This is a genomic window from Microbacterium meiriae (genome assembly GCF_025143875.1).
In the GTDB taxonomy this organism is placed as follows: domain Bacteria; phylum Actinomycetota; class Actinomycetes; order Actinomycetales; family Microbacteriaceae; genus Microbacterium; species Microbacterium meiriae.
The window spans coordinates 1-50,704 of sequence record NZ_JAMBDU010000028.1 but is presented as its reverse complement, the minus strand read 5'-3'; the positions used below and the strand labels follow the sequence as shown (position 1 = coordinate 50,704).

The following is a 50,704-nucleotide window of genomic DNA, read 5'->3' as shown; positions in this document are numbered from 1 at the left end:
GGGGCCGGGGCCCCCCCCCCCCCCCCACCCCCACACCACCCCCCCCCCCCCCCCCCCCCCCCGGCCCGCCCGGGGGCCCCGGGCCTTTCTCGCGTCAGAGGCCGCGCATCGTGATGAGACCGGTCGTCCACGGGCGCAGCGCGGAGGAACCGAGCGTACGCACCAGCCCCTCCCGCACGGCGACGACCGGGGCGACCGCCGGAGCCCCCATCGCCATGAAGAACGCGGAGCGATGATGCGCCTTCCGCGCCGCCCGCTGGACCTCCCGGGCGAAGCCGTCGAGGACGGGGGCGGCGCCGCGGTCGGTCCGGCGCAGCGCCGCGACCAGCCGGAGCGCATCCGCCCAGCCGAGGTTCATGCCCTGGCCGCCGATCGGGCTCACCTCGTGCGCGGCGTCGCCGAGCAGCACGATCCGTCTGCGGTGCAGCCGTCGAGCCGCGTGCTGGGCCGCGCGGAACGAGGAGACAGGCGCGGTGGGGTCGACCTCGAGCCTCTCCCCGGTCCGGTGACCGACGATGTCCGCCAGCTCGGCGGCTGTGGACACCGTCCGACCACGGTCTTCGCGCACCACCCAGCGGCGCCGGCCGCCCGGCAAGGGGAAGGACTCGACGAGGCCGTCCGGCTCGAAGTACAGCACGGCGCGATGGTCGGCCGGCGGATCGTCGACGTCGAGCATCGCGTAGCCTGCGGATCCGGTGCGCGCCAGCCACCCCGCACCGAACGCCTCCCGCAGGGGACTCCGGACGCCGTCCGCGACGACGACGATCGACGCCGTCTCCTCCCGACGTCCGTGCTCGCCGTCGATCCATACCCGCACGAACGGCCCCTCGTCGCGGACCGAGCGGACGACGGAGCCGGACTGCAGCGCATCCGGTTGCAGCGTCCGGAGACGGTCTCGCAGCAGCTCCTCGGTGCGGGGCTGCGCGAGCGTCAGGATCGGACGCTCGGTGGTGAAGGTCAGGGCGGCGAGTCGCCGGCCGCGGCTGCGGACCTCGCCGCCGGAGAGGCGGAGCGCCTCGGAGCGCACACCGGTACCCACTCCCGCGGCGTCGAGGGCATCGAGCCCCGGTCGATGGATCCCGATCGCCCGCGTCTGCGTGCCCGGCTCGGAGCGACGCTCGCACACTCGCACCCGGCGACCGTCCTGCCCCACGAGGCAGGCGAGGAGCAGCCCGACCGGACCACCGCCGACCACGAGGACATCATGGTCGACCATCGCCACCCTCCCAGCGCAGTTCGAGCCGAGCGGGCAGGTGCGACCGGACCTCCCAGCCCGGCGGCGCGACGGCCGCGAGCTCCCGCGGGGTATAGGAGCGGCGGATGCTCAGGAGGCCGTCGACTCGGATGAAGGAGCCCGCGAGAAGGTTTCCCGCGAACGGCCGGGTGCCCACGGCGAACGCCCCGTAGGCGAGGCGGCTGCGGGCGATGTCGTGGTGGGAGACGAGTCCGCGATCACCGACCAGGGCGCGGGAGTCGTCGAGCACCGCGTGCAGCGCTGCGGCGTCGAGGTGATGGAGGACGTGGTTGGAGAGCACGACGTCATAGGTGTCGCCCGCCGCCACGAGGTCCCCGGAGAACGCGTGGCGATAGCGGATCCCTGCACCGTCGTCGTGTGCCGAGGCCCAGCGGATCGCACGCTCGTCGGCGTCCAGGGCGGTGACATCGGCGCGGAGGCCGTCGCGACGCAGTCTCCGGACCAGATCGCGGCACAGGTCGCCGCCACCGGCGCCGATGTCGAGGATGCGCAGCACACGCCCGGCCGCCGCCCGGGGACGGATGTCCCGCCGATACAGCCGTCCGGGGCGCGAGACGACCGCGTTGACGGCGCTGAAGCGCCGGTACGTGCGACCGAGCGCCTCCTCATCCGCGTCGGGGTCGTCCATGAGCTCGACGAGGTCGACGGCACGCGCCGACAGGTCCAGGCTCACGGTGCGGGCGCGACCACGGTCAGCAGCGCGCTCTCGGCGGTGAGCCCCGGGCCGAAGGCCATCGCCGCCACGCGGTCACCGGGATCCGCGCCCTCCTGCTCGAGGATGCGCTTCAGCACGAACAGCACGGTCGCACTCGACATGTTCCCGTACTCCCGGAGCGTCTCGCGCGCGGGTCGCAACTGCACGTCGCTCAGGGCCATCCGCTCCTGCACCCGATCGAGGATGCTGCGCCCGCCGGGGTGGATCGCCCAGTGGCGCACCCGCTCGCCCACCCGGCCGGCGGCGAAGGCCGCCGCCAGGCCGTCCTCACGACCGTAGAGCGGCGTGAGCGCCCCGATGATCGACTCCCCGATGATCTGTGGGACGGCGGTCGAGAGGATCATCTCGAAGCCCGAGTCGCCGATCGTCCAGGCCATGTCGTCCACGCCCTCCGGCACGATCGCCGTGTGGAAGCCGTTCAGCCGGAGCGCGGGGACGGCGGTGGGCAGGTCCCGAGCCGTCACGATCCCGGCGGCAGCCCCGTCCGCGAACAGGGAGGAGGCCACGATGGTGTCCGGATCCTCGGAAGAGCGCAGATGCAGCGTGCACAGCTCGACGCTGACGACGAGGACGACCGCGTTCTCATCGGCCGCGCAGAACTGTGCGGCCGCGCGGAGGGCCGGCATCGAGGCGTAGCACCCCATGAAGCCGAGGTGATAGCGCTGGACGGCATCGGACAGGCCGAGCCCACGCACGATCTCATACTCGGGGCCCGGGGCATGGAAGCCGGTGCAGGAGACCGTGATGACGTGCGTCACGTCCGCCGGGTCCAGGTCGGGGTCCGCCTCGAGGGCGCGGCGCGCGACCTCGACGAAGAGACGGGAGGCCTCACGCGTGTAGACCTCGTTGCGCGCCTTCGTTCCCGGCGCCAGCAGCCGTCCGGAGGCGCGATCGTAGAACAACGGCTCATCCTGGTCGGCGTCATCGGCCAGCTCCGCGATGACGGTGTGCCGCGTGTCGATGCCGGAGACGTTGAACGACGTCGCCACGATGCGCTGCGCCAGCCGTCCCAGATCGGGCTGGGCGGCGAAGACGTCGCGCACCTGCTCCTGCACGAGGACGGTCTCGGGGACGATCGTCTGCAGCGATCGGAGCACGGGCGGTCGACTCATGTCGTCACTCAACCACCCCGGAGCCGGACGCGGAAAGGGGTTGCGTCCGGAGAGTCCGCGGCCTAGAAGCCGAGGGCGCGGGCGAGCTTCGAGTCGGAGCTCGCCTCTCGGCCGCCGACCGCGCGCACGGCGCTTTCGATCGCCGCGAAGAACGCCGAGCGGCCGGCGTCGTCGGAGGGGCCTGCGGGCCCGAGTTCGACCTCCCACTCCCGCCACGCACGTCGCGCCCCGGTGCGCAGGTCGGTCGCCTGGACGTGGTCGTCGACGAACTCCGCCACGACGCCGTCCTGTCCGGTGAGGAGGTACGCCGTCCGGTCGTTCTCGATGCGGGCGAGAGGCTCCAGCGGCGCGGTCGTCCAGACGGCGATCGCCTCGCGCACCGCCGTCGGGATCTCCTCGTCACCGAGGGGCCAGCCCTGCTCGACCCGGCCGTCACCCTGCCGCGGACCCTTGATGTGCCACCCCTCGTCCGGTCCGCCGGAGCGACGACGCAGGGCGACACCGGCACGGGCCAGCGCGCCGTCTGCGGTGTCCAGATAGCGGGCGTCGAGGGCACGGTGCTCGGCAGGCGAGACGGCATCGACGCCGGGGATCGCCGCCCAGTCCGGCAGCGGAGTCCCCTCGTCGACGTCGTACTTGCGCTCGACCTCGACGGTGCGAGAGGGCTCAGTCATCCTCGAGCGTGAGGTCCTCGAGGGCCTCCTCGAACCAGTAGTCGACCTCGGTGGGGCCGTCGCCCTCGCCTGTGTTCTGCGGCTCGCCGCGGCGGTTGTAGACCACCTGCGTCTCGCTGTAGGGGACGATCAGCTTGTCGTCCGCGTCGTCGTCGAGGGGGATGATCTGCCCGTCCAGCGGGCCGCCGTGAAGTCGTGCGAGTGCCATGTGCCCAGGGTAGCGCCGCCCTCCCCCATTCGGTGCGACCTGCACGGTCAGCCCCCGAGGACACCGAGGACGGCCCCCGCGACCATCCACGGCCCGAAGGCGATGCGCGTCCTCCGGTCGACCCCTCCCGCGGCGAGGAGCACGAGCGCGAAGACCGCCCCGAGCACGAAGGCGGACGACGCGCCCAGGAGGAACGCTCCCCAGCCGTGCCACGCCAGGAGGAGTCCGATCACGAGGGCGAGCTTCACGTCTCCTCCTCCCATGCCCGCGTGGCTGATCATCCGCAGCACGGCGTAGAAGCCACCGAGCACGAGGGAGCCGAGCAGGCCGCGGCCGAGCGGCTCCGCGTCTGCGGTGGCGACGGCGTCGACGGAGACCGCCACGACCAGCAGGGCCAGGGTGGGCAGCACGATGCGGTTCGGCAGTCGGTGCGTGCGGACGTCGATCACGGTGAGCAGGATGCCGATCCCGAGGAGGGCGCCGTGCACGAGACCGAGGAGGGCGAGACGGATGTCCATCCCGGCAGGGTAGGGAGATCCGGGACGGCGCGGAGCGCCCTGTGGACAACCAGGCGGCGATGTCGGATGTACGAACTAGCGTCAGTCTCATCACTTGCTTTATTCGTACATATCTTCGAGGATGGATACATGGGGATCGGGCTCGATGCGATGACCGCGCTCTCTCCGACCAGCGACACCCGCGCCGGAGAGGTGCTGCGACTGCGCCGCGAGATCAGCCGGATGCAGCGACGGCGCAGCGAGCACACGCTCCTCCCCCTCGATCCCGCCTTCGCGGCGCTGCTGCCGGAGGAAGGGCTGCAGACGGGCACCTCGTACACCGTCTCCCCCTCGCCCGCCCTCGTGCTCGCGCTGCTCAGCGCCTCCTCCGGTCGGGGCCACTGGTGCGCGGTGATCGGCATGCCCACCCTCGGGGTCGAGGCCGCCGCCGCCTACGGCATCGATCTGAGCCGGCTGATCCTCGTCCCCGACCCGGGAGACCGCTGGCTCGCGGCGGCGTCCGCATTGGCCGAGGTGGTGCCCCTGATCGTCGTGCAGCCGACGACGAGGGCACGGGACGCCGATGTCTCCCGGTTGAGTGCCCGCCTGCGCGACCGCGGGGCCACGCTGCTCGTGGCGGAGGAACCGGGCGCCGGCCGCTGGGCGCAGAGCGAGGGGACCATCCGACTGCACGATCCTGATTGGCACGGGCTCGGCGAGGGGTGGGGGCTGCTCTCGGACTGCACGGTGACGGTCACCGCGCGGACCAGGCACAGCCCCCGCGCCTCGAGCGTGCGCGTGCGACTGCCCGGCGGACACGGAGCCGTGGAGACCGCGGCCGCGGAGCTGACCGCCCTGCCGCCGCTCGCCCCCTCCCCGACGGACAGCGGTGCGTCCGCGTCCTCCGACCTCCTCTTCTGGGCGGAGGCGGGATGAACGCTCCTCTCCGCGTCCTCGTGCTCTGGTTCCCCGACTGGCCACTGCGGGCGGTGCTGGGCGGAGGGCCGCATCCGCCGACGGCCCTGGTGCAGGCGAACACGGTCGTCGCCTGCACCGCCTCGGCGCGGGCGCACGGCGTCCGCATCGGGCAGCGCCGCCGCGTCGCCCAGGGCCTGCTCTCCTCGCTGCAGGTCCTCCCCCACGACGCCGAGAAGGACGAGCGCGCCTTCGTCCCGGTGCTGCAGCTCATCGAGAAGCACGCCCCCGGCGTCACGCTCCTGCGCCCCGGCCTCGCGATCCTGCGCGCCCGCGGCATCGCCCGCTATCACGGCGGAGAGGCCGAAGCGGCGGCGGCGCTGTCCGCGGTCCTCGCTGCGGCCGGCTTCCCCGAGGTGCGTGTCGGCGTCGCCGACGGCCCCTTCACCGCCGAGATCGCGGCCCGCGGCGCCGCCGCCTGCACCGTCGTCCCGCCCGGCGGATCCCGCGAGTTCCTGGCCCCCTATCCCGTGCAGGTACTCCGCGACGAGCAGATCAGCGATCTCCTCCTCCGCCTCGGCGTGCGGACCCTCGGCGAGTTCACCGCGCTCGCCCCTCTCGACGTCCGCGACCGCTTCGGCGAGCACGGCGCCCGCCTGCAGGCCCTCGCCGCCGGCGCCGATTCCCGCCCGCTGGCCCCTCGGCCGCCGGATCCCGAACTGGCCAGGACCATCGAGTTCGAGTCCCCTCTCGGCGGCACCGACCAGGTGGCCTTCGCCGTGCGGCAGACCGCCGATGCCGTGATGCTCGCCCTGGCGGATGCGTCCCTCGTGTGCACCGAGGTGCGGATCGACCTGACCGACGACGACGGCGTCGTCCACTCCCGCACCTGGCTGCATCCGACGAGCTTCGATGCCGCCGACCTCGTGGACCGCGTGCGCTGGCAGCTGGAGGCGCTGGCCGCCCTGACCGCCCGCGAACCCGTCGACGAGGCGAGGGCGTTCGGGGGCATCGTGGCCGCCCGTCTCCTCCCCGTCGCCGTGGACGACGCCGCCCACCACCAACCGGGGCTCTTCGGCTCGGGTACCGATGAGCGGCTGCATCACGCGGTCTCGCGGGTGCAGACCATGCTGGGGCATCAGGGCGTGGTCACCGCCGCCCTCTCCGGAGGGCGCTGGCTCGCCGACCGCCAGGTGCTCACGCCATGGGGCGAGCGTCCGGTGCCTCCGCGTGATCCGCGGTCCCCCTGGCCGGGGAGCCTCCCGGATCCCCTCCCCTCCGAGGTGTTCCGGCCCCCGCGTCCCATCGGCGTCGTCGCGGCGGACGGGAGCACGATCGACGTCGATGACCGCGGCGCCCTCACGCACGATCCCGCCCGCATCGACGGGGCGACCGTGCAGGCCTGGGCCGGCCCGTGGCCCGTGCACGAACGGCGCTGGAGCACGGGCGGCGGCAAACGAGGACACCGGCTCCAGATCGTCGACGACCGCGACCGCGCCTGGCTGGTCTTCCTGGCCGGCGAGCGCTGGTGGGCCGAGGGGAGGTACCGCTGATGGGCTGGCACAATCCGCCGTTGACCTGGGATCAGCTCGAACGCACTCTCAGCGGGGAACCCATCCCCGAAGCGGCCTCCGCACCCCCGGGACTCCGACCGGATCCCGGGCCGGTGAGTCGCCCGCGGAAGCTCGTCCCCCCGGCCCTCCCGGAGCGGCCAGAGGAGGCGGTGCCCTATGCCGAGCTGCACGCGCACTCGTCCTACTCGTTCCTCGACGGGGCGTCCTCCCCCGACGACCTGCTCGCGGAGGCCGAACGTCTCGGCCTGAGCGCGCTCGCCCTCACCGACCACGACGGGTTCTACGGTGCCGCCCGCTTCGCCGAGCTGGCGGAGCTCATGGAGCTGCGCCTGCAGACCGTCTACGGCGCCGAACTCTCCCTCGACCTCCCCTCCGCTCCGCAGGGGGCCGCCGATCCGCCGGGCACGCATCTGCTCGTGCTCGCCCGGGGCCTCGAGGGATACCACCGTCTGTCGGGGGCGATCACCGCGGCCCAGCTGCGCGGCGGGGAGAAGGGGCGCCCGGTCTACGACCTCGACGAGCTGGCCGGGACCGCCGACGGGCACTGGACGATCCTCACCGGCTGCCGCAAGGGGGCGGTACGGCAGGGGCTGGAGGCCGGAGACGCCGCTGCGCCGCTGCGTCACCTCGTCGACCTCTTCGGGCGCGACAACATCGCCGTCGAGCTCTTCGACCACGGCGATCCGCTGGACACCCGGCGCAACGACACCCTCGCCGAGCTCGCCCGTCGGATGCGGCTGCCCGTCGTGGCGACCAACAACGTGCACTACGCCCGCCCGGACCAAGCCCCTCTCGCCGAAGCGGTGGCCGCGGTCCGCGCGGTCCGGAGCATGGACGAGCTCGACGGCTGGCTGCCGGCCCATGGCGGCGCGCACCTGCGCAGCGGGGCGGAGATGACCGCCCGCTTCCGACGGTACCCCGGCGCGATCTCGCACGGTCTGGAGCTGGCCGCGGCCTCGGCCTTCCCGCTCCGGATGGCGCGTCCCGCCCTCCCCCGCCAGGACGTGCCGTCGGGGCACACCCCGATGAGCTGGCTGCGGCACCTGGTCTGGGAGGCGGTCCCGTCGAAGTATCCGCGGCTGGACGAAGACGGCCGTCGGCGCATCGCCCGCGAACTCGACGTGATCGAGGAGAAGGACTTCCCCGGGTACTTCCTCATCGTGCACGGCATCGTGGCGGAAGCACGGCGACGCGGCATCCTCTGCCAGGGCCGGGGTTCCGCTGCGGCGAGCGCGGTCTGCTATCTGCTGGGCATCACCGCGGTCGACCCGATCCTCTACCGCCTCCCCTTCGAGCGCTTCCTCGCCACCACCCGCACGGAGGAGCCGGACATCGACGTGGACTTCGACTCGCGGCGGCGGGAGGAGATCATCCAGTGGGTCTATCGGGAGTACGGCAGGGAGCGGGCGGCTCAGGTGGCGAACGTCATCCAGTACCGGCCGAAGAACGCGGTCCGCGACATGGCCAGAGCCCTGGGGCACTCGCCGGGGCAGCAGGACTCCTGGTCGCGACAGGTGGACGGCTGGGGGTCGGGACTCGAACCCGTCGAGGGGCACGACATCCCCGACACCGTGCTCGACTACGCGGCCGAGCTGCTGAAGGCTCCGCGGCACCTGGGGATCCACTCGGGCGGCATGGTGCTCACCGCCCGGCCGGTCGGTGAGGTGGTGCCGGTCGAGCACGCCCGCATGGAGGACCGCACCGTCATCCAGTGGGACAAGGACGACGCCGCCTTCATGGGGCTGGTGAAGTTCGATCTCCTCGGCCTGGGCATGCTCGCGGCACTGCAGCACTGCTTCGACCTGGTCCGGGAGGCGACGGGCGAGGAGTGGACGCTGGAGACCCTGCCGAAGGAGGAGGCCGGCGTCTACGACATGCTCTGCCGTGCCGATTCGATCGGCGTCTTCCAGGTGGAGTCCCGCGCGCAGATCGGGCTGCTCCCCCGGCTGCAGCCGCGACGCTTCTACGACCTCGCCATCCAGATCGCCCTCATCCGTCCCGGGCCCATCCAGGGCGGCGCCGTGCACCCGTTCGTCCGGCGCAAGATGGCGAAGGACAGGGTGGACGAAGCGAACCGGGAGCGGGAGGCCAGGGGCGAGCCCCCGGAGGACTTCCCCATCCCGTACCCGCACAGCGACCTCGAGGACATCCTCGCGCGGACTCTGGGCATCCCCATCTTCCAGGAGCAGCTCATCCAGATGGCCACGGCCGTCGGCGACTGCACCGCCGATGAGGCCGACCTGCTGCGCCGCGCGATGGGGTCGAAGCGAGGTCTGGAGAAGATCGAGAAGGTCAGGGACAAGCTGTATGCGGGGATGGCCCGCCGCGGGCTCGTCGACGAGGCCGCCGACCGGATCTATGCGCAGATCCAGGCGTTCTCGAACTTCGGGTTCGCCGAGTCCCATTCGCTGTCCTTCGCGCTGCTCGTCTACGCGAGCTCGTGGTTGAAGCTGCACTACCCGGCGGCCTTCCTCGCGGGTCTGCTGCGCTCGCAGCCGATGGGCTTCTACTCCCCTGCGACCCTCACGGCGGATGCCCGTCGGCACGGCGTGGAGGTCCGCCGCCCGGATCTGCATCTCTCCGGCGCCACCGAGACCCTCGAACCCCTCACCCCGGACGCGGCGGGCACGACCGGGAGGGCCGACTGCCTGGCCGACCCGCAGCCGCCCGTGCACCGGTTCGACAGGAACGCGGCGGACGAGTCCGCGACGCACCGCAGGGACGGACGGTTCGCGGTGCGTCTGGGCCTCAGCGGCATCCGCGGGATCGGGGTGCCGATGGCGGAGCGCATCGTCGCCGAACGGGAGGCTCACGGTCCCTACCGCGATCTGCACGACCTCGTGCGTCGCACCGATGCCACGGCCGCGCAGGTGGAGGCCCTCGCCACCGCCGGAGCCTTCGCCTGCCTCGGGTTGGAGCGCCGGGAGGCCATCTGGCTCGCCGGGGCCGCCGCGGAAGACCGCGCCCGGTTCCTCCCGGGGACCACGGTGGCGGTGCAGCCGCCGCTGTTCGCCGACCAGACCAGCTACGAGCGCCTCTCGGCCGATCTCTGGGCCACGGGCATCTCGACCGACGACCACCCGATGACGCACTTCCGCGGCGACCTCCGGACTCGCGGCGTCCTGACCGCCGCGGACCTGCAGCGCCACGAGACCGGACGACGCGTCGAGGTGGCCGGTCTCGTCACCCATCGACAACGACCCGCCACCGCCGCCGGCGTCACGTTCGTCAACCTCGAGGACGAGAGCGGGTTGGTGAACGTGATCTGCTCGACGGGGGTCTGGGGACGGTTCGGTCGCATCGCCCGAGAGTCCCCCGCGCTCATCATCCGCGGCATCCTCGAGCGCTCACCGGAGGGGGTCGTCAATGTGCTCGCCGACGCCTTCGAAGACCTCCGCACGGGGGTCATGCACCGCTCGCGGGACTTCCGATGACCCCGGAGCGCGAGGGGCCCCGGCTTCCGGCCGTCACCAGAAGCGTTCGGGCTCCTCCGGCGGGGGCCGATCCGATCCACCCCAGCGATCAGCCTCGGCCTTGGCCGCGTTGACCGCCTCGTCCGCGCCCCGCAGAGCGATGCCCGCGCCGCTGGCCGAGGGCCCGATGGGGTCGAGGAGCAGCGACGTCCGCGGAGCGACGCCCACCGCCACCGTGCAGTCGAGGACGCGACCGATCCAGTGCGTCACCTCGGCCCGCGGCTCCTCGGCGCGACGGTAGCGGATACCGGTATCGAGGTCGAGCAGCGAGAGGACGACCGGCTCGTCCGTCTGCGGGTCGACGAGTTCGGAGACCTCGACCCGGTGCCCGACCGGGAGCGCGACCTGACCGGCGAAGACGAGCATCCTGTCCATGCCCCCACCCTACGGAACGGCTCGCATCGGCGACAGGGATCGGAGCCGCGCAGAATTTTCGAAGAAATCTTTGTCCCCCAAATGGCGGACAAGGAGATTAAGGGATATCCTGCTCTCGTAGCGGGGGCTACCGGCTGAATCTCTGGGGGATCAGCCGTAGAGACAGCGAGACTTCGCCGCCTCCCCAACCGTCCGGGTAGGACGGTGAGCCCTCTCGGCAGCACCGAGTTGGGGCGGTCCCGTCGAGAGGGCATACCCCGCGGCTAGCCGCCGTCCCGCCGAGCGTCAACCCCGGCGAACGCGCGCGCCCGCCGGACTACGGTCGTGCACCATGACGCCTCTCCGCAGTCTCCGACGCCACTCCGGCGCGCACACCGCCGGAGGCGGTCAGTCGTCGGCGGGCTCGTCGAGGCCGTCCTCGTCCAGGGGCACCTCGATCCGCTGCTCCGCGGCATCCGCGGGATCCGCCTCGATGGGGTGCGGCTCCGGTGCCGAGGGGGTCGGCGCTTCCGGGTCCTCGGGAGTCTCCGCGGCGAGGCGCTCCTGCTCCTGCAGGTCGGCTTCGGGCTTCACATCGTCGATCGGATGGTCATTCAGGGACATGGCTTCTCCTCCTTCGGCGTGGATGTCTCCAGCTTGCCGACGCCGGATGACAGCGGCAAGGGGCTTGACCCGACGGAGGCGGCGATGACGCGGAAGGGCGGTGGAGGCCGGGTCCGCATCGGCGTCTCCGGATGGCGGTACGCCCGGTGGCGCGGCGACTTCTACCCGCGCGGCCTGCCGCAGCGACGAGAGCTCGAACACATCGGATCGCTGTTCCCCACGGTCGAGCTCAACGGCTCGTTCTACTCCCTGCAGCGGCCGGACAGCTACCGGCGGTGGGCGGCGAGCGTTCCCGAGGACTTCGTGTTCGCGGTCAAGGGCTCGCGCTACGTCAGTCACATGCTCCGGCTGCGGAACGTCGAGCAGGCGCTGGCGAACTTCTTCGCGTCGGGGGTCCTCGCCCTCGGTCCCCGCCTCGGACCGATCCTCTGGCAGCTCCCCGAGCGTCAGCGCTTCGACGCCGAGCTCCTGGAGTCGTTCCTCGACACCCTTCCCCGGACGACGGCGGAGGCCCTCGCGCTCGCTCGACGTCATGACGAGCGGCTGCAGGACCGGGCGTGGCTGGAGATCGATGCCGACCGCCCACTCCGGTACGCCCTCGAACCGCGTTCCGACTCGTTCGCCGATCCGTCGAGCCTGCGTCTTCTGCAGGAGCACGGCACCTCCCTCGTCGTCGCCGACACCGCCGGGAAATGGCCTCGCTTCGACGCCCTCACCGCGGACCTCGTCTACGTCCGACTCCACGGTGCGCAGATGCTCTATCACAGCGGGTACACGGACGCGGAGCTGCGGGAGTGGGCGGCCCTCATCCGCGGATGGGCGGACGGCTCAGGAGCCGACGACGGGAAGCCGCGCGACGTCTACGTGTACTTCGACAACGACGCCCGCGGGCACGCGCCCCATGACGCCATGGCCTTGAGCACCCTCGTCGCGGACATGCCCTCCTGACACGGCGAGCACGGCCTACCGATCGCCGACGTGACCCGGCGCGGTGAGCGAGAGGACCCGCTCGACGAACGCCGCGTACTCCTCCATGTAGTGCGCGAGGAACTTCTCGGTGTCGGCGTCGTGCACCGTGCCGTCGGCACCGAACACCTCGGGCCGGAACGCGATGTACGCCTCCGGGGCGTTCAGCTGCGGCGCGTTGAGGAAGCTCAGCACGCTCCGCATCGACGACTGCATGACAGCGGTGCCGATCGCCCCGGTCGAGGCGCCGATGATGCCGGTGGGCTTCCGCGCGAAGGAGTTGTGCCCCCACGGCCGCGAACCCCAGTCGATGGCGTTCTTCAGCGCACCGGGGATGGAGCGGTTGTACTCCGGCGACACGAGCAGCAGACCGTCCGCCCCCTCGACGGCACTCTTGAACGCGGTGACCGCGGCGACGGGTTCGAGCTCGTCGTCGCGGTTGTAGAGCGGGAGGTCCCGGATGGGGATCTCCACGAGCTCCAGGTCGGGCGGGGCGAGCCGCACGAGCGCCGTGGCGAGGACGCGGTTGATCGAGTCCGATGCGAGGCTGCCGATGAGGTAGCCGATCCGATGGGTCATGATGAGGTCCCCTCGTCTCCCTGCACTTCCAGGATATCGCCGGGGTGGGGGCTTGCCACAAGGCCCCCCTCGCGAGGCAGAATCGACGGCTCGGGTGCCCCCGCCCGCTCTCGCGAAGGAGACCTCCGGTGCTCGACCCCTTCACCCTGCCCGACGACCACGCGGCGAAATCCGCGGATGCCCTCATCACCGTCGATCGTGCCCACCTCCGGCGTCTCGGCGCCGCGCTGTCCCGGGAGCGGGACGCCCTGACCGCTCGTCTCGCCCTCGTCCGTCGGCAGGCCGCGGACGCCGGTGTGACGGCGGTCGACCGCGACCTCGAGATCCGACGGCTCAGTGCGACCCTGCGCCTGCGGGAGCGCTTCGACATCGACATGTGCCTCGGGCGGATGACCCCTGCGGAGGGCCCGCCCGTGTACATCGGGCGCGCCGGGGTGTCCGACGCGGACGGCACCCGTCTGCTGGTCGACTGGCGGGCTCCGGCAGCCGAACCGTACTTCGCGGCGACCTGGGAGGACCCCCGGGGACTCATCTCCCGGCGACGGTACCGATGGAACGCAGGCCGGATCACGGACTACTGGGACGAGGCCCTGTCGCCGGAGGGTCTCGACGGTGCGGCATCCCTCGACGATCAGTCCGCGTTCCTCGCGAGCCTGGAGGCGCACCGCACCGGGCGGATGCGGGACGTGCTGGCGACGATCCAGACGGATCAGGACGCCATCGTTCGCGCCCCCTCCCCCGGCGCTCTCGTGGTGGACGGCGGGCCCGGCACCGGGAAGACGGTGGTCGCGCTGCACCGGGCGGCGCACCTCCTGTACGCCGAGCCGCGGCTGACGAACGGCGCCGGCGGCATGCTCCTCGTGGGTCCGAACCCGCAGTACCTCGGCTATGTGGAGGACGTGCTGCCGAGTCTCGGCGAGGACACGGTGCGGTTGTGCACCCTGCGCGACCTCACACCCGAGGGCGCGGGCGCGGTCGCAGAGCAGGACCCCCGCGTGGCCGAGCTGAAGCAGGGCCTCGACCCGGACCAGGTGATCGAGGCGGCGGTCGCCGTCCTGACCCGGCCGCCGAGGCACGCGCTCCGCATCGAGACGCCGTGGGCCGATCTGTGGATCAGCCGAGACGACTGGGGCGAGCTGTTCGCCGCGGCCGATCCCGCCTCCCCGCTCAACGAGGCCCGCGACGAGGTCTGGGAGGAGCTGCTGGAACTGCTCGTCGACCAGGTGCGCGACGAGGATGTCCCGGAGTCCTCGATCCGCCGGTGGCTGCGGCAGGACGACGAGCTCACCGGGACCTTCGTACGGGCGTGGCCGCTGCTGGCGCCGGAAGCGGTGGTCGCCGCGCTCTGGGCGTCCCCGACGCTGCTCGCGCAGTGCGCCCCCGACCTCGCGCCCGAGGAGCTCGCCCTGCTGCACCGTGCCGAGGGGGCGCCCTGGACGGATCCCGACCTTCCCCTCCTCGACGCCGCGCACCGCCGGATCGGCGATCCCGAGGTCGTCCGCGAGCAGCACCGCCGGCAGGGCGCGGCGGCCGCGGCGCAGGAGCAGATGTCGGCGGTGGTCGAGCACCTCGTCGCGAGCGACGACAGCGAGATGAAGGTGATGTCGATCCTGCGAGGTCAGGATGCGCGCAACGTTCTCGCCGGAGCGGACGTGCCTCCCCCGCTCCCGCCGGACGAACTCGCCGGCCCCTTCGGTCACATCGTCGTCGACGAGGCCCAGGAGCTGACCGATGCGCAGTGGCGCATGCTGATCGCACGGTGCCCCTCCCGCAGCTTCACCGTCGTGGGCGACAGGGCCCAGGCGCGGAGGGAGTTCACCGAGTCGTGGTCCGCCCGCCTCGAACGTCTCGGCCTGCGGAATGTGCGGGTCTCCTCGCTCCGGGTGAACTACCGCGCGGAACCCGGCAGGTCCGCCGCCGGCACCTGGTCGTCGGGGTCCGGGATCTCGTCCGGATCACGGCCCGTCGCGGTGGTCGCGTCCAACTCCTCCGGCGTCGCACCCTCGTCGAGGGCTTCCGTGCGCTCCCATTCCGCCTGAGCGGGATCGTTGCTCGGGTCGGCCTCGGTGGTCGCGTCGCCGTCGCGCAGCGGCTGACCGCCGACGTCGTCGGGTGTCGATTCCATGTCTCCTCCTTCGATCGGGCTGGCCCCAGTCTTCCCGCCGGAGCCGCTGTCATCGAGGGGCTTGAGGAGACCTCGCCGAGCAGCTAGGTTCCCGGAGCGTCGGGAGAGGGCGGGTTCAGTTGCGCCCGGCCATCACGCCGCCGTCCGCGTCCCAGACCGCTCCGGTCACCCAGCCGGCCCGGTCGGACAGCAGGAACGCGGCGACCTCGGCGATGTCCTCCGGGGTCCCCACGCGGCCCAGCGGGTGGAAGGCGTCGAAGCTCGACACCACCTCGTCGACCTCGTCCTTCGGGATAAAGCCTTCGTAGATGGGGGTGCGCACGACCGCCGGGGCGATCGCGTTCACGCGGATGCCGTGCGACGCCAGCTCCATCCCCAGGTGCTGCGTGAGCGAGTGCAGGCCGGCTTTAGCCATCGAGTACGCCGACGACGGCGTCGCGGCGATGGCCTGGTGCGCCCACATGGAACCGAGGGTGACGACGGCTCCGCCGCGGCCCTGCGCGACCATGCCGGAGACCACCGTCTGGGTGACGAAGAAGGTCGCCCGGTTGAGGTCCAGATATGCGTCGTAGTCGGCTTCGGTGTGCTCGAGGAACGGCTTCGGCGCGAAGACGCCCGCCGCGTTGACGAGGAGATCGGCGTCGGCGTGCTCCGCGGCGAGGCGGGCGCGGAGCGCCGCCACACTCGCGGGGTCCGTCAGGTCCGCCTGCACAGTGATGGCGTCGATGCCGTGGCTGACGAGAGACGCCCGCGCCGCCTCCAGCTTCTCCCCGCGCCGGCCGACGAGGACGACGGTCGCGCCCTCCCGTCCGATCCGCTCGGCGATGGCGAGACCCATCCCGCTCGTGCCCCCGATCACGATCGCGGTGCGTCCGGTGAATTCCCTGTCGAGCTCGGCCATTGTGCGGCTCCTCTCCGTCATGGACGGCGAGTGCCGTCTCGTCTCCACGCTACGAAGCGAGAGCCCGCCGCAGTAGACGAGCGCGCATGATGGAGTGATAACGACTGCTTATGACCGGACGGCGGCGGGATCCAGCGAGAGCGCGGCGGTGAGCTCGGCCAGGTCGTCCGCGAGCGGGGAGGAAGGATCCCAGACGGCCTCGTAGAAGATCTCCACGTCCATGCCGCGTTCACGCAGCGTGCGGTGCGGCGCGTCCGGGGACGCGAGCTTCGATCGCGGGATCACCGCCGTGCCGAGGCCGAGCTTGGCCCACTCCTCGAGCACACGGTAGGTCGCGGCCTCGCCGTCGTAGGCGCTCAGCGGAACGTCGTTCGCAGCGAAGAGATCGGTGGTGAAGGTCGTCAGCCCGCACGTGTCCGGCATCAGGATCAGGGGTGCGTCCGTCAGGTCGCTCAGCTCCACGGGGCCGTCCGGCGACGGCTCCTGGTCGACGACGACCACGGGCTCCGCGTCGACGATACGGTGCCGGAACCGCGGCATGGGGGCGACGGACGGGACGAGGATGAGGTCGAGCTCCCCGGCGGAGAGCTCGCGCCGCAGGTCGGCGACGTTCGCCTCGCGGAGGACGAGCTGACGCGGCGCCGGAGAAGCGGGAAGTGCACACACGGCCGTGTAGGCACGAGCGACGATGGCCGGGTTCATGAGCGGGGAGACGCCGACCCGCACCCGTGCATCGGCCGACCGGTTCCAGCGCGCGGCCTCGGCAGCCACCTGGTCCACGGCGAGGAGCGCGCGGTCGATGACCGGGAGCAGATGCGCACCGAACGCCGTCGGGACGACTCCGCGGGGCGAGCGCTCGAACAGGCGCTCTCCCAGACGGTCCTCCAGCTTGGAGATGCCCGTCGAGAGAGCGGGCTGCGTCACGCCGTAGGCACGCGCGGCCGCGCCGAAGGAGTGCGTCTCGGAGACAGCCTGGGCATAGCGGAGGGCTTCGACGCTCACGCGGTCACTCATAGCCCGACGTTATCACCGCGCGACGGGCGGTCGGGCCGTTCGCGGCAACCCGCGCGCGGTCAGGCGTAGCCGAGGTCCGGCGCGCCGACCCAGAAGAGGCCCTCCTTCGCGTCCGCGGGGAGGAGGCCTTCGATCCACTCGGCGACGATGACGAGGACGGCTTCCTCCAGGCGATCCCGCGTCCACCGGCGCGGGCGCGAGGGTACCGCGGGCTCCCAGCCGTCCGCGGTCCACTCGACCCCGAACAGATGGCGCTGCTCGTCGAGACGTCGGTCCAGCGCGAAGGCGTCAGCCCCCTCGAACCGCGCCCAGACGTCGAACGGGCCCTCGCCGTCCTGGTCGACGAAGACGTCGATGAGGATCGCCTCCACGCCGTTCTCCGCCTCGACGGCGGCGCGGTGCAGGTCCCCCAGGGCGGCGGCGACGCGCTCGCTCTCCGTGTCGAGCACGGTGCGCAGGGCACGGGCGTACGATTCCGCATCATCCCCGCGCGCTCCGGGCTCAGCGCTCATCGCTCCGGCTCCGTCTCGGTGTCGAGGTTCCTGCCCACGGCGATCTCGCGGATCGCCGACGCGAGCGCGTCCCTGGACCGTCCGTGCGGGAAGGGGCCGGCTGCGAAGTCCAGCAAGCTGCGGCCGTCGGGGAGAGCCGGCGTCGCGGGATCGACATCGCCGTGCACGAGGAGGGTCCGCACCAGCGGCGCCAGCGCGGTCTCCTCCATATCGCGATCCAGCAGCTGCACGAACGGATGACCCTCCGGGAGCGTCGCGACGGGTGTCGGGCCCGGGATCGCCCCCTTCTCGAGGAGGCGTCGCAGTACCGGCTCGTCCTCCGCGTCCAGCGTGGGGTTGGCGAAGAGGACGTTGACCGGGCTCAGGAACGACAGGGAGGAGGACGCGTCGAGGCGCTGGTCCAAGAGCCAGAGCGCGAGTTCGCGGCGGCGGTCGGCATGCGGGTTGCTGAGCGCGGCGTCGAGGAGGAACCGGTATCCCGGAGCATCGACGACGACGTCGAGGAGATCGTTGAGCGTGCCCGTGAGTGCGAGATCGGGGAACACCCCGAGGCCCGCGTAGACCTGCTCGATCTCCTCCCGCTCGGGCACCCGATCGAAGACGAAGCTCGCGTACGGCGCATCCAGCAGGGTCGGCGGCCCCATGCGGTCCCCCATCCGCAGCGCCCACTGGAGCTGCGGCACCCCCAGGGCTTCGGCGTAAATGGTCTCCAGGGGGTTCGTCGTGTTCACGTCGTCCGGGTCGAGGGCAGAGCGCACCCGTCGCAGCATCCCTTCCGAGGCGCGCCAGTCGACGTCATCCCTCCAGAACACGGCGTGCACGGCGGGCAGGGTCGTCGCGCCGGGGAGAAGGCCGCAGGTCTCAGCGGGGCCTGGGGCCGAAGCCTCGCGATGCACGACCGGGAAGAACCCTCCCGGGTCTCGGTCCACCACGAGCGACAGCAGGTCATCGGGCACCCCGCCGAACAGGGAGAGCTGTTCCTCGAAGGTGGGCTCGGGTCGCGCCGCGGCGTCGGGACCCGTTTGATGGGACAGGAGGAGGCCGCGCCCGTCGTGCGTGAAGTGCCACGTCCAGAAGTGGTCGCCGGTGCGGAAGCCGCCGCGCATCGCATCGGGGACGAGGGAGGCGCCCGCGAGCGGCGGGCCGTTCCACGGCACGGGTTCGGACGCGGGGGCGCCGCCCACGAGGGCGGAGACGTCGGAGATGATCCGGGAGCGGATGCGGAGCTCCCAGGGACTGCTCCCCCGCGCGAGGTCGAGCACGGCGTCCGGTCGCGCGATGACGATGATGACTTCGGGGTCGTCGCCGTAGGAGGGGTCGGGTGTCCCGGCGACGACGGCCACCGCGTGGCCGTTCACCCACCAGAGCGGCGCGGTGAGGAGGCCCGTGGCGCGCATGACGCGGGTGAGCGGGCTACGGCGATCGATTCCGGTCTTCTCGTTGCGGGCGTGGATCTCCCCCGCTGCTCCCCACCGTTCGCCCATGACGCGGATGAGGTCGTCCGCCCAGGCCTGGAGTGCATCGACCGTCCAGCGCTCCCCCGAGGCGAGCACGACGCGGAGCGCCCGACCGTGGTCGTCGCGGAGCCCGCGTCCGCCGATCTCGAACGTCCGATCCGCCCAGTCGGCGTCCTCCGGCGAGCGCTCCCACCACGCTCTGGTGACGCGCTCGATGTCCGCCACGAGGTCGTGATGGTCGCCGCTCGTCGGTACCGCGTAGCCGAGGCGGTCCGTGTCGGACGGGCGGTCCTGCTCCGGGTACGGGCACGCGGCGAAGACCTGCTCGAACCAGGCGCGCCGCTCGTCGCCCTCCCGGGACATCTCGTCGAGGGTGAGCGCGCCTCCGAGGCGATACGGCTGCCGCACCGCGGCGCCGAAACCGAAGTCGTCCATGCCGAAGTCGTTGCGGCGGCCGATCTCCATGAGCGAGGGCGAGACGCACCAGTGCGCTCCGTCGAACCACACCGCGCCGGTGATGACCGGCACAGGTTCGTCGCCGAGCATGCGGAACTCCAGGTCGTGCTCCGCGACCGCGCCGCGGGCGTCTTCGCCACGGGCGGCGATGAGGGCACGGAGGTCATCCGGCACCCTGTCGAGCATGCGCGCGGCCAGGATCAGCCACGCCTCCGCCAGATCCGCTTCCCGTTCGGAGGAGTCCACGACGTCCGCCGCCTCGCCACCGTGCTGCTGCGCCACCTCGGCGAGGAACTGCGCCGGTGCTTCGTCCGCGAACGTCGACGTCGGGTCCTGGATGAGGACGAGGATGCGGCCGTCGTCCGTGAACGTCCAGACCGTCGTCACCCCGCTGCGCGACTGCAGGCTGAAGCGGGATGCCGGGACGTCGACATCGCGCAGCCGCACCTCCCCGGCGCCGAACAGCGTGCTCAGCAGCCAGGCGCGGCGCCGCAGCTCGAGCGGATGCTCGCCGTTCATGAGGAGGTCGTTGTGCATGTCCTCCTCGGGCAGGAGCGCGCTGAGGCTGCCGACGGCGTACTCCCGCGGCAGCACGACCATCGCCTGGCGCAGCATGCTCTGCCGCGGTTCGGCGTCCCAGTTCGTGACCAGCACGCAGTACAGATCGCCGCGGTCCCACATCTCCGCCTCCGGGATGCCGACCGAGACGAGGACGACGTCGAGGATGCCCTCCGGATCCTGGTTCTCCCCCACGAGCGACGGCTTGCGCACCATCGGCGCGCCCCACGCTTCGTGCAGCGTCCGGCGCACGCCCTCCGTCCACTCCTCCGCGTAGGCGGCGAATCCGCCCTCGGGGACCACGAGGTCCGCGGGCGGGTTCGGCTGCAGCGACTCGTCGGCGTCGGGGTCGTAGCCGCCGAGCGGGAGCAGCCAGACCCCCTGCGACTCCTCGACCTCCACCCCCTCGAATGTGAAGGCCTCCCGCGTCTCTCCCGCGAGCAGGTGGGCGACAAGCCGGTCGAGGAACCCGGGGACCTCTTCCCTGCCGAACGGCGGTGTGTAGTACGGGAGGTCCTCCTCCGTCTCGTCGCTCGTGTCCGCGTCGTCCCTGCCGGTGTCGTCGACCATGCCCCACCCCGTCGTCATCGAAACAGCCTTGGGACGAGCATACGGACGCGTGGCGTCAGGCGTCCTCGGAGTCGATGAGCTCGAGGAGCTTCCGCAGCTCGTCCCTGATCTCCGTGTGGTCGTACTGCCCGGCGCGGCTCTCACCCGAGATCACGCCGGAGCGACGCACCTTCTGGAAGTCGCCGAAGGGAAAGCTGTACGCCTTCTTCGTCTCGGGGTTCTCGCTCTTGTCGATGCCGAGGTGCCAGTGGGCGAACTCCGTCCATCCGTGCTCGTCGATGAAGCGGTTCTCGTCCTCTGCGCTGGGCGCTGCCTCGGACCAGTCGTCGCGTTCATCCCGCACGACCTTGCCGTCGCGGACGAGGGAACGCGCGAGCTTCAGCGCCGGTCGGTTCAGTTCGATAGCCATGGGGGGAACGCTAGGACGCGGAGGGACGGTGCCGTACCCCCTTGACGGGGGATGCAGAAGGCCCGGAGACTCGTGCGGGTTTCCGGGCATTCTCGGTCGGGCTGATGGCACAACGTGATCTGGCGCGGGTGGCCGAAGAGAGCACCCGCGGAGGCCCCCGGTCTCAGCCGCCGATCTGCGTGCGCACCGTCCGTCCTGCGAGCACGGCGTACAGGCCGATCGAGACCAGGAGTCCGACCGGCACCGAGAGGTCGAGCCCGCCCAGCGCCGCGCCGAGCGGGCCGGTCCACACGGTCGTCGACAGGAACATCGCGGTGGCGAAGCCACCGGCGACCACGGAGACGAGACCCGGGATGCCGAAGCCGCCGGTGTACCAGAACCTGCCGCCGGGCCGCTCGTCGAACAGGTCGGTCCCGGAGTACCGGTTGCGGCGCAGGACGATGTCGGCGACGTAGACGCCCATCGTGGGCACGGAGATGATCAGCAGGAACTGCAGCATCAGGTTGACGGCGCTGATCAGGTCGGATGCCACGACGAGCACGATCGTGAACGCGCAGCCGAGCGCACCGATGAGGATCGCGGAGGGGATGCGGCGGATCGGCACGCCGATCGACTGCAGGGCCATGCTCGCCGTGTAGGTCGTCATGCCGTTGAGTGAGATGCAGTTCACCAGGACGCCGAGCACGAACAGCGGGGCGAGCCACACCGGCAGCTTCTCGAGCAGGGAGTACTCGATGCCGTTCGCGAGGCTGTCCGGCCCGATGGAGCCGCCCAGCACGACGCCGAAGGCGGTGATGAGCACCGCGGGGAAGAGCTGTCCCAGCGCGGTCGCGCCGATGATGCCGGACGCTGTGGTGTCGCGTGGCAGATAACGGGCCATGTCGGCGCTGTTGCTGAACGACAGCGGCGACGATGCCATCAGCGCGAACGCGATCGTGACGCTCACCCACAGCGGCAGCCCGCTGAGCGGCTCGGGCTGCGCGAACCCCCAATCCAGCGCGGGGGCGATGTAGCCGATGACGAGTGCGAAGATCACGAACAGCCCGATCGAGATCGCCAGATAGGCCTTCAGGATGAGGGCGTGACCGTACACGGCGACGATCACGGTGATCGTCGAGACCACGACCGCCACCAGGATCGATGCCGCGATCGGATCGGGGAAGCCCCACCGCACGAGCAGTTCGCCGCCGATGAACGACGCCGCCACCCAGTTCAGCGCGAGGAAGACCCCCGAGATGAACCAGCCGTAGAACGCGATGACGATCTTGTTGCCGTGGATGCCGTAGATCGCACGCTGGACCACGGAGCCGGACGTGCCGGCTGCCGGTCCGGAGATGGCGACGATGCCCGGCAGCAGAGCGAGCACGCTCGACGCCAGAATCACGAGCAGCGCCTGCCAGATCTCCAGGCCGAGCACGAGCGTCATCGACGCGCCGACCGTGATGTTCAGCACGCTGACGCCCGGTGCGCTCCAGACGAAGAACAGATCGCGCGCTCTCCCGTGCCGTTGGGCGTCGTCGATGAGTTCGATGCCTCGGGTCTCGGGGGTGTTCGCGGAGTCGATGAACTCGGACTCGGATCCGGGCGCGACGGCACCAGGAGCGGGGATGGCGGATGTGTCGGACATGACGGTCCTTCCAGGACGGGCACCCACCTGCGTCAGTGCAGGGGGCGTTCGGGATTCAGGAGCAGAAGCTCATGGGCGCCGGTAGGCGACCTCGCCGTGCACGAGGGTGAGCAGCACGGCGCCGGTGAGCAGGTCGTCGGTCGGCGCGGACAGCGGGTCGATGTCCAGCACGGCGACGTTCGCGAAGAAACCGGGCGCGATCCGGCCGTAGGCGTCGTCGATCGCGCCGACGTAGGCTGCGCCGGACGTCGCCGCCGCGAGTGCCTGCGCGGCGGTGAACGCGCGCTCAGGGTGGTACGGCGGCAGCGTGCGGTCGATCGAGGATCGCCCGGACATCGCGATGAACAGGTTGTGCAGCGCCTCGTGGGGTGCGGTGGGGGCGTCGGTGCCCAGCGCGACGGGAACGTCGACGTCGCGGAACCAGTTCCACGGGAAGCCGTCGTGAGCGCGCTGATCACCGAGCATCGCCATCCAGTTGTCCAGGATGGCGGGGTCGCAGTGCACCGGCTGCATGGAGGCGGCGATGCCGTGCGCGCGCATCCGTGCGACCGTCTCGGGCGCGACCGACTCCAGATGCTCGATGCGCGGCCGGCGGCCGGTGCCGGTGCCGTTCTCGCGCTCACAGGCCTCGACGAGGTCGACGGCGAGTGCGCTCGCCGCGTCTCCGATCGCGTGCATCGCGAGCTGCAAGCCGGCGCGGTCGGCGGCGATCGCGACCGGCGTCGCAGCCTCGCGGTTCCAGATCGGGTCGGCGTTCGAGCCGTCGGCATACGGACGCGCCATCGCGGCGGTGCACGCGTCGATCACGCCGTCGAGGATGAACTTCACCCCGACGACCTTCAGCCACGGCGTGCCCGTGGCTGCGAGTTCGTCGCGCAGCTGCACCGCACGCTCGACCTGAGCGAGATCGGAGGCCGGGTCGCCGGTGGAACTCAGCCACCAGTGCGCGGTGACCGGGAACGGCAGCCGACCGTCGCGGTCGAGCCGACGCCGCAGCGCCGCGATCGACTGCTCTGTCATCCCCATGTCGGCGGCGCCGGTCACGCCGGCCGCCAGGTACGCGCTGAAGGCGAGGTCGAGGTGGCGGTCGACCTCCTCCTCGGTCCGGATGCCGTCGAGATACTCCGCCAGCAGATCCATGGCCGCGGTCTCGAGCAGGAACCCGGTCGCCTCTCCGTCCTCGTCCCGCACGACCTGGCCGCCGATCGGGTCGCCGGTATCGCGGTCGATGCCTGCTGCGCGCAGCGCGGCTGTGTTCACCCAGGTGCTGTGCAGGTCGTTCGCATCGAGGAAGACCGGGATGTCGTCGATCACTTCGTCGATCATCGCCGCGGTCGGCTGGGTGACGCCGTCAGGCAGCGCGTCGAACAGCCAGCTGACACCCTCGATGATCGTCGCGTCCGGGTTCATCGCCCGTGCCTCGAGCAGCCGCTGCTGGATCTGTGCCACCGAGGTGCAGTCGCGGAGTTGCACCTTGCCCTGCGCGTGGCCGAACATCGCCAGGTGCGCGTGCGCCTCGATGACACCGGGCATCACGAACGCCCCGTCAAGGTCCACGACCGCGGCACCCTCTCCTGCCGCGGAGCGGACCTCCGTCTCCGTGCCGACAGCGAGGATGCGATCGCCGCGCACGGCGAACGCGGACTGCACCGGAGCATCCGCGAGCCCGTCGAAGACGATGGCGTTGCGATAGACGGTGGCGGTGTCGGTCATGGTGGTCCCTTCGATCGGGTCAGAGCGCGAGCGTCAGATGCGGGCGGGTGGCGGTTTCAGCCGGAGTGCCGTCGAGCACGTCGGCCCGACGACCGACGGGGTCGAGCACGACAGTGGCCAGGCTGGCCCACCGCTGTCCCATCGGAAGCGCGAGGTCGGGTAGGCAGGTCACCGGAGGCTCGCCGTCGCCGGTCACGAGCATCGCGCGCAGCTGCTCGGCATCCGTCGGTGCGCCGGCCGACAGCAGTCGGCCCCGCAGGAAGTCCCAGCGCTGACCGGAGTCGGGCTGGTACAGCCAGGTCTTCTCGTGCGCCGCTGGTTCTTCGGTGAGGAAGTGATTCGTGCGCAGCCAGGTGCCCTCGGTGATGGCGGGCGCGGAGAACACGCCTTCGGGGCTGATGTCGAGCAGCACGGCGTCGCCCGCGGCGTCGAAGAGCGCGAACGAGCCGGAGCTCGTGACCGGCGCCTCGCGCACCAGTTCGACGGCGTGCGCGACACTGGAGGCCTCCTCGAGCACGAGAGCGGCGAGCACGTGCATCGGGATGCCCTCGGGCCGGTCGGACCGATGCCCCAGGATGTTGAAGTGCAGCGCGACGCCGGCGCTGTTCACGCCGATCTTGCCGAGGATGCCGCATTCGGTGAGCCCGGCATAGTCGTGGACACCGCCGCGAGAGATGATCGTGTGCCAGTACGGCGCGATCTCCATGTGCCAGTCCCACGTCTGCACGCCGAGGGTGCGCGCGCGGCCGTCCGCATCGCGGATCGAGCGCACGATGGTCGAGCACTCTCCTGGCGGTACGGCGACGCTGCGGGACAGGATCTCCGTGCGGCCGTTCAATGCTGCGACGCGCCAGATCTCGACGTCCGCACCGGCGGCGATGCCCTCGATCTGCGCGCGCAGCGCCGGACGGTGGGCGTCGACCGCGTCGAGCAGCCGCTCGGCGTCGTCGCGCACGGTCTTCTCGTCGACGGCGCCGAGGCGGAAGAGCCGATCATACGCGGCGATCGTGCCGGGCAGAGCCGCGCGCAGCTGCATGCCTCGCTCGGCGCCGCGCCGGAGCGGATCCGCGGCATCGGCCGTGATCTGCAGGCGCCGCTCCGGGCGCGGGAAGGGCGACGTCACGAGAGTTCCTCTCCGGGAAGAGCGGGAGTGCGCGGCGGCGCGGTGCGGCGATCGCCGGTCGCCTCGAACGCGGCGGCGAGGCGCAGTAGGGTGGTGTCGTCCCAGCCGCGGCCCGCGATGGTCAGACCCACCGGCATCCCGATGTCTGCCATCGTGCCCATCGGCACCGTGACGGTCGGGATGCCGAGATGACGGATCGCGAGATTGCCGTTCGCGACCCACACGCCGTTGCGCCACCCCGCGTCGGCGGATGCCGGGTTCACGTCCATGTCGGCGGGGCCGACATCGGCGACGGCGGGGAAGATCACGGCGTCGAGGCCGAGCGCGTCCATCCACTCCTCGAGGTCGACGCGGCGGGTCTCCTCGAGCCCGCGCACACCCTCCTCGAGATGCGGGATGTCGGTGAATGAGGCGTACGGGCGCTCGCGGACGAGGGCCGGATACCCGGCGATCTCGTCATCGAAGCCGGTGTAGCGATCCGGGAGGGCACCTCCCGGATGCGGGAAGATGCGCGCGCCATCGACGAGTTCGAGCCGATCGAGCGCGGGGTCGCCGTTCGCGCGCAGGAAGTCGTCCCACGCCCAGGCGGAGAGATCCTCGATCTCGGAGCGCAGGAACCGCTCGGACACCAGTCCCCTGGTGCTCAGGGTCGGCGCCCCGGCGCGGTCGCCCTCGTAGTTGGTGACGACCGGGAAGTCGACGTCGACCACGTGGGCGCCGGCGTCTTCGAGGTCTCGGCGCGCCTGCTCCCAGAGGTCGATGACGGACGCCCGGGTCACGATGCCCTGCCCGGTCGCGCCTCCGATGGTGGTGCCGGTGCCGGCATCCGGATCGGCATTGACGTACATGCGCGGCACACCGAAGCGGCGGCCGGCGAGAACGGAACGAGGGTCGGCCGCGGCGAGGTCTCGGTACGACGACGGACGCACCTCGGATGCGGCAGGAGTACGCACCCACGGCTGGGCGCGCCAGAAGTCGCCGCGGACGTCGGCGTCATCGGCGACGATCACGTCGAGCACCTCGAAGAGATCGGCCATGGTACGGGTATGCGGCACCACGACGTCCATCGTGGGCACCAGTGGCCAGTTGCCGCGCACCGAGATGACGCCACGGCTGGGCGTGTATGCGCAGAGGGCGTTGTTCGACGCCGGCGCCCGACCGCTCGACCAGGTCTCCTCGCCGAGTCCGAAGGCAGCGAAGCTCGCGGCGGTCGCGGTGCCCGATCCGTTCGAGGAGCCGGATCCGAATGCGCTGGTCAGCCAGTCGGCGCTGTACGGACTCTCCGCCCGTCCGTACACACCGCGCTGCATCCCGCCGTTCGCCATCGGGGGCATGTTGGTCAGGCCGAGGCAGATCGCCCCGCCGGCCCTGAGCCGTTCGATCGTGAACGCGTCCCGCTGCGCGACCAGATCCGCGAACGCCGGGGAACCGCATGCCGCGGTGAGCCCTGCGACGAGGTAGCTGTCCTTGGCCGTGTACGGGATGCCGTCCAGCGGGCCGAGCAAGTGCCGGGCCGCCCTGCGGGCATCGGACGCCGCGGCTTCGGCGAGGGCGTCGGGGTTGCGGACGACGACCGCGTTGAGCGCGGTCTCGGTGCCGGGTGCGTCGTACGCGTCGATACGGGTGAGATAAGCCTGCACCAGCGCGACGCTCGTAGCCGCACCGGTCTCGAGCGCTCGCCGCAGGTCCGCGATGGATGCTTCGACCACGTCGATCATGCGGGCACCTCGCTCGTGGCCGGCTGCTGCTGGGTGATGCAGTGGATGCCGCCGCCGCGCGCGAAGATCGGGCGCGCGTCGACGGTCACGATCTGTCGCCCGGGGTACGCGGCTCCGAGGATGTCCCGCGCACGGGCATCGGCGGCGTCCTCGCCGAACCCGCAGGCGATCACGGCGTCGTTCACCACGAGGTGGTTGATGTAGCTCCAGTCCACGTAGCCCTCGTCGTCGCGGAGGGTCTCGGGGGCCGGGACGTCGATGATCTCGAGCGGGCGGCCCGCGGCATCCGTCTGGTCCTGCAGGAACGCCTTCAGCTCCCGCGTGACGACGTGGTCGGGGTGTCCCGCGTCGTCCTGGCGGTGCAGCAGCACCCGGCCCGGAGCGGCGAACGCGGCGACGATGTCGACGTGCCCGTTGGTGCCGAACTCGTCGTAGTCACGCGTGAGGCCTCGCGGCAGCCAGATGGCTGTGGTCGCGCCGATCGTGCGTGCGAGTTCGGCTTCGACGCGGCCTCTGTCGGCGTAGGGGTTGCGGTTCGGGTCGAGCTGCACGGTCTCGGTGAGCAGCACCGTGCCCTCGCCGTCGACGTGGATGCCGCCGCCCTCGTTCACGAGCACCGAACTGATGTGCTCGGCTCCGACGTGTGCGGCGACGATGCGTGCGATGTCGGCCGACACCTGCCACTCGGCCCATGCGGGCGCACCCCAGCCGTTGAAGATCCAGTCGACCGCGCCGAGGGAGCCCGGCCGGTCGTCGTCGAGGACGAAGGTCGGGCCGAAATCGCGCATCCAGAACTCGTCCAGCGGCGACTCGACGATCTCAACGGCCGAGCCGAGCATGTCCCGCGCCCGCGCCATCTCGGTCGGGTCCACGACCATCGTGACCGGTTCGAACTCGGCGATCGCCAGAGCGACGTCGGTCCACGCGCGGTACGCGGTGTCGCGCCAGGCAGCACCGTCGCCCAGGGTGACGCCCACGCGCGGAAACGCCATCCAGGTGCGTTCGTGCCGTGCGCCCTCGTGCGGCATCCGCCAGCCCATGTCATCTCCTTTGCCGACAACGGCTTGTTGGTCACATGACCAATACAGGAATGTTCCTACACTGGAGGCACCATGTCAACATCCGATACGCGTCCACGAACCAGGAAGACGCCGGAGCAGCGCGCCGGCGAGATCAACGACGCCGCGATCGCGATCGCCAGGGAGAAGGGACTGTCCGCGCTGACGCTGCGGGCGGTCGCCAGCAGGGCAGGGGTGGCGCCGGGGCTCGTCTCGCACTACGCATCCAGCATGGACGAGTTGGTCGCGCGCACCTTCCGCGAGCTGACGGCATCCGAACTGGACGACGTCCGCACCCAGGCCGAGACCGAGAGCGAGCCGGCGGCACGGATGGCGCGGATGATCTCCACGGTACTCAGCAGCGATCATGACGACATCACGCTCGTGTGGGTGGATGCCTGGTCCCTCGGCCGCGGCAGCACGGCGCTGTCGGTGGCCATCGACGAACAGATGGGCGCCTGGCAGTCGTTCATCGCGCAGCTCATCGAGGATGGCCGGCGCTCCGGCGTGTTCCGCACGGATGACACGGATGCCGTGGCCTGGCAGATCCTCGCGATGATCGACGGCATCGCAGCGCATGCGCTGACGCGCCGTACCGACGCCGCGCTGTTCGCCGCCCGGTTGGCACAGGCCTGCGAGACTCTGGTCGGCGCGCCCCAGGGGACGATCGCGGAGCTCCTTCCCACGCGCTGACGGCCGCGGAGGGCCGCATAAGGCGTGCCCTCTTCGTGCCCTCGGCGATCCCGGGAAGGCAGAAGGGCCGGAACCTCTTGCGAGATTCCGGCCCTCAAATGGTCGGGCTGACAGGATTTGAACCTGCGACCCCTTGACCCCCAGTCAAGTGCGCTACCAAGCTGCGCCACAGCCCGTTGTTGTTCTGCACTCTCGCGCAGGCAACTCCCCTATCTTAGCCGCACCGGAGGCCTCTCGCGAACCGAGGCGTTGCGGGGTGTCGGAAGCTGCTTGTACCGTCGCCTGCATGTCGACGATCACGACCGCGCTGGCGACGACCGCCCGCTGGGATGACGTGCAGCACGCGCTCACCGGCGGCGGTGACGGGGCGAGCTGCCAGTGCATCTGGCCGGTGCTGCCGAACAAGGACTGGAATCAGACCACCACGCCTCAGCGCACCGAGATGTTCCGCGCCGAGATCGACGAGGGTCCCCCTCCGGGACTGGTCGCGTACGTCGACGGCGAGGCCGCGGGCTGGATCCGGATCGGACCGCGCACCCGTCAGGCCCGGATCCCCCGCACCCGCATGATCGCCGCGTCGAGCACCGAGCCGTTCGACGACGAGTCCGTGTGGGCGGTCACCTGCTTCGTCGTCCGCAGGGAGCATCGGGGCACCGGGCTCAACGCGGAGCTTCTCGATGCCGCGATCGCCTTCGCGCGGGAGTCCGGCGCCCGCCTCATCGAGGGCTATCCGGTCGATACCCGCGGCGAGAAGAAGCGCGCGAACGATCTGTACCACGGCACACTCGGGACGTTTCTCCGCGCCGGCTTCGAGGAGAAGGCGGTGATGAAGCCGGGGCGCGTGCTCGTCGCCCTGGAAATCACACCGAACGAGAGCGATAGCGTGAAGGCATGAGCGCCGCGAACCCCTCTCTCGATGATCCCGACCTCGGACCGCTCCACCGGGCGACCTCCGAACTCGACGACGGTTCCGTCCTCACCCACGACTGGTTCGTCGGCGGCGTCGAGGTCGAGGGCCGCACCTACGAGCTGATGGTCGAGGGCGCGTCGCCGGACGAGGTCGCGCCGCTGCTCCCCCGGCTGCGCACGGTCGTCGCCGCGCTCCCGGGACTGCGCCGGGTCGCCTCGGACGCCGTGGTCACGACGTTCAGCACCGGAGACCCCGGCCCCGCCGAGCTCGACGAGGCGGCCGACGACTTGGAGCTCGAGACCATCGAGGCCGGAGCCGACGGCACCGTCGTCCTCCACTTCACGGACACCTGCGGCGAGCACTTCCCGGAGGGCTACTGGCCCGCCGTGCACCTCGATGGCGAGGGCGCCGTGGCCACGGTCACCGTCGAGTCCTGAGTCGGCCCGGTCCGATCGACCGCCTTCGAGACGACATGCCCCTCCGGTCATACGATGGAGGGATGCAGCGCCGCACCCTCCCTCCCGCGATCGTGTGGGCGTTCGTGCCGTACGTCGTGGTCTCTCTCCTGCACGTTGTGCTTCTCGCGCTCGGCCACGACCTCGCGGGGCCGACGAAGCTGCTGCTCATGCCGCTGCTCGCGGTGCCGGTCCTCGTGGCGGCGCGACGGATCCACCCGCCCGTCACGGTGGCCCTCCTCCTCATCGCCCTGCTCTTCTCCTGGCTGGGTGACGGCGCGGGCGCGCTGTTCCCCGCGGCCCCCGAGCTTCCGCTCATGCTGGGCTTCTTCGGTCTCGCGCACATCGCCTACATCGTCCTCTTCGCCCGCCACTTGGCGCGCCGCCGCCTGCCGTGGTGGACAGCGATCTATGCCGCCTGGTGGCTCGCGATGATCCTCCTTCTCGGCCCGCACACGGGCCCGCTCCTCATCGGGGTCGCGCTGTACGGCCTGCTCCTCGCGGGCACCGCCGCGTTCGCCGCACGATGCCATCCGCTCGTCGTGACGGGCGGCGCGTTCTTCCTGGCGAGCGACACGATCCTCGCTTTCCGACTCTTCCTCCCCGACGCCCTCCCGGCCTGGAGCAGCCCCGCCGTGATGCTGACATACACGCTCGGCCAGGGGCTGATCGTCGCGGGCGCGCTCGTCTCCCTGCAGCGGAGGGCCGCCTGATGGTCGACAGCGCGCGGGTGGACAGTTGGCTCTGGGCGGTGCGCGTCTACAAGACCCGGTCAGCGGCGACCACCGCATGCCGCGCGGGGCATGTGCGCGTCAACGGCGACAAGGCGAAGGCCGCGCAGGCAGTTCGCGTGGGCGACGAGCTCCGCATCCGCATCGCGGGCTTCGATCGGATCCTGATCGTGCGCCAGATCCTCGTCAAGCGTGTGGGCGCGCCGCTGGCCGCCCTCGCGTACGAAGACCGAACGCCGGAACGCGAGCCGCAGGCAGCCCTCGGCGTCCGGGACCGCGGCGCCGGACGACCTACGAAGCGGGAGCGTCGAGACATCGATCGCCTCCGCGGACGGGGCGATATACAACAGGACTGAACCCTTCCTTCATTCGAACATAGGTTCTAAACTCGAGGTATGACGAACCCGCCGACCGCAGACCTCGACCTGGAGGAGCGGCGACGCGTGCGTGATGCCTGGGCGGAGACTCGCCGGCGCATCGCGGTGCTGGAGGCGGAGGCCGCGGAGCTGTTGGTCGCGCAGATCGCTTTCCACGATGAAGACGTGGCGGCGGCCCCGCATCACCGCGACGCCATCCACCGCTCTATGGTCGCCGAGTTCGCCGCGGCGGGGCGTGTTTCGACCGGCACCATGGAGTTCGCGTTCGCCGACGCTCTCGCCCTGAGCACGGCGCTCCCCCGCGTGCGGCAGGCCTTCCACGCCGGGGCTCTGAGCTCCGCGCATGTCCGGGAGATCGCACGGGCGAGCGCGATCGTGGCCGAGGCCATCCGCAACCGCGTCGTCGCTCCTGAGACGATGGCGCTGTTCGAGACGGCGGTGCTCGTCGTCGCCGAGGCCGAGACTGCAGCGCGCACGCGAGTGCATGCCCGCCGCGTAGCCTCCGCTCTGGTCGGCGAGACCATCACGGAGCGACACCGCCGCGCCGCAGACGAGCGCTGCGTCACGGTGCGATCGGTCGACGACGGCCTCGCGGTCCTGACGGCGATCCTCCCGGAATGGGCGGCCGTGGCGATCGCCGACCGGCTGAGTCAGCTCACCCGCACGGTGATCCAGGCCCGCGATGCGGGCGGAGCGACACCTCCCCTGACTCCGACGCACGACGATCTGCTGACTGCTCAGAACGTCGCGACGGATCACTCGTGCGGCGCTCCTCGGCCGGACACCACGATCTCCAGCACCGATGGCGGCACCTTCGCCCTCGACCCCGAGGCCGAATCGGCCCCCTCAGACACCCGCACCTGGAGCCAGGTGCAGGCCGACCTGCTGACCGATCTGCTCCTCACCGCCGATCCGAGCGCCGTCGAGGGCGAGGGCCTGGCCGGCGTACGCGGGCGCCTGCAGGTGACCGTGGCGGCGACGACCCTCGCGGGTCTCGACGACCGTCCGGCCGAACTGGACGGACACGGCGCCCTGCACCCGGACATCGCCCGCGCTCTGGCCGGACGTGACGGGGGGTGGACGCGCTTGTTCCTCGATCCGCACGGCCAGGTTGTCGAGACGGACGCGTACAGCGCGACCGAGAGCATGCGCCGACTGCTCCGAGCCCGCGATCAGCACTGCCGGTTCCCCGGATGCCGCCAGCCGGTACACCGCTGCGACATCGACCACACCTGGGATCACGCGAAGGGCGGTCCGACCCGCGTCGACAACCTCGCGCATCTCTGCCGCGGACACCATGTGCTGAAACACCCCGATATCCCGGAGCCTCAGCGCTGGACGGTGCGTCAGCATTCCGGCGGGGTTCTCGAATGGCGAAGTCCCCTCGGCGCGATCCACACCGATCACGCCCCGCGTCGGGTCGCGTTCGTCTGAGTTTCTCGGGTCGCTTCGACTGCCCGCGCAGCGCAAGCGTCGACAGTACAGCGCCCCATGCCTCGCGTCCGCGCGGACTCCCAGAGCCAACCGAGACAGACCCCGACGGCGAACGAACACACACCAGAGCCGATCGAGACGGACCCACGGCCGAACGAGCACACCCCAGAGTCGATCGAGACAGACCCGGACGGCCGAACGAGCAGACCCCCCCCGAGCCGACCGGGGTGAGTCCCCGAACAGCCCGCCGCGGGCTAAGCGTCGAGGAGGCGGAGGAGCCAGCCGCTCGAGCGCACCTGGGCCCCGGCGGCCTCGACGCGGGACTGCAGCTCGCGGTCACTGGTCACCGCGAGAACCGGCGACGCGCTCGCGACCCGGCGTTCGACCTCGGCCACGATCGCGTCGTCACCGGCGCCCTCCGCGCGCACGACGTCCAGGGCCAGGCTCGCGACGCCGGCTTCCGCGGCCGCGGCATCCGCAGGTGATCCCTCGGCGGAGGCCTCCGCGATGTCGCGCGCGCGACCTTCAACGACGAGCGACACCTCCGGAAACCAGGCGTCGCCGGCGAGTCCGAGGTCGTCCGCGGGCACGGAGAGGCCCGTCAGTCGGTCGCGCAGTCGTGCGGCCGCTCCGGCGCGATCCTTCCACCAACCGTCCGGGACCGACCCCACGACGTTGGCAGCGTCGACCACGACCACCGGATGAGCCGACAGTTGAGCTCGCAGCATCGGCCACGCCGCGCCGAAGCCGGGGTGCAGGGGCAGCCCCTCCACGTCCTCGACGGGTACCCACGACAGCGCGACGCTCTCCGGGTCGCTGATCACGGGGTCGAACGGCGTGCGCACATCGGCGACGACGGTGGTGTACGACCAGATGCCGAGATCGAGCACACTCGTGAAGCGGGGCCGCACCGCACCATCCGGCACTCCCGCCTCCTCCTGCGCCTCGCGCACGGCACCGACGATGGCCGCCTCACCCTCGTGCAGCGCTCCCCCGGGCAGACCCCAGGTGCCGCCGAAGTGGCTCCACGCGACGCGATGCTGCAGCAGGATGCCGCGCTCCGCGTCGACGGCGAGGAGACCTGCGGCGCCGAAGCGCCCCCAGTACCGCTCGCCCGTGTCGGCGACCACCCAGGCGTCGCCCGGATCGCGAGGCCCCTCGGGGCGACGCGGTTCACCGGCGGCGGGAGGTACGACAGTCACCCCCTCAGCTTTTCACAGCATCGGGGCTCCGGCGCCACCGCCGCGACATGCGCGGCAACGAGTCAGCGCTGACGCTTCTCCCGCACCCGCATGTTGATCACGATCGGAGTGCCCTCGAACGAATACAGCTCCCGCAGGCGGCGCTGGATGAATCGGCGGTAGCCCGGGTCGAGGAAACCTGTCGTGAACAGCACGAACGTCGGCGGACGGGTCGAGGCCTGGGTCCCGAAGAGGATGCGCGGCTGCTTTCCACCGCGCACCGGGTGCGGGTGCTCGGCGACGAGCTCGGCGAGGAACGCGTTGAACTTGCCGGTGGGAATCCGGCGATCCCAGTTCTCCAGCGCCGTCTCCAGCGCCGGGACGAGCTTGTCGAGGTGACGACCGGTCTTCGCCGAGATGTTCACGCGGGGGGCCCACGCGACATGCGCGAGGTCCTGCTCGATCTCGCGCTCCAGGTAGCGGCGACGGTCGGCGTTCTCCAGGTCGTCGTCGTTCAGGCGATCCCACTTGTTGAACGCCAGGACGAGCGCGCGGCCGGACTCGAGAACGAGGTCGATGATCCGCACGTCCTGCTCGCTGATCGTCTCGGAGACGTCGAGCACCACAACGGCCACTTCGGCCTTCTCCAGCGCGGCGGAGGTGCGCAGCGACGCGTAGAAGTCCGCACCCTGCGCCATGTGCACGCGGCGACGGATACCGGCCGTGTCGACCAGGCGCCACATCTTGCCGCCGAGCTCCACGACCTCGTCCACCGGATCACGGGTCGTGCCGGCGAGGTCGTTGACGACCACGCGCTCCTCCCCCGCGGCCTTGTTCAGCAGCGAGGACTTGCCGACGTTCGGGCGCCCCAGGATCGCGACACGGCGCGGGCCGCCGATCTCCTGCTTCGCGACGGCGGACACCTCGGGGAGCTTCTTCAGCACGGCATCGAGCAGGTCCGCGACACCGCGACCGTGGATCGCGGAGACCGGGTGCGGCTCCCCGAGACCCAGGTTCCACAGGGCGGCCGCTTCCGGCTCCTGACGCCCGTCGTCGATCTTGTTGGCGACGAGGAAGACCGGCTTGCCGCTCTTGCGCAACAGCTTCACAACGTGCTCGTCGGTCGACGTGGCGCCCACCATGGCGTCCACGACGAACAGCACGACATCGGACAGGTCGATCGCGACCTCGGCCTGTGCCGCGACCGAACGGTCGATGCCCCGGGCGTCGGGCTCCCAGCCGCCGGTGTCGACGACCGTGAAGCGGCGATCGTTCCACTCGGCCTTGTACGTGACGCGGTCGCGGGTGACACCGGGGGTGTCCTCCACGACGGCCTCGCGACGGCCGAGGATGCGGTTCACGAGCGCGGACTTGCCGACGTTCGGCCGCCCGACGATCGCCACCACGGGCAGCGCGGGGCTGTACTGGATGCCGTCCTCGCCGAGGGTGATGCCCGCGAGGAGCTCCGCGTCCTCGTCGTCCAGCTCGTAGTCGGCGAGGCCGGCGCGCAGGGTCTCCGCGCGCTGCTCGGCCAGCTGCTCGTCGAGCTGGTCCATCTTCTCGGCGAGCTGGTCGGGACCGCCTTCGTATTCGTCGTCAGCCACGGTGTGCTCCTCGGAGTCGTTCGATCACCGAGAGAACGGCGTCGATGGTCTGGGGGAAATCGAGTGCGGTCGAGTCGACGACCTCCACGCCTTCCGCGGCGTTGAGGAAGTCGACGACCGCGCTGTCGGAGGCGTCGCGCTTGTGCAGGGCGTGCGCGACGGCGGCGGCGTTCTCGCCTGCGAGCTCGCCCGCGCGGCGGGCGGCACGCACCTCCGGTGCGGCGGTCAGCAGGATGCGGACAGGCGCATCGGGTGCCACGACGGTCGTGATGTCGCGACCTTCGACCACCACGGCCGGGTACGGCGCCTCGGCGACCAGTGCCCGGAAGAGCTCGTTGACCTGGGTGCGCACCTCGGGCACCCGGGCCACGCCGCTCACGGCGCCGGACACGCGGGGCTCGCGGATCGCCTCCGTCACGTCCACGTCGCCGACACGTACCGTGCGATCATCCGGGTCGAGCCCGAGGCGGACCGGGAAGTCGGCGGCCGCGGCGCGTACGGCCTCCGCGTCGTCGGTGTCCGCGCCGCGATCGAGCACGTGCCAGGCGAGAGCCCGGTAGGCCGACCCGGTGTCGAGGTAGCCGAAGCCCTCGCGACGCGCGATCGCCTTGGACACGCTCGACTTGCCGGACCCGGCGGGACCGTCGATGGCGATGAACTTCGTGGCGGAGACGGTGGAAGTGTCAGTCATTGGTGTTCCCTGCGATGCGCCAGCCGCGTTCCTGGAGCCCGGTGATCGCGCCGTGCAGCGCCGCGGGGTCGACACTGATCTCGGCGAGGCCGAACTGCGCGCCGGGAGAATGCTCCAGCCGCAGGTCCTCGACGTTGACGCCCAGCTCGCCGAGCTCGCCGAACAGGCGCCCCAGCTGACCGGCGGTGTCGTCGACCATGACGACCAGTGTCTCGAAGCGTCGGTTCTGTCCGTGCTTGCCGGGGAGGCGCTCGACACCGTCGTTGCCCTGGCGGATGGTCTCCGCGAGCACGCGTCGGGCACCCGGTGCGCCCGGAGCGCGCAGCGCATCGGCGACCTCGCTCAGATCGGTCGCCAGCGCGTCGAGGATCTCGACCACGGGACCGGCGTTGGCGCCGAGGATCTGCACCCACAGCTCGGGAGCGGACGCGGCGATGCGCGTGGTGTCCCGCACGCCCTGCCCTGCCAGGCGGAGCGCGCCCTCCTCGGCCCCGGCGAGACGCCCGGCGAGGAGACTCGCGATGACCTGCGGCACATGCGAGGTGAGGGCGACGGAGCGGTCGTGCTCCTCGGGAGTCATCTCCAGCGGCATCGCGCCGACATCGAGGGCCAGCGCCTCGACCAGCGCGAGGTCCCGCGCGGTGGTGTCCTCGTCGCGGCACACGACCCACGGCCGTCCGATGAACAGGTCGGCTCGCGCCGAGATCGCCCCGCCGCGCTCCCGGCCGGCGAGCGGGTGGGAGCCGATGTAGCGGGCGAGGTTCACACCGCGGTCACGGAGCGTGCGGAACGGCTCCAGCTTCACGCTCGCGACATCCGTCACGACGGCGTCGGGGTAGCGCTCGAGCTCTGCCTGGATCACGTCGGCGGTCACATCCGGCGGCACGGCCACGACGACGAGCACCGGGGCGTCGTCATCCTGCGGAAGGCGTCCGGCGCCGTAGTCGACGGCGAGGCGCAGCTGCGCGGGGGACGCATCCGTGAGGACCACGTCGATGCCCTTCGCGCGGAGGGCGTGGCCGACGCTGGCACCGAGCAGCCCGGCGCCGACGATGCGCACGGTGCCGGACAGGCGCGGCGCGACGGCACCGGCCTTCCGCGCCGCGGGCGCACTCGTCGTCTGGGTCATTCGCTCTCCTGCTCGCCTGGCGCCTCGGCGACACCGGATTCCCGGCGCGCGAGGGTCAACAGCGCGCCGAGTTCGATTTTACTCAGTTCCCGCGTCCGGCCCGCCGGGAGGGTTCCCAGGTGAAGCGGACCGAACTGCCGCCGCACCAGTTCGGTGACCGGATGACCGACCGCGGCCATCATGCGACGCACGATCCGGTTGCGTCCCGAGTGCAGCGTGAGCTCGACGAGGCTCGAGCCCGCCGACGTGTCGAGCAGGCGGGCCTTGTCGGCGGCGATGGGGCCGTCCTCCAGCTCGATGCCCTTCGTGAGCTTCGAGATGGTCTGCGCCGTCACCGTCCCCTCCACCTTCGCGATGTAGACCTTGGTGACGCCGAAGGACGGGTGCGCGAGGACGTGCGCGAGCTCGCCGTCGTTGGTGAGCAGCAGCAGGCCGCTGGTCTCGGCGTCCAGGCGCCCGACGTTGTAGAGCCGCTCCTCGTAGTCCTTCGTGAAGCGCCGGAGATCCGGACGACCGCTCTCGTCGCGCATGCTGCTGACCACGCCCGTCGGCTTGTTCAGCATCACGTAGCGCTTGGACACGTCGAGCTGCACCGCAGTGCCGTCGACGTCGACGAGGTCGCGCTCCGGGTCGATGCGGCGGCCGAGCTCGGTGACCACCTGGCCGTTCACGCGGATACGCCCCTCGACGATGTACTGCTCGACGACCCGACGGGACGCGACGCCGGCGGCGGCCAGCACCTTCTGCAGTCGGACGCCCTCGGGGGCTGCGGAATCGTGGGCGTCGGTGGTCATCGGACCGTCCCTTCGTCGAAGCCGTCGGCGCCGTCATCGAGGAGCGGCGAGATCGGCGGAAGCTCATCCAGAGAGTTGATGCCGAGATGCTGGAGGAGCGCATCGGTCGTGCCGTAGTTGATCGCCCCGGTCTCGGAGTCGGCGAAGAGCTCGGTGATCAGGCCTCGTGCGAGGAGCGTGCGGACCACGGAGTCGACGTTGACCGCGCGGATCGAGGCGACCTGGCTGCGGGTGACGGGCTGCTTGTAGGCGATCACCGCGAGCGTCTCCAACGCGGCCTGCGAGAGCCGGGCCGGAGCCTGGCCGCCGACGAACTCCGCCACGACCGGATCCAGGTCTTCGCGGACGTAGAGCCGCCATCCGCCGCCGACCTCCCGCAGCTCGAAGCCGCGCCGCGGACCCGCGCCCCGGCCGTCGTAGTCCTCGACCAGCGACTCGACCGTCTGCCGGACGGCGGGCACCGGCGCGCCGACCGCCGCGGCGAGAGCCACCAGGCCGATCGGCTCGTCGACGATGAAGAGGATCGCCTCCACGCGCTCGCTGAGGGGCAACTCGGCACCCGTCACGGCGTCGGGCTCCTCGCGGAGCCCGGTTTCCGTCTCGGTCATGTCATCGGTCATAGTCGGCCCCCAGGGTCGCGAGTGTCTCGTCCGACCAGGAGTCGGCGGCCCAACGGAGCGTCAGCTCCCCGAGCGGTTCCAGTTGTTCGAAGGACAGCGCCGCGTGCCGGTACAGCTCCAGCACCGAAATGAAGCGGGCCACGACGATGCCCGGCTCGGTGACGCCGGCGACGAGCTCGCGGAAGCTCAGCGACTCGGTGCCGCGCAGCAGCGTGACGACGATCGCGGCCTGCTCGCGGATGCTGACCAGGGGCGCGTGCAGGTGGTCGAGCCCGACGTGCGGGATCTCCTTCGGTGCGAAGGCCAGCAGTGCCAGAGCCGCGAAGTCGTCGGTCGTGAGCGACCAGACGAGCTCGGGTGTCTGCTTCCGGTGCTTCTCCTCCAGCGGCACCGCGCGCACGTGGCGGCGGTCCTCCCGCTGCAGGCACCGTGCGAACCACGCGGAGACCTCCTTGAACGCGCGGTACTGCAGCAGACGGGCGAAGAGCAGGTCGCGCGCTTCGAGCAGGGCCACGGCCTCGGCGTCGACGAGCTCGCCCTGCGGCAGCAGACCCGCCACCTTCATGTCGAGCAGGGTCGCGGCGACGACGAGGAACTCCGACGCCTGGTCCAGCTCCTCCTCGTCCTCGAGGTCGGCCAGGTACGCGATGAACTCGTTGGTGACGGCGCTCAACGACACCTCGGTGATGTCCATCTCGTGCTTGGAGATGAGGGTCAGCAGGAGGTCGAAGGGGCCGTCGAAGTTCGACAGCGAGACCCGGAAACCGGTGTCGTCGGCGGCGGCGGACGATGACTCCGCGGCGTCGACGGCGTCGGCGAGTGCCGGGACCTCAGCGGTTCCGAGCTCGTCAGGCGACGGCGCCACGGGCGACCAGCTCCCTGGCCAGCCGCAGGTATGCCTGTGCGGCCGCGTGCTCCGGAGCGAACTCGGTGATCGGGACCCCCGAGACCGACGCATCCGGGAACTTCACGGTGCGGCCGATCACGGTCTCCAGCACGTCGTCGCCGAACGCCTCCACGACGCGTTCGAGCACCTCGCGCGAGTGCAGCGTGCGCGGGTCGTACATGGTCGCCAGCAGCCCGTCCATCTCGATGGAGGGGTTCAGGCGATCGCGCACCTTGTCGATGGTCTCGATGAGGAGCGCGACGCCGCGCAGCGCGAAGAACTCGCACTCGAGAGGGATGATGACGCCGTGCGCCGCCGTCAGCGCGTTCACGGTCAGCAGGCCCAGCGACGGCTGGCAGTCGATGAGGATGACGTCGTACTCCCCCGCCACCTGCCGGAGCACGCGGGCGAGGATCGTCTCGCGGGCGACCTCGTTGACGAGGTGCACCTCCGCGGCCGAGAGGTCGATGTTCGCGGGGAGGACGTCGAGACCGGGCACGTTCGAGTGCACGATCGCGTCGTGGGCGTCGCGCTTCGTGTCGAGCAGGAGGTCGTAGACCGTCGGCACGTCGTGCGTCTGGATGCCGAGACCGGCGGACAGGGCGCCCTGCGGGTCGAAGTCCACCGCGAGCACCTTGCGACCGTACTCCGCGAGGGCGGCGGCGAGGTTGATGGACGTCGTCGTCTTGCCGACGCCGCCCTTCTGGTTGCAGAGGGCGATGATGCGAGCGGGGCCGTGCGACTTCAGCGGCGCCGGGATCGGGAAGCCCTGATACGGACGGCCGGTGGGTCCCATGGGAGTGTCGTCGGCCTTCTGTGCCTTCGCCCTGGACTTCGCCGCTTTCTCAGCCACCGGTTCTCCTGCTCCTTCGTGCTTGCTCGATTGTAGCGGCCATGCGTTCCCCGGTCGTCCCGGCGCGCGGCGGGCCGCCTCGGGAGGAGGCGCGGATCCGCGCGGGATCAGCGTGCCCGGGGGTGCGAGGTCGCGTAGATGTCGCGGAGGGCGTCCACCGAGACGTGTGTGTAGATCTGCGTCGTCGCGACCGAGGAGTGCCCCAGCAGCTCCTGCACCACGCGCACGTCGGCGCCGCCCTGCAGGAGGTGGGTCGCGAAGGAATGCCGCAGCGTGTGCGGGGAGACCTCGGCGGTGAGCTGCGCGCGCTCCGCGGCGGAACGGATCACCAGCCAGGCGCTCTGCCGCGAGAGCGGAGCGCCCCGCGCGCCGAGGAAGAGCCGGGCCGACGCACGTCCCTTCGCCGCGAGGCCCGGGCGGACTCGGGTGAGATACGCGTCGACCGCGGCGCGGGCATACGACCCCACGGGGACGATGCGCTCATTCGAGCCCTTTCCCCGCAGGCGCAGCACCTCGCCGTGCGCCATGTCGTCGACGTCCAGACCGACAGCCTCCGACACCCGGGCACCCGTCGCGTAGAGGAGCTCCAGGAGCGCCCTGTCGCGGATGCCGAGCGGCTCCTCGGCCGACGGCGCGGCGAGCAGCCGCTCCACCTGGTCGATCGTGAGGGCTTTCGGGAGCCGGCGCGGGGTCTTCGGCGGGCGGAGGCGCCCAGTCGGATCGTCCGCCTCGATGCCCTCCCGGGCGAGGAACCGGTGCCAGCCGCGCACCGAGGACTGCAGGCGCGCCAGGCTCGTCGCCGCGGGCGGCGGCTCCGCCGAGGCACGGTCGGCGACGAAACGGTCGACCACCATGGACGTGATGTCCGCGGTGTCGTCGATCCCCTCCGCCGTGAGCCAGTCCCGGTAGCCCACGAGGTCCCGCCGGTAGGCGCCGACCGTGTGCGCGCTGAGGCCGCGTTCGATCGTCACGTGACGCAGATACGCGTCGAGGGCGCGATCGAGCAGCATCCTCAGCCTCGGTCGCGCAGCCTCTGCGCCGCGGCCAGCACGCCGATGGAGAGGATGCCGTTGCGCAGGCGTCCTGCCATCACTCCCGCGACGGCGTCTTCCAGCGGCACCCAGGCGAGCCGGATGTCCGCCTCCTCGTCCTCCCGGTCGTGCGCGGTCTCCGCGGCCGAGAGCCCGGTCGCGAGGAACACCCGGATGAGCTCGTCGTTGCCGCCGGGCGTCGTCCACGAGGACACCAGCGGCTCCCAGTGGGCGGCCACGAGGTCGGCCTCCTCCGCGAGCTCGCGACGGGCGGCCGCCATCGGCTCCTCGCCCTCGATGTCGAGGAGGCCCGCCGGCAGCTCCCAGTCGCGGTGGCGGATCGGGTGACGGTACTGCTGGATGAGCAGCACCCGCCCCTCGTCGTCCAGCGCGAGGATCGCGACGGCGCCGGGATGGGCGACGTACTGCCGCACGATCTCGCCCTCGCCGTAGCGGACACGATCGGAGCGGACGTCCCAGACGCGCCCTTCGTAGACGAGGTCGCTGCTCAGGACCTCCGGCTCGAAGGGCTCGTCGCGCAGCGACTCGTCCACAGGACCCGTCCCCGACTCACTCATCGACGGGCACGTCGAACAGCTCGCTCGCGCGGTGCCGGGCGATGGCCGCGCCGACGAGACCGCGGAACAGCGGGTGCGGGTCGGTCGGACGCGAACGCAGCTCCGGGTGCGCCTGGGTGGCGATGTAGTACGGGTGCACGTCGCGCGGCAGCTCGACGTACTCGACGAGATCCAGCTCCGGGTTGAGGCCCGAGAACACCAGACCGGCCTCCGACAGGCGATCGCGGTAGGCGTTGTTCACCTCGTAGCGGTGACGGTGACGCTCGGACACCTCGGCGGCGCCGTAGACCTCGCGCGCCAGCGAGCCCTCGGCGAGAGCGGCCTGGTAGAGACCGAGCCGCATGGTGCCGCCCAGGTCGCCGCCGTCGAGGATCTCGATCTGCTCGGCCATGGTCGCGATGACGGGCTCCGCGGTGTCCGGATCGAACTCGCTGGACGAGGCTCCGGCGATACCGGCCACGTCGCGGGCGTACTCGATGACCATGCACTGCAGGCCGAGACACAGGCCGAGGGTCGGGATCCCCTGCTCCCGGGCGAACTTCAGCGCGCCCAGCTTGCCCTCGATGCCGCGGATGCCGAAGCCGCCGGGCACGCAGATGCCGTCGAGCTCGGCCAGCTGCTCCTGCGCGCCCTCGGGCGTCTCGCAGAGGTCGGATGGGATCCAGCGGATGTTGACCTTGGTCTCCTGCGCGAAGCCGCCGGCCTTGAGGGCTTCGGTCACGGACAGGTAGGCGTCCGGCAGGTCGATGTACTTGCCGACCAGACCGATCGTGACCTCGTGCTTGGGGTTGTGCACCGCGTGCAGCACCTTGTTCCAGCGCGTCCAGTCGACGTCGTCGGCCTTCTGGTCGAGACCGAGGCGGCGCACGATGTAGGAGTCCAGGCCCTGCTCGTTGAGGGTGGAGGGGATGTCGTAGATGCTCGGCAGGTCGACGGTGTTGATGACACCCTCGACATCGACGTCGCACATGAGGGCGATCTTGTTGCGGTTGCTCGCGCTCACCGGGCGGTCGCTGCGGAGCACGAGCGCATCCGGCTGGATGCCGACCTGACGGAGCGCGGCGACCGAGTGCTGGGTCGGCTTGGTCTTCTGCTCGCCGGACGCCCCCATGAACGGCACGAGCGAGACGTGCACGAAGAACACGCTGTCGCGACCGAGCTCGTGACGCAGCTGGCGGGCCGCCTCGAGGAAGGGCTGCGACTCGATGTCGCCGACCGTGCCGCCGACCTCGGTGATGATCACGTCGGGACGCGGGTCCTCTGTGGCCTGCAGCCGCATGCGGCGCTTGATCTCGTCGGTGATGTGCGGGATGACCTGCACGGTGTCGCCCAGGTACTCGCCGCGGCGCTCCCGCGCGATCACCTGCGAGTAGATCTGACCGGTCGTGACGTTGGCCGCCTCGGACAGGTTGATGTCGAGGAAGCGCTCGTAGTGGCCGATGTCGAGGTCGGTCTCCGCACCGTCGTCGGTCACGAAGACCTCGCCGTGCTGGAACGGGTTCATGGTGCCCGGATCGACGTTCAGATACGGGTCGAGCTTCTGCATGACCACGCGGAGTCCGCGGGCGGTCAGGAGGTTGCCCAGGCTGGCCGCGGTGAGCCCCTTGCCCAAAGACGAAACGACACCACCAGTCACGAAGATGTGCTTGGTCGTGTCGTTCTTGGGCCCCGCAGAAGAAGAGTTCATCACGGGCTTCTATCCTAACAGTTCGTTCAGACGCCGAGGCTGAGAAGCTCACGGGCGTGGGTGAGTGCGGCATCGGAATCCGCGAGTCCGGAGAGCAGGCGAGCCATCTCGGCCTCGCGCTCCTCCCCGTCGAGCCGCCGCACGCTGGAGGCGGTGACGGCGCCGTCGTTCGATTTCACGACGGTCAGGTGGTTGTTCGCGAAGGCGGCGACCTGCGCGAGATGGGTGACGGCGATCACCTGCGACTTCTCGGCGAGTCGGGCGAGTCGTCGACCGACCTCGATGGCCGCGGCACCGCCGATGCCGGCGTCGACCTCGTCGAACACGAAGGTGGGAACCGGGTCGGTCGCCGCGATGACGACCTCGATCGCGAGCATCACGCGCGACAGCTCGCCGCCGGACGCACCCTTGGCGACGGAGCGGGGTTCGGCGCCGGGGTGCGGCGCGAGCAGGATGGCGACGTCATCGCGCCCGTGGGTGCTCTCGGCACCAGGCGCCACGGACACCTCCAGGCGTGCGTCCGGCATCGCCAGCGCGTGGAGCTCGGCGGTCACGGCCTCGCCGAGCCGGACGGCGGCCTCGCTCCGGGCGGCGGTGAGGGCGTCGGCTCGGGCGTCGAGCTCCGCCCTGGCCGCGTCGCGCTCGGCGGTGAGGCGTTCCAGACGCTCCCCGTCGTCGTCGAGCTCGGCCAGCCGTGCGGAACCGGTCTGCCACAGTGCCAGCGCCTCCGCCAGCGAACCGTGCTGACGGATGAGGACACCGAGCGCGGCCCGGCGTTCCTCGACGGCTGCCAGCTCGTGCGGGCCGGACTCGTCGAGGTCGGCGAGGAAGCCGGAGAGCACGCCGGCGGCGTCGGCGATCCGGTAGCCGATGTCGGCCAGGGTCTCGGCGACCTCCGCCAGCTTCGGGTCCGACACGCGCTCGATCGCTCGGCGTGCCTCCGCGACCAGCGCCGACGCATCGGGCTCGCCCTCCTCGTTCGAGAGGGAGCCGTGGGCCAGGGCGGCCGCGAGCCGCAGCTCCTCCGCGTTCGCGAGGCGTTCGGCGCGGGCCGTCAGCTCCTCATCCTCACCCTCTTCGGGAGCGGTGGCTTCGATCAAGGCCAGGTCCTCCCGCAGCCGGGCGGCCTCCTCGGCGCGCCGGTCGCGGTTCGCGGTGATGTCGACGATCTCGGCGTCGAGCGTGCGCCAGTGCTCGAACGCGGCCTGATACTCCTCCAGCGCCCGGGCGATGGCCTCGCCGCCGAAGCGATCGAGGGCGTCGCGCTGCGCGGCCGCCGATCGCAGCCGCAGCTGCTCGGACTGTCCGTGCACCACGATGAGCTCGTCGGCGAGCGAGGACAGCACACCCGCCGGTGCGGCGCGGCCGCCGACGCTCGCACGACTGCGGCCTTCGGCGCTGAGGGTGCGCGAGACGTACAGCTCCGCAGTCCCGGCGCCTGCCGGCTCCAGCTCTCCCCCGGCCTCGGCGACGATGTCGGCGACCTCACCGGTCTCCGGCACGATCCACACACCGGCCACCGACGCCTGCGCCGCGCCCTTGCGCACGGCGCCGGAGTCGGCGCGCTGTCCGAGAAGCAGGCCGAGACCGGTGACCACCATGGTCTTGCCCGCTCCGGTCTCGCCGGTGATGGCCGTGAAGCCGGGCCCGAGCGGCAGGACGGCATCGGCGATCACGCCGAGCCCCTGCATGCGCATCTCCTCGATCATGCCTCGCTCCTCCGTTCCTGTCCGCGCCATCCCTCGACGGGCAGCTGGAACTTGCGGACGAGACGATTCGTGAACGCGGTGGGGTGCAGTCGCGCGAGGCGGACCGGGCGCGATGAGCGACGGACGACGACGCGGGCACCCGGCGGAAGGTCGTGGGAACGACGGCCGTCGCACCAGAGGATGCCGGAGCCGTCCGTCCGCTCCAGCATCTCGATCGCCACGGCCGCGTCGGGGCTCACCACGAGCGGCTTGGCGAAGAGGGCATGGGCCGACAGCGGGACGACGGCGATGGCCTCGACCGTCGGCCAGATGACCGGGCCGCCGGCGGAGAAGTTGTAGGCGGTCGAGCCGGTCGGGGTGGAGACGACCATGCCGTCGCAGCCGAAACTCGACAGGGGGCGCCCGTCGATCTCGAGCACCACCTCGATCATGCGCTCCCGGCTCGCCTTCTCGACGGTCGCCTCGTTCAGAGCCCAGGTCTCGAAGACGACGTCGCCCGAGGCGTCCTTCACCCGCACCGACAGCGCCAGGCGCTCCTCGACCTCGTAGTCGCGGGCGATGACGCGGCGCATCGCGTCGTCCATGTCGTCCCGGTCGATCTCCGCGAGGAAGCCGACGTGGCCCATGTTGATGCCGAGCACCGGGGCGCCGCTGTCGCGGACGAGTTCCGCCGCACGGAGGATCGTGCCGTCGCCGCCGAGCACGATCGCGAGCTCGAGGGACGCCGGACCGGCGGAGGCATCCAGCACCTCGACGTCCGCGAAGAACGCATCGACCGCGGAGAGCTCCGCGTGGTCGTCGGCCGCCAGGACGGGGCGCACTCCCGCGCCGCGGAGGGCGTCGATCACCCGGCGGGCGGCCGCGACGGTGTCGACGCGACCCGCGTGGGCGACGACCAGGATCCTGCGCTCGTTCATCGTCCCCCTGCCAGCCGGTTGATGGTGTCCATCCATTCTGTCGGATTGCTGCCGCCGCCCGGCACGAGGTGGACGAGATACTCCGCATTGCCGTGGGTTCCGAGGATCGGGGAAGAGACGATCCCCGCCATCCCCATCCCCGCGTCCCACGCGCTCCACGCCACCCGGGCGACGGCATCGGCACGGGTGGCGGGGTCGGTGACGAGACCGCCGCGCACCGCCGTCCGGCCGACCTCGAACTGCGGTTTGACGAGCAGCAGGACATCGGAACCCGGCGCCGCGACGGCGACCACCGCGGGGAGCACGAGCTCGAGCGAGATGAAGGAGAGGTCGCCCACCACCAGGTCGGGCGAGGCGGACTCCCCCGTCGCCGCGGCGAGACTGTCACGGGTCATGTGCCGCACGTTGAAGCCCTCGACCGCGGTGACACCGGGGTCTGCCGCGATCGACGGGGCGAGCTGGCCGTGACCGACGTCCACAGCGAGCACGCGCCGCGCGCCGCGCTCCCGCAGCACCTGCGTGAAGCCGCCGGTCGAGGCTCCCATGTCGAGCACGAGGCGCCCCTGCACGGGAATGGTGAAGCCGTCGAGCCCGGCGATGAGCTTGTGCGCGCCGCGGCTGACGTAGTGGTCGGCGCCGGCCACCGTGATCGTGTTCTCCTCGCCGACCGCGGTCGAGGCTTTGACGACCGGGCGACCGTCGACGCTCACGAGACCGTCGGCGATGAGGGTGGCGGCGTGCGTGCGCGAACGGGCGAGTCCTCGGGAGGCGAGGGCGGCGTCGAGTCGCGTCATCGTGGTCCCGGAGTCTCCCGCTGTTCCAGCCGGGATCCGCTCTCGAGCCGTCGAGAGAGTTCGTCGTGCAGGGCCGAGTACAAGTCCGCGCGTGCGGAGAGCGGCTGACCTTCGATCAGGCGCAGACGACTCCACAGGCCGTCCGTCGGCGCGCTGGTCGTCGTCTCGTCACTCACGCTTCCACTGTACGCGGCGCCGCCGACGGCCGACGGCGCCACGCGTGGCTCAGGGGCGGTGGAACGGGTCGGCGTACAGCCGTTCGGGAACCCGCAGCACGAACACCGGCGTACCGGACGCCCAGATGGCCGCGGCGCCGGCGCGGAGGAGGTCGAGCTGCTCGCCGGACTCGGCGACGATCTCGACGTCCGCTCCGTGGACGCGGACGGCGGCACCGTTCACGTCGAACACGCCGTCGGTCACGACGGGCTCGGGATACGGCTCATGCAGGCCACGCAGATCACCGAGGATGTAGGTCGGGCGTGAACCTTCCGGCGCGGCGAGGACGTGCTTGGGACGGTCGATGCCGGTCAGCACGAGCGCGGACTCGATGCCGGCGCGGCTGGCGCCCATGATGTCGGTGTCCAGGCGGTCGCCGATGAACAGAGCCTTCGCGGCGCCGAAGCGGGCGAGCGCCTCCTCGAAGATCGGGGTCTCCGGCTTGCCCGCCACCGTCGCCAGGCGACCGATCGCGGTGTGCACGGCGGAGACGAGGGTGCCGTTGCCGGGGGCGACGCCGCGCTCGCGCGGGATCGTCCAGTCCGTGTTCGTGGCGATCCAGGGGATGCCGCCCTCGTCCTCAGGGACCTTCAGCGCGAACGCCGCCTCGGCGAGGTCCGTCCAGGCCACCTCGGGCGCGAACCCCTGGACCACGGCCTGCGGAGCGTCCTCGGCGCTGCGCGTCACCGTGTACCCGGCCTTCTGCACCTCGTCGACGAGCCCGTCGCCGCCGACGACGAGGATGGTCGCCGGCGCGGGAACGATCCCGGACAGCAGACGCATCGCGGCCTGCGGGCTCGTGACGACGTCCTGCGGAGCGACGTCGAGCCCGAGACTCGTGAGATGAGCCGCCACGGAGGCGTCCGTGCGCGAGGCGTTGTTCGTGATGTAGCCGAGACGCACCGCGTGCGCCGCAGCGTTCAGGCTCTCGACCGCGTGCGGCAGAGCCCCCGGACCGGCGTAGACGACGCCGTCGAGATCAGCGAGGACGGTGTCCAAGCCCTCGAGAGGCGTCCGTCCCGCTCGAGACCTCCGTGCCTTGGGTGTGAAGAGCCCCACTACGCCTCCGGCTTCTCGGATGCGGAGGGCGAGTCGTCCTCCGTCTCGTCGTCCTCGCCGAGCAGCTCGCGCACCTCGTCCTCGATGGACGGCTCGGCGGGCTCGGGGGTCTCGTTCGTGTCGGAGGAGGACGAGTCGTCCCCGGTCTCCGGGTCGGAAGCCTCTTCTTCCTCGGAGTCGGTGTCGTCGGCGGAGTGCTCCTCCTCGTCGGAGAACTCGTCCTCGACGAGACCGTCCTCGACGTAGAGCTCCTCGTCGCCGGCCTCATCCACACCGAGAGCTTCCGCGGCGACCTCGGCGCGGTGCGCCCAGAACTCCGCCTCGTCCGTGCGGCCGAGATCTTCCAGGACGGCAGCGCGCGCGGCGAAGAGCGCGGGGCTCCACTCGAACGCGCGATCCGGGTCGAGCTCCGGGATCTCGAGCTCCCCGAGGGCCAGCTCCAGGTCGCCCTGGTCCAGCCGGGCACCCGACATCGCGATCGCGAGAGCCACGCGCACGGGGGTGGTCAGAGCCGATCGGTCCACGGCGCGGCCGGTCTCGAGGGCGCGGTCGGGACGTCCGATGCCTCGCTCGCTGTCGACCATGAGGGCGATCTGGTCGTCCTTGCCGGAGATCCGGCGATAGGTGCGGAGCTCCCGCAGGGCCAGGGCGAAGTCACCCGTCGCGTAGGCGGTGATGCCCAGGGTCTCCCGGACGATCGCGATGCGCCCTGCACGACGTGACGCCGCGAGTGCGTGCTCGTGCGCCAGGGTCGGGTCCTCGTCGATCAGCCGAGAAGCCATCGCCAGATGCCGAGCGACGAACTCCGCGTTCTCCTTGCTGAGCGTCTTCAGCTCGTTGCGCGCGGAGGGGTGCAGGTCGCGCGCCGTGACATCCTCCGGGACGCGGGGCTCGTCGAACCGCGGACGCTCGCTCGCCGCGTTGGCAGGACGCTCCCGCCCCGCACCGCCGCGCTGCGGGAAGGACCGAGACCGGTCACTCCCCCGCTCCCGGTCGAATCCGCCCTCGCGGCGCGGAGCGCTGTCACGATTGTTGTACCCGCCTTCACGACGCGGGGCACCACCGTCACGGTTGTACCCGCCCTCACGGCGCGGGGCACCACCGTCACGGTTGTACCCGCCCTCACGGCGCGGGGCACTGTCGCGGTTGTAACCACCTTCACGACGCGGGGCACCACCGTCACGGTTGTACCCGCCCTCGCGACGAGGGGCACCACCATCGCGGTTGTACCCACCCTCACGACGCGGGGCACCACCGTCACGGTTGTAACCGCCTTCACGACGCGGAGCGCTGTCGCGGTTGTAACCGCCTTCACGACGCGGAGCGCTGTCGCGGTTGTACCCACCATCACGACGCGGGGCACTGTCACGGTTGTTGTAACCGCCTTCGCGACGAGGGGCACCACCGTCACGGTTGTACCCGCCCTCGCGACGCGGGGCACCATCCCGGTTGTTGTAACCGCCTTCGCGACGAGGGGCACCACCATCGCGGTTGTAGCCGCCCTCGCGACGCGGGGCACCATCCCGGTTGTTGTAACCGCCTTCGCGACGAGGGGCACCACCATCACGGTTGTAGCCACCTTCGCGACGGGGCGCACCATCACGGTTGTTGAAACCGCCTTCGCGACGCGGGGCACCACCATCGCGGTTGTAACCGCCTTCACGACGCGGAGCGCTGTCGCGGTTGTAACCACCTTCACGACGCGGGGCACCACCATCACGGTTGTAACCACCTTCACGACGCGGGGCACCACCATCGCGGTTGTAACCGCCTTCACGACGGGGCGCACCATCGCGGTTGTTGTAACCACCCTCACGACGAGGCGCACCATCATCGCGGTTGTAACCGCCTTCACGACGCGGAGCGCTGTCGCGGTAACCACCTTCACGACGGGGCGCACCATCGCGGTTGTTGTAACCACCCTCACGACGAGGCGCACCACCATCGCGGTTGTAACCGCCTTCACGCCGAGGGCTTCCGTCGCCGGAGCCGGCACGAGAACCGCCGTCGCGGTATACGGGGCGACCTCCGGAAGGACGTTCGTTGCGCTGGTTCCCGTCGTTGCGACGTGGACGGCGCTCTTCCTCTTCCGGCATGGTGCTCCCTGTTCTCTGTTCTCTTCGCTCGTAAACGCAAAATGGCCACCCAACGATGGGTGGCCATTTCGA

48 protein-coding genes and 1 tRNA gene are annotated in these 50,704 nt (G+C 71.2%); 11 read left to right on the top strand and 38 right to left on the bottom strand.

Annotation, left to right across the window (positions count from 1 at the left end; genetic code table 11):
* Positions 1 to 94 precede the first annotated feature (94 nt).
* From M4D53_RS14960 to M4D53_RS14935, 6 genes are all read right to left on the bottom strand, one after another.
* The gene (locus tag M4D53_RS14960; protein WP_259954792.1) at positions 95 to 1,216 is read right to left on the bottom strand and encodes an FAD-dependent oxidoreductase; all 1,122 of its coding nucleotides are present in this window, start codon (positions 1,214 to 1,216) and stop codon (positions 95 to 97) included.
* Positions 1,203 to 1,928 carry a methyltransferase domain-containing protein gene (locus M4D53_RS14955; protein ID WP_259954790.1) on the bottom strand — a complete coding sequence of 242 codons (726 nt, stop codon included), beginning with the start codon at positions 1,926 to 1,928 and terminating at the stop codon, positions 1,203 to 1,205. Before M4D53_RS14955 ends, M4D53_RS14960 begins: the two co-directional genes overlap by 14 nt.
* The gene (locus tag M4D53_RS14950) at positions 1,925 to 3,082 is read right to left on the bottom strand and encodes a type III polyketide synthase (protein WP_259954788.1); all 1,158 of its coding nucleotides are present in this window, start codon (positions 3,080 to 3,082) and stop codon (positions 1,925 to 1,927) included. Before M4D53_RS14950 ends, M4D53_RS14955 begins: the two co-directional genes overlap by 4 nt.
* A 62-nt stretch (positions 3,083 to 3,144) precedes the next feature.
* Positions 3,145 to 3,756: a CYTH domain-containing protein gene (locus M4D53_RS14945; RefSeq protein WP_259954785.1), complete on the bottom strand. Its 612-nt coding sequence runs from the start codon at positions 3,754 to 3,756 to the stop codon at positions 3,145 to 3,147.
* Positions 3,749 to 3,964 (bottom strand): response regulator, encoded by a 216-nt coding sequence (locus M4D53_RS14940; protein ID WP_187661817.1) that lies wholly within the window; start codon positions 3,962 to 3,964, stop codon positions 3,749 to 3,751. The genes M4D53_RS14945 and M4D53_RS14940 overlap by 8 nt, the downstream gene beginning before the upstream one ends.
* 47 nt (positions 3,965 to 4,011) lie before the next feature.
* Positions 4,012 to 4,482: a prepilin peptidase gene (locus M4D53_RS14935; protein ID WP_259954783.1), complete on the bottom strand. Its 471-nt coding sequence runs from the start codon at positions 4,480 to 4,482 to the stop codon at positions 4,012 to 4,014.
* Between the two features lie 129 nt (positions 4,483 to 4,611).
* Between M4D53_RS14935 and imuA' the strand changes: the two genes are divergently transcribed.
* From imuA' to M4D53_RS14920, 3 genes are read left to right on the top strand one after another with little or no spacing between them, the layout of a single operon-like run.
* Positions 4,612 to 5,397: a DnaE2-dependent mutagenesis accessory factor ImuA' gene (gene imuA' / locus M4D53_RS14930; RefSeq protein WP_259954781.1), complete on the top strand. Its 786-nt coding sequence runs from the start codon at positions 4,612 to 4,614 to the stop codon at positions 5,395 to 5,397.
* Positions 5,394 to 6,929 (top strand): Y-family DNA polymerase, encoded by a 1,536-nt coding sequence (locus M4D53_RS14925; protein WP_187661820.1) that lies wholly within the window; start codon positions 5,394 to 5,396, stop codon positions 6,927 to 6,929. The genes imuA' and M4D53_RS14925 overlap by 4 nt, the downstream gene beginning before the upstream one ends.
* Positions 6,929 to 10,384, top strand: coding sequence for an error-prone DNA polymerase (locus tag M4D53_RS14920; protein WP_259954779.1), 3,456 nt, complete (start codon positions 6,929 to 6,931; stop codon positions 10,382 to 10,384). The genes M4D53_RS14925 and M4D53_RS14920 overlap by 1 nt, the downstream gene beginning before the upstream one ends.
* Positions 10,385 to 10,417: 33 nt before the next feature.
* On the opposite strand, the gene M4D53_RS14915 is transcribed toward M4D53_RS14920, so the two are convergent.
* Together M4D53_RS14915 and M4D53_RS14910 are read right to left on the bottom strand one after the other, a co-directional pair.
* Positions 10,418 to 10,798 carry a hypothetical protein gene (locus M4D53_RS14915; protein WP_259954777.1) on the bottom strand — a complete coding sequence of 127 codons (381 nt, stop codon included), beginning with the start codon at positions 10,796 to 10,798 and terminating at the stop codon, positions 10,418 to 10,420.
* Positions 10,799 to 11,185: 387 nt separating this feature from the next.
* Positions 11,186 to 11,401, bottom strand: a complete 216-nt coding sequence (locus tag M4D53_RS14910; protein WP_187661823.1) for an Rv3202a family protein — start codon at positions 11,399 to 11,401, stop codon at positions 11,186 to 11,188.
* Between the two features lie 84 nt (positions 11,402 to 11,485).
* On the opposite strand from M4D53_RS14910, the gene M4D53_RS14905 reads away from it, so the two are divergent.
* The gene (locus tag M4D53_RS14905; RefSeq protein ID WP_259954795.1) at positions 11,486 to 12,349 is read left to right on the top strand and encodes a DUF72 domain-containing protein; all 864 of its coding nucleotides are present in this window, start codon (positions 11,486 to 11,488) and stop codon (positions 12,347 to 12,349) included.
* Positions 12,350 to 12,364: 15 nt separating this feature from the next.
* On the opposite strand, the gene M4D53_RS14900 is transcribed toward M4D53_RS14905, so the two are convergent.
* Complete coding sequence (locus tag M4D53_RS14900; protein WP_187664183.1) at positions 12,365 to 12,949, bottom strand: NADPH-dependent FMN reductase; 585 nt, start codon at positions 12,947 to 12,949, stop codon at positions 12,365 to 12,367.
* 125 nt (positions 12,950 to 13,074) lie between these two features.
* On the opposite strand from M4D53_RS14900, the gene helR reads away from it, so the two are divergent.
* Positions 13,075 to 14,985, top strand: coding sequence for an RNA polymerase recycling motor ATPase HelR (helR, locus tag M4D53_RS14895; RefSeq protein ID WP_259954775.1), 1,911 nt, complete (start codon positions 13,075 to 13,077; stop codon positions 14,983 to 14,985).
* A 201-nt stretch (positions 14,986 to 15,186) separates the two neighbouring features.
* On the opposite strand, the gene M4D53_RS14890 is transcribed toward helR, so the two are convergent.
* From M4D53_RS14890 to M4D53_RS14845, 10 genes are all read right to left on the bottom strand, one after another.
* The gene (locus M4D53_RS14890) at positions 15,187 to 15,972 is read right to left on the bottom strand and encodes an SDR family NAD(P)-dependent oxidoreductase (RefSeq protein WP_259954774.1); all 786 of its coding nucleotides are present in this window, start codon (positions 15,970 to 15,972) and stop codon (positions 15,187 to 15,189) included.
* Positions 15,973 to 16,080: 108 nt separating this feature from the next.
* A complete protein-coding gene (locus M4D53_RS14885; RefSeq protein ID WP_187661829.1) occupies positions 16,081 to 16,986 on the bottom strand; it encodes a LysR family transcriptional regulator in 906 nt (301 codons plus the stop codon).
* Positions 16,987 to 17,045: 59 nt separating this feature from the next.
* Positions 17,046 to 17,498 carry a DUF6389 family protein gene (locus tag M4D53_RS14880; RefSeq protein ID WP_187661830.1) on the bottom strand — a complete coding sequence of 151 codons (453 nt, stop codon included), beginning with the start codon at positions 17,496 to 17,498 and terminating at the stop codon, positions 17,046 to 17,048.
* Positions 17,495 to 20,557, bottom strand: a complete 3,063-nt coding sequence (locus M4D53_RS14875) for a hypothetical protein (protein WP_259954773.1) — start codon at positions 20,555 to 20,557, stop codon at positions 17,495 to 17,497. The genes M4D53_RS14880 and M4D53_RS14875 overlap by 4 nt, the downstream gene beginning before the upstream one ends.
* A 37-nt stretch (positions 20,558 to 20,594) precedes the next feature.
* The gene (locus M4D53_RS14870; RefSeq protein WP_259954772.1) at positions 20,595 to 20,948 is read right to left on the bottom strand and encodes a hypothetical protein; all 354 of its coding nucleotides are present in this window, start codon (positions 20,946 to 20,948) and stop codon (positions 20,595 to 20,597) included.
* A 163-nt stretch (positions 20,949 to 21,111) separates the two neighbouring features.
* Positions 21,112 to 22,575: a purine-cytosine permease family protein gene (locus tag M4D53_RS14865; protein WP_259954771.1), complete on the bottom strand. Its 1,464-nt coding sequence runs from the start codon at positions 22,573 to 22,575 to the stop codon at positions 21,112 to 21,114.
* 69 nt (positions 22,576 to 22,644) lie between these two features.
* On the bottom strand, positions 22,645 to 24,288 hold the full coding sequence (locus M4D53_RS14860; protein WP_259954770.1) for an amidohydrolase: 1,644 nt from the start codon (positions 24,286 to 24,288) through the stop codon (positions 22,645 to 22,647).
* A gap of 19 nt (positions 24,289 to 24,307) precedes the next feature.
* Positions 24,308 to 25,411: a C45 family autoproteolytic acyltransferase/hydrolase gene (locus M4D53_RS14855; RefSeq protein WP_259954769.1), complete on the bottom strand. Its 1,104-nt coding sequence runs from the start codon at positions 25,409 to 25,411 to the stop codon at positions 24,308 to 24,310.
* The gene (locus tag M4D53_RS14850) at positions 25,408 to 27,129 is read right to left on the bottom strand and encodes an amidase (RefSeq protein ID WP_259954767.1); all 1,722 of its coding nucleotides are present in this window, start codon (positions 27,127 to 27,129) and stop codon (positions 25,408 to 25,410) included. The genes M4D53_RS14855 and M4D53_RS14850 overlap by 4 nt, the downstream gene beginning before the upstream one ends.
* Entirely contained in the window at positions 27,126 to 28,169 is a 1,044-nt protein-coding gene (locus M4D53_RS14845; RefSeq protein WP_259954765.1) for an agmatine deiminase family protein, read from the bottom strand. Before M4D53_RS14845 ends, M4D53_RS14850 begins: the two co-directional genes overlap by 4 nt.
* A 72-nt stretch (positions 28,170 to 28,241) precedes the next feature.
* Between M4D53_RS14845 and M4D53_RS14840 the strand changes: the two genes are divergently transcribed.
* Positions 28,242 to 28,880, top strand: coding sequence for a TetR/AcrR family transcriptional regulator (locus M4D53_RS14840; RefSeq protein ID WP_259954763.1), 639 nt, complete (start codon positions 28,242 to 28,244; stop codon positions 28,878 to 28,880).
* A gap of 99 nt (positions 28,881 to 28,979) precedes the next feature.
* On the opposite strand, the gene M4D53_RS14835 is transcribed toward M4D53_RS14840, so the two are convergent.
* Positions 28,980 to 29,056 (bottom strand) — tRNA-Pro (locus M4D53_RS14835).
* Between the two features lie 110 nt (positions 29,057 to 29,166).
* On the opposite strand from M4D53_RS14835, the gene M4D53_RS14830 reads away from it, so the two are divergent.
* The 5 genes from M4D53_RS14830 to M4D53_RS14810 all read left to right on the top strand — a co-directional run bounded on the left by M4D53_RS14830 (position 29,167) and on the right by M4D53_RS14810 (position 32,787).
* On the top strand, positions 29,167 to 29,775 hold the full coding sequence (locus M4D53_RS14830; RefSeq protein ID WP_259954761.1) for a GNAT family N-acetyltransferase: 609 nt from the start codon (positions 29,167 to 29,169) through the stop codon (positions 29,773 to 29,775).
* Entirely contained in the window at positions 29,772 to 30,227 is a 456-nt protein-coding gene (locus tag M4D53_RS14825) for a hypothetical protein (protein ID WP_259954760.1), read from the top strand. The genes M4D53_RS14830 and M4D53_RS14825 overlap by 4 nt, the downstream gene beginning before the upstream one ends.
* 62 nt (positions 30,228 to 30,289) lie before the next feature.
* Positions 30,290 to 30,958, top strand: coding sequence for a lysoplasmalogenase family protein (locus M4D53_RS14820; protein WP_259954758.1), 669 nt, complete (start codon positions 30,290 to 30,292; stop codon positions 30,956 to 30,958).
* Positions 30,958 to 31,332, top strand: coding sequence for an Hsp15 family ribosome-associated heat shock protein (gene hslR, locus M4D53_RS14815; RefSeq protein ID WP_187661841.1), 375 nt, complete (start codon positions 30,958 to 30,960; stop codon positions 31,330 to 31,332). Before M4D53_RS14820 ends, hslR begins: the two co-directional genes overlap by 1 nt.
* 39 nt (positions 31,333 to 31,371) lie before the next feature.
* Positions 31,372 to 32,787, top strand: a complete 1,416-nt coding sequence (locus M4D53_RS14810; protein ID WP_259954756.1) for an HNH endonuclease signature motif containing protein — start codon at positions 31,372 to 31,374, stop codon at positions 32,785 to 32,787.
* 254 nt (positions 32,788 to 33,041) lie between these two features.
* Here M4D53_RS14810 and M4D53_RS14805 read toward each other — a convergent pair whose 3' ends face one another.
* From M4D53_RS14805 to M4D53_RS14720, 18 genes are all read right to left on the bottom strand, one after another.
* Positions 33,042 to 33,989, bottom strand: coding sequence for an NUDIX domain-containing protein (locus M4D53_RS14805; RefSeq protein WP_259954755.1), 948 nt, complete (start codon positions 33,987 to 33,989; stop codon positions 33,042 to 33,044).
* 62 nt (positions 33,990 to 34,051) lie between these two features.
* On the bottom strand, positions 34,052 to 35,524 hold the full coding sequence (gene der / locus M4D53_RS14800) for a ribosome biogenesis GTPase Der (RefSeq protein WP_232089245.1): 1,473 nt from the start codon (positions 35,522 to 35,524) through the stop codon (positions 34,052 to 34,054).
* Between the two features lie 40 nt (positions 35,525 to 35,564).
* On the bottom strand, positions 35,565 to 36,263 hold the full coding sequence (cmk, locus tag M4D53_RS14795; protein ID WP_259954753.1) for a (d)CMP kinase: 699 nt from the start codon (positions 36,261 to 36,263) through the stop codon (positions 35,565 to 35,567).
* Positions 36,256 to 37,392 (bottom strand): prephenate dehydrogenase, encoded by a 1,137-nt coding sequence (locus M4D53_RS14790; RefSeq protein ID WP_259954750.1) that lies wholly within the window; start codon positions 37,390 to 37,392, stop codon positions 36,256 to 36,258. Before M4D53_RS14790 ends, cmk begins: the two co-directional genes overlap by 8 nt.
* Positions 37,389 to 38,186 carry a pseudouridine synthase gene (locus M4D53_RS14785; RefSeq protein WP_259954748.1) on the bottom strand — a complete coding sequence of 266 codons (798 nt, stop codon included), beginning with the start codon at positions 38,184 to 38,186 and terminating at the stop codon, positions 37,389 to 37,391. Before M4D53_RS14785 ends, M4D53_RS14790 begins: the two co-directional genes overlap by 4 nt.
* Positions 38,183 to 38,806, bottom strand: coding sequence for an SMC-Scp complex subunit ScpB (scpB, locus tag M4D53_RS14780; protein ID WP_187661848.1), 624 nt, complete (start codon positions 38,804 to 38,806; stop codon positions 38,183 to 38,185). Before scpB ends, M4D53_RS14785 begins: the two co-directional genes overlap by 4 nt.
* A complete protein-coding gene (locus M4D53_RS14775) occupies positions 38,796 to 39,671 on the bottom strand; it encodes a segregation and condensation protein A (protein WP_259954746.1) in 876 nt (291 codons plus the stop codon). Before M4D53_RS14775 ends, scpB begins: the two co-directional genes overlap by 11 nt.
* Positions 39,655 to 40,488, bottom strand: a complete 834-nt coding sequence (locus M4D53_RS14770) for a ParA family protein (RefSeq protein WP_164498181.1) — start codon at positions 40,486 to 40,488, stop codon at positions 39,655 to 39,657. Before M4D53_RS14770 ends, M4D53_RS14775 begins: the two co-directional genes overlap by 17 nt.
* 164 nt (positions 40,489 to 40,652) lie before the next feature.
* Complete coding sequence (gene xerD / locus M4D53_RS14765; RefSeq protein ID WP_259954744.1) at positions 40,653 to 41,555, bottom strand: site-specific tyrosine recombinase XerD; 903 nt, start codon at positions 41,553 to 41,555, stop codon at positions 40,653 to 40,655.
* A gap of 2 nt (positions 41,556 to 41,557) precedes the next feature.
* Positions 41,558 to 42,154, bottom strand: coding sequence for an NUDIX domain-containing protein (locus M4D53_RS14760; protein WP_259954743.1), 597 nt, complete (start codon positions 42,152 to 42,154; stop codon positions 41,558 to 41,560).
* Entirely contained in the window at positions 42,147 to 43,841 is a 1,695-nt protein-coding gene (gene pyrG / locus M4D53_RS14755) for a CTP synthase (RefSeq protein WP_187661851.1), read from the bottom strand. The genes M4D53_RS14760 and pyrG overlap by 8 nt, the downstream gene beginning before the upstream one ends.
* Positions 43,842 to 43,867: 26 nt before the next feature.
* The gene (gene recN, locus M4D53_RS14750; protein ID WP_187661852.1) at positions 43,868 to 45,550 is read right to left on the bottom strand and encodes a DNA repair protein RecN; all 1,683 of its coding nucleotides are present in this window, start codon (positions 45,548 to 45,550) and stop codon (positions 43,868 to 43,870) included.
* Positions 45,547 to 46,467 carry an NAD kinase gene (locus M4D53_RS14745; RefSeq protein WP_187661853.1) on the bottom strand — a complete coding sequence of 307 codons (921 nt, stop codon included), beginning with the start codon at positions 46,465 to 46,467 and terminating at the stop codon, positions 45,547 to 45,549. Before M4D53_RS14745 ends, recN begins: the two co-directional genes overlap by 4 nt.
* Positions 46,464 to 47,261, bottom strand: coding sequence for a TlyA family RNA methyltransferase (locus M4D53_RS14740; protein WP_187661854.1), 798 nt, complete (start codon positions 47,259 to 47,261; stop codon positions 46,464 to 46,466). The genes M4D53_RS14745 and M4D53_RS14740 overlap by 4 nt, the downstream gene beginning before the upstream one ends.
* Positions 47,258 to 47,437: a hypothetical protein gene (locus tag M4D53_RS14735; RefSeq protein WP_187661855.1), complete on the bottom strand. Its 180-nt coding sequence runs from the start codon at positions 47,435 to 47,437 to the stop codon at positions 47,258 to 47,260. Before M4D53_RS14735 ends, M4D53_RS14740 begins: the two co-directional genes overlap by 4 nt.
* Positions 47,438 to 47,486: 49 nt before the next feature.
* Complete coding sequence (locus M4D53_RS14730; protein ID WP_396817750.1) at positions 47,487 to 48,536, bottom strand: HAD-IIA family hydrolase; 1,050 nt, start codon at positions 48,534 to 48,536, stop codon at positions 47,487 to 47,489.
* Positions 48,536 to 49,318, bottom strand: a complete 783-nt coding sequence (locus tag M4D53_RS14725) for a tetratricopeptide repeat protein (RefSeq protein WP_259954738.1) — start codon at positions 49,316 to 49,318, stop codon at positions 48,536 to 48,538. The genes M4D53_RS14730 and M4D53_RS14725 overlap by 1 nt, the downstream gene beginning before the upstream one ends.
* A gap of 47 nt (positions 49,319 to 49,365) precedes the next feature.
* Positions 49,366 to 50,532, bottom strand: a complete 1,167-nt coding sequence (locus tag M4D53_RS14720; protein WP_259954737.1) for a hypothetical protein — start codon at positions 50,530 to 50,532, stop codon at positions 49,366 to 49,368.
* Positions 50,533 to 50,704: the final 172 nt, after the last annotated feature.

Excerpts from the sequence above, each read along its gene's own strand:
- M4D53_RS14960 (WP_259954792.1), bottom strand. The coding sequence starts at position 1,216 with ATGGTCGACCATGATGTCCTCGTGGTCGGCGGTGGTCCGGTCGGGCTG.
- M4D53_RS14950 (WP_259954788.1), bottom strand. The coding sequence starts at position 3,082 with ATGAGTCGACCGCCCGTGCTCCGATCGCTGCAGACGATCGTCCCCGAG.
- M4D53_RS14945 (WP_259954785.1), bottom strand. The coding sequence starts at position 3,756 with ATGACTGAGCCCTCTCGCACCGTCGAGGTCGAGCGCAAGTACGACGTC.
- M4D53_RS14940 (WP_187661817.1), bottom strand. The coding sequence starts at position 3,964 with ATGGCACTCGCACGACTTCACGGCGGCCCGCTGGACGGGCAGATCATC.
- M4D53_RS14935 (WP_259954783.1), bottom strand. The coding sequence starts at position 4,482 with ATGGACATCCGTCTCGCCCTCCTCGGTCTCGTGCACGGCGCCCTCCTC.
- imuA' (WP_259954781.1), top strand. The coding sequence starts at position 4,612 with ATGGGGATCGGGCTCGATGCGATGACCGCGCTCTCTCCGACCAGCGAC.
- M4D53_RS14925 (WP_187661820.1), top strand. The coding sequence starts at position 5,394 with ATGAACGCTCCTCTCCGCGTCCTCGTGCTCTGGTTCCCCGACTGGCCA.
- M4D53_RS14920 (WP_259954779.1), top strand. The coding sequence starts at position 6,929 with ATGGGCTGGCACAATCCGCCGTTGACCTGGGATCAGCTCGAACGCACT.
- M4D53_RS14915 (WP_259954777.1), bottom strand. The coding sequence starts at position 10,798 with ATGGACAGGATGCTCGTCTTCGCCGGTCAGGTCGCGCTCCCGGTCGGG.
- M4D53_RS14910 (WP_187661823.1), bottom strand. The coding sequence starts at position 11,401 with ATGTCCCTGAATGACCATCCGATCGACGATGTGAAGCCCGAAGCCGAC.
- M4D53_RS14905 (WP_259954795.1), top strand. The coding sequence starts at position 11,486 with ATGACGCGGAAGGGCGGTGGAGGCCGGGTCCGCATCGGCGTCTCCGGA.
- M4D53_RS14890 (WP_259954774.1), bottom strand. The coding sequence starts at position 15,972 with ATGGCCGAGCTCGACAGGGAATTCACCGGACGCACCGCGATCGTGATC.
- M4D53_RS14885 (WP_187661829.1), bottom strand. The coding sequence starts at position 16,986 with ATGAGTGACCGCGTGAGCGTCGAAGCCCTCCGCTATGCCCAGGCTGTC.
- M4D53_RS14880 (WP_187661830.1), bottom strand. The coding sequence starts at position 17,498 with ATGAGCGCTGAGCCCGGAGCGCGCGGGGATGATGCGGAATCGTACGCC.
- M4D53_RS14875 (WP_259954773.1), bottom strand. The coding sequence starts at position 20,557 with ATGACGACGGGGTGGGGCATGGTCGACGACACCGGCAGGGACGACGCG.
- M4D53_RS14870 (WP_259954772.1), bottom strand. The coding sequence starts at position 20,948 with ATGGCTATCGAACTGAACCGACCGGCGCTGAAGCTCGCGCGTTCCCTC.
- M4D53_RS14865 (WP_259954771.1), bottom strand. The coding sequence starts at position 22,575 with ATGTCCGACACATCCGCCATCCCCGCTCCTGGTGCCGTCGCGCCCGGA.
- M4D53_RS14860 (WP_259954770.1), bottom strand. The coding sequence starts at position 24,288 with ATGACCGACACCGCCACCGTCTATCGCAACGCCATCGTCTTCGACGGG.
- M4D53_RS14850 (WP_259954767.1), bottom strand. The coding sequence starts at position 27,129 with ATGATCGACGTGGTCGAAGCATCCATCGCGGACCTGCGGCGAGCGCTC.
- M4D53_RS14845 (WP_259954765.1), bottom strand. The coding sequence starts at position 28,169 with ATGGGCTGGCGGATGCCGCACGAGGGCGCACGGCACGAACGCACCTGG.
- M4D53_RS14840 (WP_259954763.1), top strand. The coding sequence starts at position 28,242 with ATGTCAACATCCGATACGCGTCCACGAACCAGGAAGACGCCGGAGCAG.
- M4D53_RS14830 (WP_259954761.1), top strand. The coding sequence starts at position 29,167 with ATGTCGACGATCACGACCGCGCTGGCGACGACCGCCCGCTGGGATGAC.
- M4D53_RS14825 (WP_259954760.1), top strand. The coding sequence starts at position 29,772 with ATGAGCGCCGCGAACCCCTCTCTCGATGATCCCGACCTCGGACCGCTC.
- M4D53_RS14820 (WP_259954758.1), top strand. The coding sequence starts at position 30,290 with ATGCAGCGCCGCACCCTCCCTCCCGCGATCGTGTGGGCGTTCGTGCCG.
- hslR (WP_187661841.1), top strand. The coding sequence starts at position 30,958 with ATGGTCGACAGCGCGCGGGTGGACAGTTGGCTCTGGGCGGTGCGCGTC.
- M4D53_RS14810 (WP_259954756.1), top strand. The coding sequence starts at position 31,372 with ATGACGAACCCGCCGACCGCAGACCTCGACCTGGAGGAGCGGCGACGC.
- der (WP_232089245.1), bottom strand. The coding sequence starts at position 35,524 with ATGGACCAGCTCGACGAGCAGCTGGCCGAGCAGCGCGCGGAGACCCTG.
- cmk (WP_259954753.1), bottom strand. The coding sequence starts at position 36,263 with ATGACTGACACTTCCACCGTCTCCGCCACGAAGTTCATCGCCATCGAC.
- M4D53_RS14790 (WP_259954750.1), bottom strand. The coding sequence starts at position 37,392 with ATGACCCAGACGACGAGTGCGCCCGCGGCGCGGAAGGCCGGTGCCGTC.
- M4D53_RS14785 (WP_259954748.1), bottom strand. The coding sequence starts at position 38,186 with ATGACCACCGACGCCCACGATTCCGCAGCCCCCGAGGGCGTCCGACTG.
- scpB (WP_187661848.1), bottom strand. The coding sequence starts at position 38,806 with ATGACCGATGACATGACCGAGACGGAAACCGGGCTCCGCGAGGAGCCC.
- M4D53_RS14770 (WP_164498181.1), bottom strand. The coding sequence starts at position 40,488 with ATGGGACCCACCGGCCGTCCGTATCAGGGCTTCCCGATCCCGGCGCCG.
- xerD (WP_259954744.1), bottom strand. The coding sequence starts at position 41,555 with ATGCTGCTCGATCGCGCCCTCGACGCGTATCTGCGTCACGTGACGATC.
- M4D53_RS14760 (WP_259954743.1), bottom strand. The coding sequence starts at position 42,154 with ATGAGTGAGTCGGGGACGGGTCCTGTGGACGAGTCGCTGCGCGACGAG.
- pyrG (WP_187661851.1), bottom strand. The coding sequence starts at position 43,841 with ATGAACTCTTCTTCTGCGGGGCCCAAGAACGACACGACCAAGCACATC.
- recN (WP_187661852.1), bottom strand. The coding sequence starts at position 45,550 with ATGATCGAGGAGATGCGCATGCAGGGGCTCGGCGTGATCGCCGATGCC.
- M4D53_RS14745 (WP_187661853.1), bottom strand. The coding sequence starts at position 46,467 with ATGAACGAGCGCAGGATCCTGGTCGTCGCCCACGCGGGTCGCGTCGAC.
- M4D53_RS14740 (WP_187661854.1), bottom strand. The coding sequence starts at position 47,261 with ATGACGCGACTCGACGCCGCCCTCGCCTCCCGAGGACTCGCCCGTTCG.
- M4D53_RS14725 (WP_259954738.1), bottom strand. The coding sequence starts at position 49,318 with ATGGCTTCTCGGCTGATCGACGAGGACCCGACCCTGGCGCACGAGCAC.